This is a genomic window from Hylemonella sp. P2_B10, assembly GCF_056404875.1.
The window spans coordinates 1,569,238-1,624,566 of sequence record NZ_JBFUDE010000001.1 but is presented as its reverse complement, the minus strand read 5'-3'; the positions used below and the strand labels follow the sequence as shown (position 1 = coordinate 1,624,566).

The following is a 55,329-nucleotide window of genomic DNA, read 5'->3' as shown; positions in this document are numbered from 1 at the left end:
GGCAACGACAACGCGTTTGTGGTCAAGTTTATCTACACCAACGTTTATGGGAACGCGCCTGACGCCACTACGTTGGCCAGCTTGGTGGTGCCGCTGAACGCACGCACCACCACGCAGGCGCAATGGATCGCAGAGATGGCGCTGTCGGCGGCCAACCAGGCGCACGTTCAACTCGCGGGCATGGCGCAGACGGGATGGGTCTACGTTTAAACACATTGCCGACCTGTGCTGCAGAGCCAAGAGAGGAATCTACGACAGGTACAGACCGTCCGCAGTTGGTCGAAAGCTGAACTTGCACACCTAGAGTTGGTTTCCGCAAACCTGACGCCCTGACTGCGTCACCCGGATACTGAGCCTGCCTCCCTCTTCAAGCCTGGGCATGGCCCAGCACAAGATCGGCCGCTTTTTCGGCCAGCATGATGGTCGGCAGGTTGGTGTTCGCCGAGGTGATCTGCGGCATCACCGAAGCGTCCACCACGCGCAGGTTGCGCAGGCCGTGCACCTTGAGCGTGGGGTCTACCACCGCGTCCGCGCCCGGCCCCATCCTGCAAGTGCCCACGGGATGCCACACACAGCCACTGGTGGCGCGAATGGCGGCCTCCAGTGCCGCGTCTGACGTGGCGTTGGGCCCCGGAGAAAACTCCATGTGCAGCAAGGCGGCCAGTGGCTCGGCAGCGGCTATTCTGCGGGCCATGCGCACACCTTCCATCTGCAGGGCCAGGTCATCCGGATGGCTCAGGTAGCCGGGGTCAATCAGCGGCGGGTCCATGGGGTCGCTGGAGCGCAGGCGTATGCGGCCTCTGCTGAGGGGGCGGCACGCCTGCGCGCAAATGGCCATCACAGGCGCTGGGCCGCGGGCAGCCACGGTCAGCGGCAGTTGCGGGAAGGCGAAGAACTGCAGGTCCGCCCCGAATCCAGAGGCGGCGCCTGAGCGCTTCATGAACAGGCCGCCCTCCGCCAGGATGCTGGTTGCCGCTGCCGCCACCGGCTGCTTCAGCACAAAGGTGGTGGGCGTCTGCGTGTGGTCACACAGGTGCATGCCCACCGCGGGCAGCGCATGCTGAACCGGGATGCCATGCGGCTGCAGGGCAGCAGGGTCGCCCACGCCTGACAGCATCAGCAGCTTGGGCGTGTCCACCGCGCCGGCGCTCAGGATCACCTCGTGGTTTGCATGGATGCGCCGCACTTGCGCGCCGTCCCAGATGTCGACAGCGGCGGCCCGGTCGCCGTCAAAGTGGACCCGCAGCGCCCTGGCCATCGGGATCACGCGCAAATTGGGGCGTGCCCTGGCCGGCCCGAGATACGCCACGGAGGTGCTGCAGCGCTCACCGTTGCGTATCGACACATGGTAAAGGCCCACACCCTCCAGGTGTTCACCGTTGAAGTCGCTGTTGAGCCGGTGCCCGCTGGCCGCTGCGGCCTGTATGAATGCCTGGGTGATGGCGCTGGGCGTTGCCTGCGCCGACACCGTTAGTGGCCCACCCACGCCATGCAGCGCTGAGGGGCCGAGCACGTGGACCTCCAGGCGCTTGAAGTAGGGCAGCACGTCTGCCCACCCCCAGCCGGGGTTGCCCAGGTCGCGCCAGTGGTCGAAGTCCTGCGGGTCGCCACGCATGGCGATCATGGTGTTGATGGCGCTGGTGCCGCCCAGGGTCTTGCCCCGGGGGTAAGGGATGCTGCGCAGGCCAAGGCCGGCCTGCAGCGTGGTGGCGTAGCCCCAATTCTCCGCACCATCCCACAGCAGTGGCCACTGGCTGGGCTGGCGCACGCGCGTTGGCTGCGTTTCGCCACCTGCCTCGATCAGCACCACCTGCCGCGTCGGGTCTTCCGACAGGCGCGCGGCCAGCACGCAACCGGCCGAGCCGGCACCCACGATGACGATGTCTGCGGCTTCATTCATCAGCCCAGTGTGTGGTGCCTTTGAATGATTGGTGCTCGGTACTTACCCGTGCGATTCGTCAACTGCTGGCGCGCGATGAGACTGGCGATGGCACGCAATGAGAGGCCGCGCCGGGGCAGGCATGCCACAGTCAGCAGCACAGGGTTGCGCATGCAACCGCAGGCACCGCTGATCGGTGCGTGAACAAGGGCTACAAATGCTGCTTCAAAAATGGTGTATCGCCGCCGGCATGGTGTGTGTGTCGCTGACCGCAACGGCCCAGTCCGAATTTCCCTCATGGGCTTACCCGCTGACACCCCAGGCCCCCAAGCCAGAGCCGGAAGAGGGGGTTGCCCAAAGCGTGCCGGGCAGCAGCGCGGCCTTGACGATCTCGCAGTCGCGTGACCGCTATGCCGTGCCTGACTGGCATCCTGCTGACCACCCGGCCATGCCACGCATCGTGTCCAATGGGCACAAGCCCGATGCCTGGGCCTGCGGCTTCTGTCACCGCCCCACAGGCATCGGGGGCCCCGAGAATGCCAGCCTGAGTGGGTTGCCCGCAGCCTACATCGAGCAACAGGTCAAGGACATGGCCAGTGGGGCGCGCTCCACGGCTGTGCCCAAGCGCGGGCCGCACGCCTTGAAGGTGCCGATTGCCAAGGCCGTGTCGGAAGAGGAGCTGAAAGAGGCCGCCGCCTATTTCGCGTCCATCAAGCCGCAGCAGATGCTGGATGTGAAAGAGGGCGACATGGCGCCGAAGTTGCAGCAACGGCTGTTCTTCTTTGCGCCGACCGATGACGGCGCGCAAGAGCCCATCGGCAACCGCATCGTTGAGTACCCGCAGGACCACCGGCGCTTCGAGGTGTTGCGCGATGCGCGCGTCAGGTTCACGGTGCACGTGCCCCCGGGAAGCATCAAGAAGGGCGAAGCCCTGGTGCGCGCCCCGGGCGGCAAGGCCGAGCTGGCCTGCATGGCATGCCACGGTGCAGACCTGCGTGGTGTGGGAAACATCCCGTCGATTGCGGGCCGTTCACCAAGCTACCTGGTGCGCCAGCTGTGGGACATGCAGCAGGGCGCGCGCAATGGCGCCCAGGCCGCGCTGATGAAGCCGGTCGTCGGCGTGCTGGACAGCACCGACATGCTCAATATCGCGGCCTACCTGGCCACGTTGCGGCCTTAGGGGGCTATTTCAGCTTGTAGGTGCCGCTCTGGCGGTTGCAGCCCTGGAAGGTGCCGGCCTTGATGGTCGGAAACGCCCCCATCATGGCGACCGTGCTGGTCGTCACCATTCCGTCGTACTTGCCGGTGCCGGCAATCGCTTCGCGGGTGACCTTGCCGTCGGCCGCGATGGAGAACCGGGTCAGCCGCTTGTCGCCGTCCTTGTCCATGGCCTCGCAGATGTTGCCACCACCGGCTTTGCCGTCGATCATGGTGTTCATGCCCACGCAGCGAAACGTGCTGTTGTCCAGCAGGCCGCCGGGCACGGTGCTGACGATGGTGCCCGTCATTTCGTAGGAATTGGCCGTGTGGGTTTTTGAGAACACGATGTCGTTGCCCACGCCCGACCAGCACGACACGTATTCATACGTGCCTTCCTTGGGCAGCGGTGCTGCGGTGGCCATGCCGGCAATGGCGAGGGTGGCCAGCAAGCCGTTGCGGCCTATCGATGTCCCGAGTGCTGTGTGAATTGTCATGCTGTCTCCTTGTTCCGCAGAATGGCGGTTTGTGCTTGGTGCGGCTGACTGTGGCACAGCCGTGCTTGCCGCACCTCTCATCGCGTGCCGTCGCACGTCTCATTGCGTGCCATCGCAGAGCGACCGACGGGGGATCAGGCTGGTGGGGTGTGGCGCAGTTCGGACGCGGTGACGCCGAACTTCAGCTTGAACAGCCGGTAGAAGGTGGCCAGCGAATCGAAGCCGCAGGCAAACGCGACCTCGGTGATGGGCATGCCGGGGTGAGTGCGCAGCAAATAGCGTGCGCGCAGCAGCCGCAGGTCCCGGATTTCGCCGGACACGCTGCTGCCCGTCTGTTCGAACAGCCGGTGCAATTGGCGCGACGAGATGTTCATGGCCCGGGCAATGCTCTGCGGCGACAGGCTGGTGGATTCCAGCTGCGCGTTGATGAAGTTGCGGGCCTGGCCCAGCCGTTCACTGGCGAGCGTGGCCTGCACATCCTCCCGCCGCGTGTCCACATAGCCCAGGGTGCCGGCCAGCAGGTGGTCAAAGGCGCGCAGCGCGGCGGCAGCGCCCGGAGCGTCCAGCTTGGGCAGCTGCTGGCACAACTGGCCCAGGTAGGCCGCCAGCAGCGTGCCCAGCGGCGTGTGCGTGGGCAGCAACTGAAACCCGCCCTGCTTGAGCCGCCCGCTGGCGAACGACAGCGCCTGCTCGGGCACGCTGAGGGCGTGAAAGTGCCAGTCGCGCCCGGCTGCGGCAGCGGCCTTGTACGCCAGGTCCTGGCTGCCGATGACCACCGAGCCGGCGTTGGTGGTGAATTGCTCGCCCTTGCTGTTCTCAAAGCTGCTGCCGCCCTGCTTGATCAGGTAGACCAGCAGGTTGCCCGACGGTGCCGCGCTGGCGCGTGCGCGGCTGCGCTCCACCACGGTCCAGGAGGTGTTGACCTCCATCACGCTGGCCAGCGGTCCGCGGGCAATCTGAATGTCGATGGCGGCGGCCTCGGGCTGCAGGTCGCCCAGGTGGACGTCCAGGTTGAACAACTGCGCGGCCGTGTCCTTGATCAGCGCAATGCGCTTGCCCTTGTGCAGGTGCTGCGACGACACGCGGTGGAGGGCGCTCATTTTTGTTGTTGTGGCTGATGCGAATGCTGCCAGCTTAGTGGCTATCACGGGGTTGCGATAGACCGGTGGCAAAAAAGCACCACGACGGCGTGACCAGGCACTTGACGATTGACAAGGCAGGGCAACAGGTCTCCAATGGCCGGGCCTTGGGGGCATATTCCTCCACCCTTTTGAAAGCAGCCATGAGCATCTACCGCTTTTTACGCATGTCATTGTCCGCATTGCTGATGGTGTTTGCCGGGGCCGTGGCAGCGCAGACCTGGAGCCCCGAGCAGCAGGACATCTGGAAGCTGGAAGAGCTGCAATGGAAGATGGCGGCCGCCAAGGACGTGAGCTGGATAGAAAAAATGGTCCACCCCAACCTCAGCTATTGGGAGGTGGGCCAGCCAGCGCCGCAAAACAAGGCCTCGCTGATCCGCTGGAACCGCTACGGCAACACCAACGACACGGTGCTGGAGCAGGAGCTGTACCCCATCTCGATCGTCATCACCGGCAACATGGCCGTCGCGCACTACCGCTACACCATCGCGCGTGAGAACTACAAGAAAGAACGCGAAACCGTGCATGGCCGTTACTCGGACGTGCTGGTCAAGGAAGGCGGCCACTGGCTGTTCATCAGTTGGTCTGGCGGTGACGATCCGAAGAAATAAGCTCAATGCCCCACGCATCCCAACAGCGCAGCTGGCTTCTTTCGCCACCCGGCTTGCTGCTGTCCATCGCCGTGCTGTCGGGTGGCCTCGCCTGGTGGCTGGTGGCATTGCCCGTCCTGAGCGTGTCCAACGTCCAGAACCACCCGACGCACTTTCCGCATGTGTTCCTGCATGCCGTCAGTGGCACGGTGATGCTGGTCCTCGGTGCGGCCAATCTCTACCTTGGGGCCACCCGCAAATACTTTCGCCTTCACAGGCCGCTTGGGCTGGTGTATCTGCTCGGCGGCAGCATCAGCGCCGTCAGCGCCATCGTCCTTGCACTGGGTAACGGCCACAGGAAGCTGAACACGGAGTTCGCCTTCGAGCCGCTGCGCGCCAATGACCTCGGCTGGGCGCTGGCAACACTGGGAGCGGCCTGGCTGGTCTGTGCGGCCATGGGCTGGCGAGCTGCGTTGAACCGGCGGTTTGCATCCCACCAGGCCTGGATGATTCGAAGCTATGTGCTGGTGTGGTCGTTCGTGCTTTGCCGCTTGATTGGACAGTTGCCATCCGTCCCCGAGCTCGGCAGTGGCGGTGCCATCGCCTGGCTGTCGTGGACAATTCCTCTGCTGGCTTGCGAGGTTGCGCTTCAGTGGCAAAGCGGGAGTCGACAGTAGGCTGGAGGCGGGGCGGGCCGACTGCCTGCTGTTTGTCGAAGCGCGAAATTCGCCCGGTCATCGTCCCTTTGAAGGCGTGCGGCTCTTTTCTGCCAACGGCATCACCGTGTCCAGAAAAGCCCGCACCATGCGCATGTCACGCCGCTCGGTCAAGCACAGCACGTGCGCATGCGTGTAGATTTCTGCGTCGCTGATGCGCACCATGTGCAGCCCGGGACCGGGCACATACTCCACCAGTGAAACGGCCGCGATGCCAATGCCTTGTCCCACGGTTTCGCGGATGACCTCGCGGCTGGCGATCTCCATGACCACCTCGGTCTGCACATCAGCCTTCTCCAGCGCCAGCTCCAAAGCCTTTCGGGTGGTTGAGCCCTGCTCGCGCAAGATCAGCTTCTCGCCCTTGAGGTCGGCCATGCGGATGCTGCGGCGCTTGGCGAAGCGGTGTTTCGACGAGGTGAAGATCACCACCGGGTGCATGCTGAACGGCACCGACAGGAAGCGCGAGTCGCTCACCAGCTGGGCCAGCACGCCGACGTCGGCGCGGTAGTCGAGCAGGCGGTCCAGCACGTCCTGCGAATTGCCAGTGCTGACCGACACCTTGATGCCTTGGTAGCGCTGGTTGAAGTCCACCAGCATGCGCGCCACGTGGTACGGCCCCACCGCAGCCACGCGCAGATGGCCGGAGCGCAACTCGCCAGCGTCGCCCAGCAGGTTCTTGGCGTCAGCCTCCAGGCTGAAGACCTGTTGCGCCAGCTGCAGCAGTTGCCCGCCCAGCTCCGTGAGCTTCACGTTGCGACCCTGGCGATGGAACAGCTCGACGTCGTAGCGTGATTCGAGCAAGCCCACCTGCGTGGTGACCGTCGGCTGGCTCACGTGCAGGAACTCCGCCGCACGGGTGAAGCTGCCCATGCGGGCCACGGCATAGAACGAACGAAGCTGGGTCAGGCGCATGGGTTTACCCTGTAGTCGTATAGATAAATTGTATAGAAACCAGGAAATATTTGAATTGGACCGATGGATGCCATTGGTGATTTACTCGTTTCCAGGGCAGGAAAGGCGCCTGCAGAACGCGCCACCTGACTCGATTCAAGGCTGTCATCGGTGTGTCACGAGGCCCGTCAATACTCCGGCGGGCGTTTTTGCCCGGACAGAAGTGAGTCAACTCAATGGTTTGCCAACACGACGGAGACAACCGCATGATGAATCGCAGAAATGTGCTGATCGGCACCGCAGCCACCCTAGCCGGCACCTTGGCCATGCACGCGAGGGCGCAGCAGGTCCTGACGGTGGGACTCATACCCTCGGAGGATTCGCGCGCCATGATCGCCAACAGCCAGGCCATGATGGACATGCTGTCCAAGGCACTTGGCATGCCGGTCAAGCCCTTCGTGGCCGCCGACTACAACGGCGTGATCGAAGCGCTGCGTTCCAAACGGCTGGACGTCGCCTACCTGGGTCCGTTCTCCTACGTACTGGGCACCACGGTGGCTGACATCGAGGCATTCGCCGTCGCCGAAACCAAGAAGGCCGGCCGCACTTCTTACAAGAGCCTGGTCATCGCCAACAAGGCCAGCGGCATCAAGACTGTGGCGGACCTCAAAGGCAAGACCTTTGCATTCGTCGACCCCAGTTCCACCTCGGGGCACTTGTTCCCCAAGGCGGGTTTGATGAAGGCGGGTTTGAACAGTGACAAGGACTTCGGCCGCGTGATCTTTTCGGGCTCGCATGACTCCAACGCCATTGCCGTGCAGAACCGCAAGATCGATGCAGCGGCTATCGCCGACCGCATACTCGACGCCGCCATCGCCAAGGGCCTGGCCAAGCGGGAGGACATCCAGGTGGTTTGGGAGTCCGACCCGATTCCAGAGTCACCCACCGTCTGGCGCAAAGACTTGTCGCCAGAGCTGAAAAAGCGCGTGCAGGCTGCCTTCCTCGAAGTCAAGGACATCCCATGGTCAGACCAAGGCATGCTCAACGGCTTCAAGCCCACGAATGATGCGGCCTACGATGTCATCCGCGACACGGCCAAGCTGCTCAACCTCGACCTCAAGAAAATGAAGTGAGCCGGCCATGATTGAAATCAGGAATCTCTCCAAGCGCTACGGCAGTTTCGATGCGCTGCACCACATTGACCTGACGGTGAACCGGGGCGAGTTCCTGGTCATCCTGGGCGCATCCGGCGCCGGCAAGTCGACACTGCTGCGCTGTATCAACCACCTGACAGAGCCGACCACAGGCGAGATCACGGTGGATGGCGAACTTTCGCGCGGCGACCGTGCCGGGCTGCGCCGAGTGCGGCGTAGCGTGGCCATGATCTTTCAGCACTACAACGTGGTGCCGCGCCTTTCAGTGCTCAAGAACGTGCTGACCGGGCGTTTGGCGGCCATGCCCTCGGTCATGTCGTGGTTCCAGTTGTTCCCGCGCGAAGACGTGGCCATTGCCCGTGAGAGCCTGCGCCGCGTCGGGCTGGAAGCCAAGGCCGACGTGCGCACCGACACGCTCTCGGGCGGGCAGAAGCAGCGCGTGGGCATTGCCCGCGCACTGGCGCAGCGGCCCAAGGTGATTCTGGCTGACGAACCGGTAGCCAGCCTGGACCCCAAGACGTCGCGCAGCGTGCTGGGCTGTCTGCGTGAGGCCAGCCGCGAAAGTGGCATCACTGTGATCTGCAACCTGCACCAGGTCGACTACGCCATGGAGTTCGGCGAGCGCATCGTTGGCGTTGCGGGCGGGCGCATCGTGTTCGACGGCAAGCCCGGCGAGCTGACCGAAGAGGTGTTGCACCGCATCTATCCTGAAGGCGTGGAGACGTCGGCCACCGATGCCGTACCAGCTGCGCAAGTGGCGCAGATTGTTGTCGAGCAAGCGGCAACCTCGGCCGCCGAAGCGGCCGCCGCCCGTCATGCGCCCCATGCCCCGCTGGCAACGCGCCAAACCGCATTCACCTTGGAGAAATCATGATCGCCATCGGACGCTACAACCTCCTCGTGGGACCCAGCGGCGGCAACGCCGGCTGGTGGAAATACCTCGTTGCCGCAGCCGGTGGCGTGGGCATCATCTGGTGGGCGGCCATTGGCAGCCAGGTGAGTGTGTCGGAACTCTACAAGGGCATGCCGTGGATCGGCGACTTCCTCTCGCGCATGTTTCCGCCCAACTGGGAATTCGCAAAGAAACTGGTTACCCCAGCCATTGAAACCGTGCAGATTGCCATCTGGGGCACGCTGCTGGCCATCGTGCTGGCGGTGCCCGTGTGCTTCCTGGCGGCGCGCAACATCTCGCCCAACCTGGCGGTGTTCCACTTCATGCGGCAGGTGCTGAACATCATGCGCGGCATCAACGAAATCATCCTTGCACTGATCTTCGTGGCCGCTGTGGGCCTGGGGCCTTTCCCCGGTGTGCTGGCCCTGGGGCTGCATGGCGCTGGCATGCTTGGCAAGTTTTTTGCCGAGTCCATCGAAGACATCGACCAGGGGCCGATCGAGGCCCTGCGCTCCACCGGCGCTGGCCCGATTCAGACCATCATCTTCGGCGTGATACCGCAGGTGGTGACAGCGTGGATAGCCGTGATCCTGTACCGCTTTGAGACCAACCTGCGCCAGGCGACCGTGCTCGGTATGGTGGGGGCTGGCGGCATCGGCTTCGAGCTGGTGGGCAGCATGAAACTCTTCCAGTACCAGGATACCGCCACCTGCATCCTCGTGATCGTGGCCATGGTGATGACCGCAGACTATGTGTCGAGCAAGCTGCGTGCCTGGATTCAGCAAGGAGCAAGGTAATGGACCGCAAGATCACCCGCATCAACGCCAACGGGCGCGACTACACACTGCCGGCACGGCCTGTCGTGGTGGTGTGCGTTGACGGCTGCGAGCCCGACTACGTTACCCAGGCCATCCAGGCCGGCGTGGCACCCTACCTCAAGCGCATGCTCGAGAAAGGGGCCTCACTGGTCGGCGATTGCGTGGTGCCCAGCTTCACCAATCCGAACAATCTTTCCATCGTGACGGGTGCGCCGCCTTCAGTGCACGGCATTTGCGGCAACTACTTCCTGGACCCGGAAACGGGCAAGGAGGTGATGATGAACGACGCGCAATACCTGCGGGCCGGCACCATCCTGGCTGCGCTCTCAGACGCCGGACTGAAGGTGGCGGTCGTCACTGCCAAGGACAAGCTGCGCGGCCTGCTGGGCCATGGCATGGCGGGCATCTGTTTTTCCGCGGAGAAAGCTGACAGGGCCACGCTGGCGGATGGTGGCATAGCCAACGTGCCCGCACTGGTTGGCAAGCCGGTACCCTCGGTCTACAGCGCCGACCTGAGCGAATTCGTTTTCGCCGCCGGTGTGAAGCTGTTGGAAACGCAGCGCCCGGACGTGATGTACCTGTCGACCACCGACTACATTCAGCACAAGTGTGCACCCGGCACGGCCGGCGCCAACGACTTCTACGCCATGATGGACGGCTACCTCGCGCAGATGGACAAGTTGGGCGCGTTGATCGCGCTCACGGCTGATCACGGCATGAGCCCCAAGACCGACGCCGCCGGGCAACCACGCATCGTCTTTCTTCAGGAGGTGTTGGACGCAATGGCTGGCGCGGGCGGTGCGCGCGTCATCCTGCCGATTACCGACCCCTACGTGGTGCACCACGGCGCGCTGGGGTCTTTCGCCACCGTGTATCTGGGCGACCTATCGCGGAGCGAAAGCCTCGCGGCTCAATTGAAGTCTGTCGTTGGCGTTGAGGTGGTGCTCACGCGCAGCGAGGCTGCGCAGCGCTTTGAGTTGCCGCCCGACCGCATCGGCGACCTGGTGGTGGTGTCTGACCATCTCACTGTGTTGGGCACACGGGCCAGCGAACACGACCTGTCGGGCCTCAACGTCCCCTTGCGCTCGCATGGCGGCATTTCGGAACAAAAGGTGCCGCTGCTCTTCAACTGCCGTCTGCAAGACGTGGCAGCGGGCCGACGTATCCGCAACTTCGACATCTTCGACCTGGCACTGAACCACGCCCGGGTCACGACTCCCTAGAGGCACGCCATGACCGCGAACTACATGAATCCCGTGCAAAGCGTGTACGGGCCGGGAGCGCTGTCGCGCCTGCCGCAACTGCTGGCAGGTCGCAAGGCCGCATTGGTGACTTTTCCCGAGGCTGCGGCCATTGGCTTGCTGGACCGCGTCAAGAGCGTGCTGGGCGACAGTCTGGCCTGCGTGATCGACCAGGTCATGCCCAACCCGGACGTGGCCGAACTGGCCGCCACCTGGGAGGATTTCTGGCGCTCGCATGCCGACACCGAGGTCATCATCGCAGTGGGCGGTGGCAGTGCCATCGACACGGCCAAGGCCCTGATGGTGGGCAATGACAGCGGCCGCTTTGACGAGCTCATCGCCGGCCTGGGCGGCGACGCGGTGTTTGCCCCTACCCGTTTCAAGACGCTGATCGCCGTGCCGACCACGGCGGGAACCGGCAGCGAAGTGACGCCTTGGGCCACCATATGGGACCGCCAGAAGCAGAAGAAGTATTCGCTGCACCTGCGCGAGACCTGGCCTGCCTACGCGGTGGTCGACCCTGAGTTGATGCTGTCCCTGCCCGCATCCGTCACCCTGCAGAGCGGTCTGGATGCGCTGTCGCATGCACTCGAATCGATCTGGAACGTGAACGCCAATCCGATCTCGGACACCTTTGCTGTCGCCGCCGTGCAGGAAACGCTGGCCGTGCTACCGGCGCTCATGCGCGACCTCTCCAGCCTGGAGCTGCGCGGCCGCATGGCACTGGCCGCATTGAAGGCCGGCATGGCGTTCTCCAACACCAAAACGGCGCTGGCGCATTCGATCTCGTACGAGATGACGCTGCGCTACGGGCTCCCGCACGGCATTGCCTGTTCGTTCCCATTGCCCTTGGTGCTCAAGCGCGCCATCGGGCACAGCGCTGACCGCGACCATGTGCTGGCACAGGCGCTGGGCGTGCCGCTGCCGGAGGCGCCGGCGTTCCTCACGCGCTTTATTGAGGGGCTGGGCGTCAATACCCGGTTTGCCGACTACGGTGTGGGCGAGGAAGAGGCCCAAGCCATGCTGCTGCACGCCCAACAAGGCGCGCGCGGAAAGAATTTCATTGGAAGCATGGCTACAGCCACACCGGAGAAAGTTGCATGAACGCCCCCGTTGACAGCAGACATTTTCGTGCCGAGACATTGCGTATTGGCGGTGAGCGCCTGTCGCGTGACCGTACCTTGACCGTCCACAACCCGTTCAACGGGGAGCGTGTGGGCACCGTGCCGCTGGCCACGCTGGAGGACGTTCGAGAGGCCTACCGCATTGCCCATGCCTACCGGCCTACGCTGTCGCGTTACGAGCGCTCCACCATCCTGAACCGCGCCTCGGTACTGTTGCGTGCACGCGCTGACGAAGCTTCGACGCTGATCACCCTGGAGTCGGGCCTGTGCAAGAAGGATTCGATCTACGAGATCGGACGGGTGGCCGATGTACTGGTCTTCGGAGCCAACGAGGCGCTGCGCGATGACGGTCAGGTGTTCTCCTGCGATCTCACGCCGCACGGCAAGAAGCGCAAGGTGATTACCACGCGCGAGCCGCTGCAGGGGGTGATCACCGCCATCACGCCGTTCAACCACCCGATGAACCAGGTGGCGCACAAGGTGGTTCCCAGCATTGCCACCAACAACCGCATGGTGCTCAAGCCATCGGAGAAAGTGCCGCTGTCGGCGCTGTTCCTGGCTGACATCTTGTATGAGGCCGGCCTGCCGCCCGAGATGTTTCAGGTCGTCACCGGCGACCCGCGCGAGATCGCCGACGAGATGTTGACCAACAAGCTTGTGGACCTCATCACCTTCACGGGCGGCGTTGCCATCGGCAAGTACATTGCTTCGCGGGCCGGCTACCGCCGCATTGTGCTGGAACTGGGTGGCAACGACCCGCTGATCGTGATGGAAGACGCTGACCTGGACAAAGCGTCGGACCTGGCTGTTGCGGGTTCGTACAAGAACTCCGGCCAGCGCTGCACCGCCGTGAAACGCATGCTGGTGCATGAGTCGGTTGCGCGTGAGTTCACCGAGCAGGTTGTGGAGAAGACCCGCCGCTGGAAGCATGGCGACCCGATGGACGCCGGCAACGACATGGGCACCGTGATCGACGAGGCCGCCGCGAAATCCTTTGAGGCACGCGTCACCGAAGCCGTGGCGCAAGGCGCGCGCCTGTTGCTGGGCAACGAGCGCGACGGCGCCTTGTACTCCCCTACCGTGCTGGACAACGTGAAGCCTGAGATGGCGTTGGTGCGCGAAGAAACCTTTGGCCCCGTATCGCCCATCATCACCTTCAAGGACATTGACGAGGCGATCCGCATCTCCAACGGCACGGCGTTCGGCCTGTCGTCTGGCATCTGCACCAACCGCATGGACTATGTGACGCGCTTGGCCAACGAGTTGGTGGTCGGCACGGTCAACCTGTGGGAAGTGCCGGGTTATCGGATTGAGTTGACGCCATTTGGCGGCATCAAGGATTCAGGCCTTGGCTACAAGGAAGGCGTACAGGAAGCGATGAAATCCTTTTGCAACGGCAAGACCTTCACCATGCCCTGGGCCTGACTGTCCGCGACTTGCTGGCTGGGGCATCCAGTGCGAAACACCCCTGGCTCTGACCACCTGTTTGTGCTAGTCTTCCTGTCCCTTTTTGACAAAGGAGCCCGCCATGACAGCGATGAATGTGGTGCATATGCGCGTGAAGCCTGGCCAGGAAGACGAGTACGTCCGCATCCACCAGGGCATGGACATGCGCGCCATGCCGGGTGGCCGCAATTTCTGGCTGGTCCGCTCGGGTGAGCGAAGCTTCATGGTGGTGGGCGAGTGGGACAGCATGGAGGCCATGGCGGCGGCACGGCCGGCCATGGTCGCCAACCTGGACAAACTGCGTCCCATCCTCGAAGACCTGGGCGGTGGCCGGGGCCTCACGGAGCCCTGGTCGGGTGACGTCGCACTGCACTTGAAAGCCTAGCCTGCAGCGCCCCGGCGCCCGGCGCTCAGACGCCGGCACCGTCAGAACAGGACCTGCTGCGCCGACGTGATGGCGGCAAAGCTCTCGCCCAGCGGCACCAGCATGGCGTCCGCAATCGGCTGCAGCTGCTTGCTGAGGTAGTGCTGGTAGTCGATGCGGGACTGGCGCACCTCCAGCGGTTCGGGCCCGTTCAGCGTCATCACGTACTGGATCCAGCCGCCGTTCTGGTACTGCTTGCGCCGGTTTACGCGTGCGTTGAACTCGTCGGCGATGCGCGCGGCGCGCACCTGCGGCGGCACGTTGGTCTGGTAGTCGTCCAGCCGGTGGCGCAGGCGCTTGCGGTAGATCAGCAGGTCGTCCTTGTTGCCCGCGAGCGTCTCGCGGGCGTAGTCGGCAACGAACGCGGTGTAGGGCTCGCCGCGAAAGATGCGCGACATCAGGCCTTCCTGAAACTGGCGCGCCAGCGGCGTCCAGTCGGTGCGGGCCATCTCCAGGCCGCGGTAGACCATCTCCTCTTTGCCAGTGGCGTCCACACTCAGCCCGGCGTAGCGCTTCTTGCTGCCGATGTCTGTGCCGCGTATCGTCGGCATGAAGAACTTCTTGTAGTGGGTGTCGAACTCGATCTCCAGGAAGCTTTCCAGCCCTTGGTCGGCCATCAGGTTTTGCTTCCACCAGGCGTTGATCTCGCGCGTGAGCTCTGCCGCCACGGCCAGTGCCTCTTGCGTGCTGTGCGGGCGGCGCAGCCAGATGAAGATCGAGTCCGTGTCGCCATAGATGACGCCGTAGCCCTGCTGCTCGACGAAGTCGCGGGTCAGCCGCATCATCTCGTGGCCACGCAGGGTGATGGCGGAGACCAGCGCCGGGTTGAAGAAGCGGCAGTCCACGGCCCCCAGCACGCCGGCAAACGAGTTCATCAGCAGCTTCAGCGCTTGCGACAGCGGCTCGTTTTTGGCGCGCTTGGCGTCGTCGCGGGCGCTGGACAGCGTGCTGACGATCTCGGGCAGGCAGTGCTTGTCGCGCGAGAAAAGGGTGCCATTGGGGCCTTTGACCAGGCCGGACTTGTCGGCCGCGCACTGGGCTTCGGCGTACCCCACCGGGTCCACCAGGAAGGTGCGGATGATGCTGGGATACAGGCTTTTGTAGTCCAGGACGATCACGGAGTCGTAGAACCCGGGCTGGGAATCCATCACGTAGCCGCCCGGGTAGGCCTTGCTGGCGATCTCACCCACATTGGGCGCCACGTAGCCCAGCCGGTGCATGCGCGGCAGGTAGTGGTGGCTGAAGGCGGCGATGGAGCCGCCCCAGTGGTCGGCCGGCAGGCCGGTGGTGTGGGCGCGCTCCATCACAAAGGCCAGCAGGCGCGCGTGCACGAAGATGCGCAGCACCAGCTCGCAGTCGCGGATGTTGTAGGTGGCCAGGGCCGGCTTGTCGTGCTGAAACCGGCGCTCGATTTCGGCCATCTTGTCGTATTCGTCACCGATGGCCTTGCCTTCGCCCAGCAGCTGCTGCGACACCGCCTCCAGGCTGAAGGAGGGAAACGTCCAGCCGGCGGCGCGCAAGGCCTCGATGCCATCTATCACCACCCGGCCCACCAGGGGCGCAAACAGGTAGCCCTGCTTGCCAGGATGCGTGCGCCACTCGATCGCGCGCCGCTCGCGGCCCAGCAGCAGCGGCACGCCGCAGGCGTCGGCATTCTTTTGCAGGACACGCAGGTCGAACTGGATGACGCTCCAGCCGACGATCACGTCCGGGTCATGGCACTCGAACCAGTCGTTCAGCCGCTCGATCATTTGTTGGCGGGCAGGGCAATAGACGAGGGAAAAGTCCGCAGGGGTGGCCGGCTGCGCTGGCTGGTCTTGCTGGTCCGGCGGCTGGCCCAGCATGAAGACCACCCGGTCTGCTGCGCTGTCCAGCGCGATGGAGTACAGCTCTTCGTGCTGGCTGGTTTCAATGTCCAGCGACACCATCTTCAGCTCCGGCCGGTAGTCCACCGAGGGCTTCAGCCTGCAGTCCACCAGGGTGGTGCCAGTGCGCGTGCCGCCCTCGACCACCACACCGGCGGTGATGAAGCGCTCCATCAGGTAACGCTCGTGCGGGCGCACATCGGCCTCGAACAGGGGGACCGACTGCGGCCCCAGCGTGCGGGCGAGCTTGCTGAGTTGCCGGTGCTGCCTGGCATACACCCCAATGACGGGGTCCTGCTGAAAGGTCTTGAGCTCCAGCGCGCGGATCTCGATACCCGGAATGCTGGCAAGCTGGGCTTCGATGGCCTGGCGGTCTGCAGCCCTGGCAAAGGCCGTGGACACCTGCCCGGTCAGCAGCAGCTTGCGCGGGCCGTCCTCAGTGGCCAGCCAGTATTCCAGCTCGGTGCCAGCAGGCAGATCGCGGGACCGCCGCGTGAGGATGAAGCCCTGGAGGTCTTTGGGGGGCACGGCGGTTTGGGGTAGAGCGGGGTGCGGGTGCTGGGGGAAGTCCTCACCATTTTCGCTGACCGAAGCTGCCGGCCCCTAAGCCCTGATCGCACAAGGTGCAACAGCTGCTTTGTGCCCTGGGCGGATTAAAGCCAAACTGCTTGCAAATGCCAACACAGCGGGTCAAGTATCAACCTGGCCATCGATCTACGAGGCCTGTCGAGAAGATGGCGGCTTGCACACGCGAGACGCCGATGTCGCGCAGTTCATGCGCGTCCATTGAGCGGAGTTCCTGCAAGTCCCGGCGCATGCGGCGTGCTTCCTGCATGCGGGAGGAGAGGCGTCGCCACCAGTTGGCGGGGGCGGGCAGAGGGTAAGTAGATGTCATGAGAGGCTCCTTGGGTTGATGGACAGGTCGCTCAATCGAGCTGCTGCCGCAAGGATCAACCTTCACGCGGTGTCAAGGTCAAGCGCGCAAGCGAACCCTGGGACCAGTTGACGTGGATGCCGTGGCAATCCCGCGCCTGGAAGCTACCGGCTGCGACTCCTGTAACAGAAGTTCCAGGCCTTGCGGGGCCAGGCGCCGCTTGCAGGGGAGGACGAGTGCCTTGAAGAGCATGAGCGGAGGGGCTTGACATTGCCACGGTGGCAAGGTTGAAACTCCCTGCATTGACAAGTGGAGCAGCCATGCAATTGATGAACATAGGCGATGCCGCTGCTGCGGCTGGCGTCACGCCCAAGATGATCCGGCACTACGAATCACTCGGCCTGATCCCGGTGGCCGAACGGACCGACGCGGGGTATCGCCTTTATGGTGACCGCGAGATTGACATGTTGCGATTCATCCGGCAATCACGCGGGCTTGGGTTCTCCATGCAACAGATCGGAGAGTTGATGTGTCTCTGGAGGGATCCGTCGCGGCGCAGCAGCCACGTGAAGCAGGTTGCCTTGAAGCAGCTTGATGACCTTCAGGCAAGGCAGCGCGAGCTGGACCAGATGCGCGCCACGCTGGAGGACCTGGTAACGCAGTGCCGCGGCGACCACATGGCCCATTGCGCCATCCTGGACAACCTCGCGCATGCCGATGCAGCGCCGGTGCCCGTGGAGCTTGCCAAGGCAGCCAGAAAGGGGCTCAAGGTCACGCGCCCTGGGGAGAGCCGACCCAGGCGGCGGGCATTGGCCGCGCCTGCAGTTCAGGCGATGCCGGGCGGCCCACACGCCGGGCTCGTGGCGTGGTCGCGCGGAATCAGTAACTCATCGTCTTCCCCCGCAGCCAGGTGACGCCAGTGCCAAGACCGGTCGGATTGGCCTGCTGCAGTCCCGCGAGGCTTGGGCGATTGACCTTGCCACCGTGGCAACTGCCACAGTGACAACTCCCAACTCAATCGAGGTGCACTCAAATGCAGACAGTATCCAAGGGACGCGCCCTTCGCCTCCTTTTCTCCACGTCGCTCACTTTCCTCCTGGCCGCTTGCGGCGGCGGTGGAGGTGACAGTGGCAAAAACAGCCCGCCTCCGCCACCACCTCCCCTGTCGATGACGTTCCCTGCGGAGTCGATCGTCAAGGCACAGGCGAGTGCGGATCGCCACATTCTGCTTGCGCAAGCACCGTCGGCGATCGGTGCCACCGGAGCTCCGGTGCGCAAGATCTTGTTCACCCGTGCGAGTGCGACCGTGGCGGAGTATCGGCCGCCGGCGGGCTGGTCACTGCTCGATTTCACTGTGCACCCGTCCGGCAACCTGTCGGCGATCCTTGCAACCAACAAGTCCCTCGAGATCGTCCGACTCGATCCAGCCGGTGCTGTCATTCGGCGAGAGGCATTCTCGGATCCGGACGCGCGCAGCGACCCAAGGATCGATGAGGGCGGCATATTCGATCCCGATTCGATGCTGCCGCTGCTCAGCCGGGATGCGGCGCGTGTCGCGCCGCTCGGCGAGGACCTTGCCTTGGTCGTGCGTACCGGCCTCAATGCCGTGGTGGCATACCGGCTTCACTGGACGGCTACTGGGCTCGAGCGGAATTGGCGTGCGCTGGTGGAGCCGGGGATGACGCTCATGGGGAGGTTCCTGACCTCGGGATCGCACGACGTGTTCGACCAGCTCATCGCTCACGTGAGAGTTCACATCGCGACAGACGATGCGGGCCGGATCTTCATCGCCGTGGGCGGTGGCACCGCCTCGAACCTGTTCACCGCTCACGCAGAACACTTCCAGCAAGCGCCCATCGGCGCAGCCCACGGCGCGATCGTGACGCAGCTCTCACGATCGGGCGAGCGAGTGCACGCTACCGTCATCGATACGGGCCAGGCCAGCGAGTTGCATGCGCTTCGCGCAACCCCGACGGGGATTGCCGCGCTCGGCCGGGTTCGCACGCAGGTATTGGCGGATGGCAGCGGCTGGGACGGCTATGCGGCCTTCGTTTCGGTGAACGGCGCCTTCGAGCACTACAACGTCGTGAACGTCGATCGGGGCGATATCCTGTTCGACATCGCACCGGCTCCCCAAGGGGGCTATCTGGCCTCGGGCGCTACCGGATACACACAGAACCCCGCGGGTGCAAGCATTTCGGAGCAGGCGGCTCCGCTGCTTCTTTCCCTGTCCGAAACAGGCTCCGTTCTCGCTCGGCACATCGTTGCGGCCGGTCCGCGCCAGAACCAAATCCGCGCTGTGTCAAGAGCAGGCGCTAAGTGGTTCATTGCGGGACTTGCCAACGGTGCGGGAACGCACAGCGGTGATGCCGACCCCGCGTTGATCACCGCAGATGGATTTCTGAGGGAGATAAGTGTCGCTCCTTGAACGGCGTCGCTTCAGGCGGCGCTTTGGACCTCAAAGCTCACATGGAATCCACGCCCAGTTTTTCCACCAGGAAGTCCGTGAATGCCCGCACAGCGGGGAGGACGGCACGCTCGGGCGGACGCACGATCCATACCGTGCCCCCGAAGCGCCCTTTGATCTGCCAATCGCGCAACAGCGCCACGATCCTGCGCCGCCGGATCAATTCCTGCGCGATGTAGTCGGGGACAACGGCAACGCCCAACCCATCCGCCACCAGCGTCGCGAGGCTTTCGCTGTTGTTCACCGAGGCGCGCCCGCGCATGCGCAACGCCACCGACTCGCCGTTCCGCACGAAAGTCCATGCCGTGTCACGCACCTCGCGTGAGTAGCTGAGGACATCAACTTCGTTCAGGTCGGATGGGTGGCGGATCTGGCGCGCAAAGTCGCTGCCGGCACGCGCCACGAGCAAGTAGTGGATCGGCCGTAGCGACTTTGCGATGGAGAGATCCGGCGGGGTATCCACGAGGCGGATCGCGATGTCGATACGCGCTTCCGTGAAATCGACCATGTGGTCCATCAGTACCAGGTCGACCTCCACTTTGGGATAGCTGCGCAGGAACTCTGAAACCAATGGGAGCAAAACCGCCTTGCCGTATGCGACCGACGTAGTCAACCGCAACAGGCCCCGCGGCTCGCTCGTGAGCGAGGCCACGGCGTCCCGCGCCGCCTGCGCGCTGCGGACCACTTGCGTTGCGTGCTCGAGCGATAGCCGGCCAGGCTCGGTCAGCGAAAGCGACCTCGTCGTGCGATGCAGCAGCCGCGCACCGAATCGCTCCTCCAGGCGCTGCACCTGCTTGCTCAGGGCCGATTTCGACGTGCCCAGGCGCCGAGCCGCTTCGCTGAAGCTGCCTGCATCGGCAACCGCGCTGAAAGCGACCAAGGCGCCGAGGAAGTCCGAATCCCAATCATTGTCCATTTTGTTTCCTCAGCGGATACAGTGAATGTCCCAATCATCGTATTGTGCTTTAAGGCTGGACGCCGGACCATCAAGGCTTCATTCCAAGGAGCCGAACATGCCTTTCGTTGACCTCACACTGCATCACGCCAAGCCCACCACCGCGGCCCTGAAAGCCGTCCGTGAGGGACTCACCCAACTGATGGCAGACGTGCTGCGCAAGCGCGCAGACCTCACCGTCGTCGGAATCACGCTGGACAGCCCCTCGGGGATCACCATTGGCGGCACGCTGCTGGAGTCGGGGAAATGGTCGGGTAGGCTCGTCGCGTATGTCACGGCGGGTACCAACTCCGAGGGCGAGAAGGCGCGGTTCCTCGCCGAGGCTTATCGGCTTCTGGCTCAGCACCTGTCGCCCCCTGCATCCCCGTTCTACATCGTCGTGCAGGAAGTGCCTGCGGGGGCGTGGGGCTATGACGGCCGCAGCCAGGCAGACCGTGCGCAGCCAACCGTGCAGGTGCCGGCGTGATAAAGCGCAAAGCGGTCCATTGCGCCTGCGCGAAGCAGCAATGCAGCCGCAGGACTCTGTCACTCAAACAACGCCACTTCCAATGTTCATTGAACTTGTCATCAAGAGCGTCACGCTGGTTCACGGTTACGACGCGCGCAACCAGGAAATCCTTGAGCAGATCGCGCACCCTGAGCCGGTCCGCAAGCTGGTGCCACTGGCCCGTATCCAGTCTATTGGAGAGCGCTACGTACTGGTCGCATCAGGTTTCGAGCGCCAGGCGTACTGGGAATACGTCGGCGACTACGAGCAGCTCAAGCGAACACTTGAATGTGCGGGCACGGTGTGCAATGCCGCCGGGCCTCGGCGAGCGTGATGGACTCGGGCTCGAGCTTGCCTGCCTGGCAAGCTCGGCGATGGCGCACCCCAATCCGGAGATCTGAATGGACCACTCGAAGCACCATCAACACGCCGCTTTGCACGTCGGCCACGGCACCGCTGCCGCGAGCCTCAACGTGGTTGCGCTGCACGCTACGGCTCATTGCCTGGCAGGCTGCGCGGTCGGGGAGGTCCTGGGCATGGTCATCGGCGCCGCCGGCGGCCTGTCCAGTGCGCAGACGATTGGCTTGGCGGTAGCCTTGGCCTTCCTGTTCGGGTACGCGTTCACGTTCTTTCCGCTGTTGCGCTCCGGGCTCACGCTGTTCGCCGCCGTGGGCATCGCATTCGCTGCCGACACGGCGTCGATTGCGCTGATGGAAGTCGTCGACAACGGACTGATGCTTCTCATCCCTGGCGCAATGGACGCTGGTCTCTCCTCGTGGCTGTTCTGGGGTTCGCTCGCAGCGTCACTGCTGATCGCCGGCGCTGCGGCTTACCCGCTCAACCGCTGGCTGATTTCAAAGGGCATGGGGCATGCGTTGGCACACACCGGGCACGCGCACTGAGGGCGCCATGGAACTGCGTCCTATACCCTTCAGGCTCCCCGCCGGCGCGCGCTCGCCAAAGCTGCACTCGTTCAATGACAGGGCGGAAATCCGGTGGTTCGGGTTTCGCGGCGCGTTGGCAGAGCCCGGGTGGGCTGAGGTCGAATTCGAGCGGCTTCAGACCGGCGTGCTCGGCGGCGGCGGCACCGCCGCTGTCAACGGTGGTGCGATCGCAGCGGGCTTTGACGCTGTCTTCGTGCTGACTGGCCTGTGCCACTACCCATCTGACACCATCGTCACGCTGGAACTTGCGGTGCAGTTTCTGTCCCTGGCGCGTGCAGACCAGCCGCTGTTATTTCGGGCGGGGGTTACCAGATCCTCCCGGGGGTTTGCTTTCGCGCAAGGCGCGCTGGTCGTACGCGGAAACACGGACACTGCGTTCGCGACCGCCACGGCGATAGTCGCCCCGTCCGGGCCCGAAGACGCCACCGTCAGCCTGGGCTACTCTGTCAAGGACATGCCGCAGCGGTGAACAGCGGCGCTGCGGAGCCATTCAGTGCCACGGGCTGGCATTGGCTATGTCTTGTGCATTTCGCCAATCACACGCCGGCGCTTGACGATAACAACCGGTGCTGAGGTTGGACGTGGCGCTGCAGACTGAAACGTGCGCTGACCGTCCACCCTGCCTCTTGCTTTTCCAATGGCCTTGTCGATCTGGCTGCGGCTCAACGGTTCAACCAGATCCCCCACCACCTGGACGTACTGGCCATCCGTCGTCATCGCCAAAGCGCCCATTTGCGCGCCGCGCCTGACGCTTCCCAACAACTGAAGGGGGTCGCCTTCAGGCCGGCCGTATGTGAATCGAGACCATTCCACTTGCCCAAGCTGCACCAGCCATGTTGCTTTCTTACTCAAGGATTGTCTCCTGCCTCGTCGTTCAGCAATGAGCTTGCTGCCAGCTGGATTGTCGCACCTGGCGCACCTGGCGCACCTCGCAGGCCGCCATGTCGCTTGCTACGGCCACAAGGGCGAAATCCACATCGAGAAGTTCCTCAACGGATCCCCCTCTGACAAACTCCAATGCGTTGGTGGCTCTGTCATTGCCGCTGGCCGCCCCCGGCCGGTTGGTGGCCAAGGCGGCAGTGCGTTGTCCCATGGGTGCCTAAAAGCTGGCCCACTCCTTGTCAGCGCCCGCCAACGCCAGTGCCGGGCGCGGGGCGAGGTTGGGTATCAGCGCCTTGGCGCGGGACTGGATTTTTGGCAGCTGGCGCGGAACCCGGCTGGCTGCACGTTCTGCAACAGGCTTCGACTCCACCGGGGTTGACACGCGTGTCGCCACGGGGGTTTGGACCCCATTGAGCTTGAACACGCTGACGTTGTGCACCAACTCGGCTGCCTGCGATTTCAGGGAACTGGCCGCGGCTGCCATTTCTTCCACCAATGCGGCGTTTTGCTGCGTGACCTGGTCCATTTGCGCCACCGCTTCGCCAATCTGACTCACGCCTTGGGATTGCTCGCTGCTGGCCGCACTGATCTCACCCATGATGTCGGTGACCCGGCGGATGGAAGTCACAACCTCCGTCATCGTGGAGCCAGCCTGGTCCACCAGTGTGGAACCCTGCTCAACCCGCTCGACGCTGGCGTTGATCAAGGTTTTGATTTCCTTGGCTGCATCCGCTGACCTGCCGGCCAAGGAGCGAACCTCAGAGGCGACAACGGCGAAGCCACGGCCTTGCTCACCAGCCCGGGCCGCTTCCACCGCAGCGTTCAAGGCCAGGATGTTGGTCTGGAAGGCGATGCCATCGATCACGCTGATGATGTCCGAGATCTTCCTGGACGAGTCGTTGATGCCCTTCATGGTCTCCACCACGCGATTCACCACCTCACCGCCCTGTACCGCCACGGCGCTGGCGCTCTTGGCCAATTGGTCAGCCTGGCGCGCGTTGTCGGCGTTTTGCTTCACGGTGGAGCCAAGTTGCTCCATGGAGGCGGCTGTCTCTTCCAGGGCGCTGGCCTGCTGTTCGGTGCGGGCCGACAAGTCGTGGTTGCCAGAGGCGATCTCGGCGCTGGCGGTCGACAGGCTTTCCGACCCGACGCGCACGCTGGAAACCACGTCGATCAACGAAGACTGCATGCGCGCCATGGCGGCCATCACACTGCTTGTATCACCGCTGCGCACCTGCAGCTGTTCACTGAGATCACCATCTGCCACACGCCCGGCGATTGCGGACAGCTCGGCGGGCTCCGCACCGAGCGAGCGTGACAGCTGACGGATGATCAGCCAGCCGACCAGTGAACCCAGCAGCAACATGGCGGTGGCCAGAACGCCCATGATGAGCATGGAGGACTGAGCGGTCTTGCCGGCTTCGGCAGCCAGATGGTCGGCGCGCTGCTTTTGAAACGCGCGCTCCTCGTCAACGCCCTTGGACAGCGAACTCAATATAGGACGCACCTGGGTCATCAGCTGGCGGGTGGCTTGGTCGCGGTCGTTCTTGTTGACCCCGGCCACAACGCTGTCGATGCCTTTGTCGTAGGCAACCCGAAGATCGTCTATCGCCTTCAGCGCCTCGACCGTGCGAGTCTCAGTCACCCCTTTGCGAAGCGTTTCGAGCAAGGCGGCGTTTTCAGTGTGGATCTTGACGATGCGATTCTTTTCCTCGCTCTTCAAGGCTTCGTCGTCTGTGAGCAGGATGTTCCGGATGGAGCGGGCCGTGATGTTCACGTTGTCCTTGAGCTCGGTGAACAGGCTGACCCGGACCATACCGTTGCCTGCGACCTCTTCAAGGTTGCTTGCCAGGGTTCGCATCTTGATGGCGCCCAGAAGCCCGATCACCATGCCGATCACAATGAGGGAGCCGAACCCGAAGGCCAGCCGCGAAGATACTTTCATGTTGCTTAGATTCACTTTGATTCACCATACGGTTGTGTTGCGCTGAAGATGTCGAGGACTTGCCTGCTTACTGCAGCTGGTCTCGCATCAGGCCCATGCTTGCGCTTGACATGAGCGTCTCGATGTTGATCAGAATCAGCATGCGCTCGCGGCTGTTCTGCTTGATGGTCCCGATACCGGTGATGCAGGTCGAATCCACATTGCCGTGCAATCCGGGCGCCGGCTTGATCTCATCTGCTGACAGTTCCACCACGTCGCTGACCGAGTCCACCACCACGCCGACGACCAGGTCCGTCAGTGCCAGGATCACGGTCACGGTTTGGGCGCCGTAGTTGACCTGTGGAAGGCCGAACTTGATGCGCAGATCGATGATGGGAACGATCACACCGCGTAGATTCATGACACCCTTGACGAAATCGGATGCACCAGCCATCCGGGTGGGTTGCTCGTATCCGCGGATTTCCTGCACCTTCAGTATGTCAATGCCATACTCTTCGCCGCCCAAGTTGAAGCTCAGGTATTCACCACTGAATTGCTGAGAAATGTCGGGTACACCCGCACCCATGCCGGCTGACGGGGTTGTCGTATTCACTTGTTCCATGTTGAGTCTCTTTCGGTGTGTGTTTGTGTTCAATTGTCAAAAAGGCGGGCTCAAGTCACTTGATGAGCATCAAGCTGAAGAGCCTCCCCCAGTGTTTGTTGGCGTCAGGCGGGCGCCAGTGCCGTATCGCCGCGACCGAACAGCGGTAAGGGGCCGTCACGGTCCGCGACTCGTCTTTGCGGTCCTGCATATGTGCTCTGGCTGGCGCCCGCACCGCGAACGTGAGCCGGCGCGACGGAGATGGGCCGCGCCTGCCCGGCGCCCAGCTGGAAAACCGACACCACCTGCACCAGGTCCTGCGCCTGGCCCTTCAGGCTGCTGGCCGCCGCTGCCATCTCTTCCACCAGCGCAGCATTCTGTTGCGTTGCCTGGTCCATCTGCGTCACCGCTTCGCCAACCTGGGCCACGCCTTGGGCTTGTTCGTTGCTGGCCGCGCTGATCTCCCCCATGATGTCGGTCACCCGGCGGATGGAACCCACCAGCTCGGTCATGGTGCTGCCGGCCTGGTCCACCAGCGCCGTGCCCTGCTCCACCCGCTCCACGCTGGTGCCAATCAGGTTTTTGATCTCCTTGGCGGCATCGGCGCTGCGCCCAGCCAGGCTGCGCACCTCGCTGGCCACCACTGCAAAGCCGCGGCCCTGCTCGCCAGCGCGGGCAGCTTCCACCGCCGCGTTGAGCGCCAGAATGTTGGTCTGGAATGCAATGCCATCAATGACGCTGATGATGTCTGAGATCTTGCGCGAGCTGTCCACAATGCCCTTCATGGTTTCCACCACCTGGCCAACCACCTCTCCGCCTTTGACGGCCACGGTGCTGGCCTGCATGGCCAACTGGTTGGCCTGCCGGGCGTTGTCGGCGTTCTGCCGTACAGTGGAGCTCAGCTGCTCCATGGAAGCGGCAGTTTCTTCCAACGCGCTGGCCTGACTTTCCGTGCGCGCCGACAGGTCATGGTTGCCTTGGGCGATCTCGGCACTGGCCGTGGATACGCCATCGGAACCGTGCCTGACCGAGCTGACCACCTGCACCAGCCCCGACTGCATGGCGTCCAGCGCCTGCACCAGCTCACCGATCTCATTCTTGCCCATATTGGGCAGCGGCTCGCTCAGGTTTCCGGCACCTATGCGCTGTGCCGCTTGCCGGGCGATGCTCACCCCACCGACAATGCTGCGGGAGATGCCCCAGGTTGCAAACACGGCAATGGCGACACACAAGGTCAGCAGGGCGGCACCCAATGCGTACAGGGTGCTGAACATCTGTTCAATTTCCTGCCGGGCGGCCCGAACATTGGCGACCTGGCCGTCCACCAGGGCCTGAAGGGCGCGGTCATACTGTCTGGCTTCTGGTACCAGCTTGCTTTGCACCAAGGCGCGTGCGCCAGTCTCGTTTCCAGCAGCCTTCAGCGCGGTGACCTGATCACGAGCCTCTCGCCAGCTTTTGCGCACTTCGCCCACCTTGCCGGCGCGCAGTCTTGAAGCATCATCCCGAACCTTGTCTGAGTAGGCGCTCTGGAGATCAGTGGTCTCCTTGACGACGGCTGCCATGGGTTCCTTGAAGAACTCGAGCAATGCGCTGCCGTCTGAAAATGCGATCGCCAAGGCTCGGGCCGCATTTTCGCGCACATTGGATTGCCATCTGTTCGCGATATGCATCAGCTCAGTTTCGGCTTCCATGCGTGCAGCGGCAGCGGCGACTGCCTCCATCCGCCAGGCGGCGACTGCGGCCAGAAGCAGGAATGCGGCAGTGATCGAAAGAAAGCCCAGCTGCAGGCGGGTTGATATTTTCAGGTTCTTCATGAGATTCTTTTCAGTTGTCCGTACATCATTGGTTGGGGTTGTGCTACCAGGTCTGGCTCGTCCATGACTTCCTCGTCGGCAAACCTGTCCTGGATGGCAATGCGTTCTGCCTTGGCTGCGATCAGTGCTTCAACGCACTCACCATGCAGGCGCCCCTTGCTCACTTCGCTGCGAAGCTCAGCCACGATCTGTTCCTCTGTCCACGCGGACTTGTAGGCGCGCCGATTCGACAGTGCGTCATACACGTCGGCGATGGCGGCGATGTGGCCTTCCATGGGTATCTCATCCATCAGCAGGCCACGGGGGTAGCCGGAGCCGTCGCCCCGTTCGTGGTGGCAGGCAATGATGTTGCGCATGACGGTGAAGGCCATGCGATCACCATGAGCCAGGTCACGACCGATCTGGTCTATCAATTGCTCGCCGATCTGCACATGGCTGCGCATCACGATCCATTCTTCTTCGTTCAGCTTTCCGGGTTTGCACAAGATGTTGTCGGGCACGCCGACTTTGCCGATGTCGTGCAGCGGGGCAAACAAATGCAGGTATTCAATGAACTCATCGCTGAATCCATGCTGCTCAGCGACCCGGCTGGCGATCAGGCGCGCGTACTGGGCCATGCGTTCCAGATGCTGTCCGGTCTCCAGGTCGCGCACGCAGGCCAGGCCGCTGACCACACTCACCATGCCGCTCATGCCGCGCACCAGTTTCATGTGCTGCAGGTAGAGGCGGCAGAGCAGGCCCGCGATCACCTTGAGAAAGTGGATGATCTTGCGGCCAAATGCATGCGGCTGCTTTGAGTTGAAGAAGAAGAACGCCGACAGCTCCCCGTTGTCGCTCACCGGCACTGTCAAGCTGGAGCGGTAGCCGTGTTGTTTCAACCACTGGGTGTGGCGGGACATGCCGGTGAGGGTCTGGTTGATGTCTCCGATGACACGAATTTCCTTGGAAGCGGCCAGCGCCGCCAGCGAGGGCACCTCGGCCAGTGACACCTCATGGTGCTCCAGCGCATCCCTCTCGGCATTGCTGAATACGAAGGTTTTGAGCTTCCCCGTGGTCGGGTCGTACAGGGCGATGGCCATGCGGTCCACGACGGGGTACCAGGCGGCGATTTCTTCGTGAACATTGCGCAACTGCTCTGTCATGCTGCCGGCGGCAATCCCGGTGAGCAGCGCTGACTGCGGCAAGAAGGGGGTATCCATGTGTCAGTTCTCCAGTGTTGGGTGCGGTTCACAGCCAGGCCAGCCGATGCAGCTGATGGCGCATGCCCACTTCCTTTTTTTCCCCTTTCAAACTCAGAGCTTCAACCAAGCTTGTAATTAATGTATCAACGATATATCTTTAAAGCAATGTGATTACCGGCTATTTCCGAGGATTCATGACACTGGTTTGATGCAGATCATTCTCCATACAGTGGTGTACGGAGTGACAGGCTGCAGTCATTACGCCGGGCTTACAGATCCGGGTCCTGCAAGCTGCATTCGGGGGGCTGAGGGCGCACGAGGAAAAACATTGCAGCCCTAACCCGGCAATGCGCAAAAAAGAAAAAGACTTCGTGCCCAGCTGTCCTGCGCGGCGCAGAGCATTGGCAACGAAGTCCTGTGCGGCCGGAGCATCCCGGCCGGTGTGATACAGGGTGAATTCAGGCCTTTTTGGCCCAGGCGCTGCACCAGCCCTTTCCGGCCACCTGCTTGCCCGCAAAGATGGGACAGCCGGCTGACGCATCGGTCGGCTTGCCCTGGTACAAGGCGCAGTTGCTGCAGAGTTGCGCGGCTGCGAACTTCGGGAACTTGGCCTTGTCGACTTTGGCGGCATCGGCCTTGTAGCCCAGGGCCGCCGCCTGCGGATCCGATTCGGAAACCATTGCGCCCTGGCTGTGTGCCTGTATGGAGATCAGGGCCGTGCCCAGAGCGCCGATTTGACTGAGAAAAATTCGCCGATTCGTCATGGTAGTCTCCTGAGAGGGGTGGTTTATTGAACAGCTGGCTGCGGACATTTGACGCCGTTCATTTTTACTGACAAGTGATGGGGTTGCAAAAAAGGGTTTCAGCTATTTCATGCGATCTCCTTTGCAATGCTTGAGGGGACGGGCTTGGCTTCGTCCTCCCAGCCTTGCCAGTCTTCGCCGAGCAGTTCGTAAGGGTGTTGGGTGCGATCGGAGCCGTTGCCGCAGCGCATATCGTCCGCAGGGCAATACAGGTCGCAACCCCAGCAGATGCGCTGGGGATTCGCTGGTCGGATGGGGAATGTTTTTGCCATCGAGCGTTCGGGTCTGGTTTTATGTCGATGGCGTGGCGCCACGCCGGCGCATCATGTCTTCACCCATGGCTTTCAGTGCGTCTGGTTGGAGCTGAGCCAGGGCGGCTGGATACACCAACTGTTCCTCATTGCGAATATGGTCCTGGTACAGCGCAGTAAAGGAGCCCAGGGCCGCCGACTGTGCCGGGGTAAGCTCCTGCCAGGTTTGAGGTGTCGCGCGCACCACGCCAAGCAGTACGGTGCGTGCAAGTTGCCACTTCGACTCCATGATCAGGTGGTCGTCCTGGAGTACGCGCACCAGCCCCTTCGTGCCTTCGGAGCCGGATTCCATCAACGGTGGAAAGACGTGCAACTCCTCATCCTCGTGGTGCAGGGGCGCGGCGATGTCGAAGTAGCGCAGCACGTCTTGGGCTGCGCTGCGCGCCTGTTCGTCGCAGCCGTGGTCCCGCAAGTGGTTTTGCAGGCGCCCCAGCAGGTTCAGCGTGCGCTGCACCCGCTCATGACAGGCGCTCAGTAACTCAAACGGCTGATCAAAGCCGGCAGCGGGTGAGTTGAAGCCAGGCAGCATCGTGTCAACCTGGCTTGCCATCGGCCCGCGCGCGTCCATACCACGAACCCAGGCGTGTGCCCCACAGCGCCATCACGACCAGCCACAGCAAGCCAGTGGCGGCCAGGATCCACTGCGTCAGAGGTGATTGAAAACTCGCCGCCATGCGCAGCAGTGTGGCCGCCTGCAGTGCCAGGAACAGCGCCCAAGTCCAGGTATCGGCCACCAGTGGCCGGCCACTGTGGCCGCAGGACACGCGCGTCACCATCGCCAGCGTCAACGACGCCAGGCAACCCATGGTGGTGGCATGCAGCGCGCCCAGCGGCATGACCGCCGTGTGCAGCCAGGCCGCAGCCAGGCGGGTGGCACCGGCCAGCAGCAGCGACAGGCCCAACCAGGCAAAACCGATGTGCAGCATGGCGAGCAAGCGGTTTTTCAGGCTTTGCACCAACCCCCACACCCAGGTCAGCCAGATCAGGACCGCGCCTACCAAAAGCTCCAGGCAGGCCAGCAGCAGTAGCCAGGCTTGGCCGGCCGCGGTGCCGGCGAGCAGCAACTCCAGCCATGCGCTGGCCGTTTGCAAGATCACCATGCCCACCATCAGCCACAACAGCCAGAACGGCCGCCACAGCGCGACCATGGGCATGGCGCTGGACGTGAAGAAGGGAATCATGCGGTGCGCCACGGTGACGAACACCGCCATCACGCAACCCCACAAGGCGGTGAACACCCAGGCCCGCGCCGCTTCCTGTGACCCCACCGCCAGGGTGGCCAGCAGACCCAGCTGGCTGAGGCAGCCCACCGTGCAGGCCAGGGCGATCAGCCGCGCATGGACCTTGTCCTGGGCCTGGCTGGCGCGCACCAGACCCCAGAACAGCAGCGTCTGCCAGCAAAAGCCCAGTGTCGCCAAGCCCAGGCCGCTCAGGGCCACGGTCTCGTGCGCATGGGCACCCACCAGCCAGATCAGCCACCCCGCAGTCTGCAACAGCAACGGGGCCAACAGGCGCCTGAGCAGTGGCGGCGCCATATTCAGCCACTTGGGACCGGCGGTGAACAGGAAGCCGCTGAAAAACAATGGAAAGAAGCCCAAGACCATCAGGCTTGCGTGCACCAGTGTGGGTGGCACGGCGTAGGACAGGTGGATTGGCAAGCCCAGCCGGCTCCCTTGCACCAAAGCCCACCAGGCGCTGGCGCTGACCAGCACCACCAGCCCCAGGAAGAAGCCCAGGCGGTGTGGCGCCAGCAGAAGGCTGCGCCAGAGCCAGGGCGGCCTCGCCGGGCTGGCGGTGCCGGACGGGCGCGGCTCACCGCTGGTGCTGGGAATCGCCCGGATGGCGTGGAACTGTTTGGTAAGCATGGAGCTGGGTTGGCATTGGGCGTTATCGGGTCGCCACGTTGATTTGTTTGATGAACGCCGGGTCAATGGTGAACATGATCGGGACGATGTGCCCGCCAGGCCACGGCCGAGCCGGCCACGGTGGCGGCAAACAGGCCCAGCGCCAGTGCATTGAGCAAGGCGCCCGGCCTTCGCATGGCCGGGTCAACCATCGCCCCGAACAAGCGCAGCAGCAGCGATGCGTGCAGCACAGACAGTGGCACGTAGAACCAGGCACCGAACAGCAGCTTGATGCGCGCGATTGCCGGCAGGATGACGGGTGCGTGGCCCATGACCATGCTGATGATGAAGCCCAGGCCCAGCGCGTGCAAGGCCAGATCCCGCGCGGGCAGGCCCAGGGTCCAGCCGACCCAGCCCAGCCCGGCCGTGACCAGCCAGAAGTAGCCCGACAGAAGGCATATCGCCATGTAACGGCTCAGGCCCTGCGCTTTCACTGTGCGCCGAGCGATGTCGAACACGGCCAACCACACTCCCAGCGCCGTCAGGGCCAGGCCATACAGCACGCCGCCCCAGGCCGGGGCCGGCTGTGACAGCGCTGCGCCGGCCAACAAGCCGACCACCGCAGCCAGAAGCAGCGGGTGCGCCCAGGTGTGGCGGCGCATCAGGCGAGACATCTCCAGCCGCTCCGCCACGATGGTCAGCACCACAAAGGCGAACCACCAAGGCAGCGCGGCGCCTGAGTTCAGGTTCATGGCGAACATCAGGTTGCCGGTCAGCCATGCCAGCGCCCCCACCAGCAGCAGGGCCGTATGCGCCAGCGGCTGCCGCTGCACCAGCAAGATATTGACACCCACGAACACCGTGGCGGCACCCACCCCAAGCCAGGCACCCAGGTGTGCATGGCCGACCAGCATCATCAGACCCCCGAGCGCACTGCCCACGGGGGCGACGAACGCCCAATGGTGGCGTACGGCAACGGCACGCTCCGTGGCGATGGCGCTGCCGAGGAATGCTGACAGCAGCAGCGCCGCATGGACGATGGCCGCGCTCGACAACAATGTGCTGTCGGCCATGCCTTGCAAGGGAACGCCGGCGCGAAAAAGCCCACCCATGACTGCGCTCAGGAGCGCGCAGATCACCCCCAGCGCCAGAGAAAGCTTGAAGAGCTTTCTCGCGGCGGCTGCCCTTGGGGAAGGCTGCTGGGAGCGGCGGGCTGCGCGCATGGTCACCAGCCCATGAAGCGTCTTGCGCGCTGGCTCATGCGTTCGGCTGACCATGGCGGATCCCAGCCCAGCTGAACCTCGATGGCATATGCCTCAGGGATCGCCCGGTCCAGTTCGTCTTCGACTTCGCTTAGGATGACATCGGTCACCGGACAGGCCGGGGAGGTCATGGTCATGCTGACCCGCACGACATCTGCCGTGACGCGCACGCCGTAGATCAGCCCCACATCAACAATGGAAAGGGCCAGTTCCGGGTCGACCACCCGGGTCAGCGCCGCCAGAACAGGACCGCTGAGCTCCTGTGGCCCGTCATAGGCATATGCAGGCGCTGGCGTTGCCGGAACTAGAACTGGTAGAGCTGGCTTGGCGATGAATTGCATGGCGTCCCTCTCACGCACGCATCGGGATGGGATAGATGCGCAACAGCTTGCTCAGCCCATGGCTGTTGTGGGTCACATCCGCCAGCGTGTACTGGTCCAGCACCTTGTAGAAGGCGTCCACCGCCTGCCGCAAGACGTCTTTGAGCTCACAGACCTTTGCAATGGCACAGTGGTCCGCTTTGAGGCCGATGCATTCGGTGGTCTTGGACTCGCCTTCAGTCAGGCGAATCACCTGGCCGAGGTTGATCTGCTCCGGCGCCATGCTCAGCTCAATGCCACCGCCTTTGCCCCGCTTGTTGGCCAGCCAATGGCAAGTTCCCAGAAAGTGAACCACCTTCATCAAGTGGTTCTTGGACACTTCAAATTTGTCCGCCACTTCGGCAATGGTCGCCCGTCGGTCTGGAACGGCTGCCAGGTAGATCAATACCCGAAGGCTGTGGTCGGTGAAGCTGGTCAGTTTCATTGACGATGCCGTGACGCGCTGCTGATTTTTGAAGCGACAGTGGTCACGGGATGTGGGGCAAATGCAGTTGGAGGCGGCAAAAGATGCATCCTGAATGCATGAATGTTAGTGGTGGGGCGCCTGCGTGAGTTGACCCACGTCAAGTAACCGCACTTGCGTGGCCACAATGACACATCCGTCCGTGCCTGTTCAGGCGACAGATACGCAGGTCTATCTCGCCCCGGCAGCCCGTAATTCTGTGAAGGGGACGTTGTGGAACTTACTCGAATGCCTGGTCGATGGCATCGCTAAAGTCGTGCTGCATCTGGGGGCTGATATCGTGGCCCAGGTTGGCATACTCTTTCAGTACGATGTTGTAGCCGGCTTTCGCCAAGCGATCAGCATGCGCCCGGGTTGCCGCAATGGCCACAATCTTGTCGTCAACACCATGAAACACCCGAATTGGCAGGCGATGCGCAGATTGGGTTTTCAGCAGGTCTTCATGAAGGCTCGCTAGAAGAGGTATGGATCCCTTGAGCAGCTGCCCGTAAAGGATCGCGAGTGCGTACGCAAGGTCGCCACCTTGCGACGCACCAATCACAATTGGTTTGGGTGCATGGGGATAAGTCTTGCCCAGCAATGCAATGACATCTGCGATCTTGGCTGCTTCGGTTGCGACAACATCCTGTTGCTCGGCGTCTTCCATCGCATAGTAGTTGACCGGTGATCTCGAATAGAACGAATACCCGCCTTTGAACGGATAGCGACCGGACAGGAAAATCAAGCGAGCCGGCTTGCGGAGTCCGTTGAAATATGCGCGAAATTCCTCTGGACTTGAACTGCTCCAATGCAGGCCAATCACAATGGGAAGCGCCGGGTTGTCTGATGTGCTGTTGACAATCCACTCTCGGTAGCTGTACTCCCCAATGACCTTTGCTGCGGGGTCAGCTGATGCCCGCCCGGCGCTGAGCGTAAAAATTGCGAGAGGCAGTGAATGAAATAAGTGTCGGCGCGTAAGCATGCTGTTGGCATCAGTGGAAGGAACACGCCAACAATGGTGCCACAACTACCCGGGCGATAGCTGGGCCTTGCGCAGGTGGTTGTCCGCAGCATTCAGGCAGTCAGCTTCAGCCCGGTGATGCCGGCCAGGATCAGGCCCACGCACACCAGCCTGGCCACGGTGGCCGGTTCACCGAACAGCACCATGCCCAGGGCGACCGTGCCCACCGCGCCAATGCCCGTCCACACGGCATAGGCCGTGCCCACGGGCAGGGAGCGCATGGCCAACCCGAGCAGTCCGACGCTCATGACCATGGCGGCGGCCGTGCCCACGCTGGGCCACAAGCGGGTGAAGCCCTCGGTGTATTTCAGGCCAATCGCCCAACCAACTTCCAGCAGACCGGCAATCACCAGCACAACCCAGGCCATATCAACATCTCCCGCGCATCAGCGCACAGTGGCTGACAGCACTGTGCCTGAGAACGGATGATGCGGCGTTGCTGGCCGCGGATCACCCCAAGTGCCGTGGGTGGTTGTTTTGCCACACCGCCCGGCCAACACAGCAGTAAGGCAGCACATCCACCCGGTCTTGCAACCGCATCTTTGCTCACGTAACATCGGCCGCGATGTTGGGACAAACATGTTGACCTCATTTGAATCATCGGTTGAGAAGCTGCTTGGCGGCACGAGCTTTCACAAAGCGCTCGACGAGCGCCAACTGGACCGCTTGCGCTTTGATATCCAGGCCAAGCCCATCAGTGCGGGCGCAGCGGTGGCAAGCCGGGGCACGGCGGCCGATGCGTGGCTGGGCGTGGCCAGCGGCCTGGTGAGGATAGAAAACAGCGGCGCCGACGGCCGCCACACCACCCTGACGCACTTTTCCGCCGGCTGCTGGTTTGGGGAAGGCACGCTGCTCAAACGCGGCCCCTGGCCCTTCGATGCGGTGGCTGTCACCGACAGCGTGGTGGCGTTCGTGCCGATCTCCACCTTCGAGTGGCTGCTGGGCTCCAGCATCGCCTTCAACCGCTTCCTGCTCGACCAGATGAACGCTCGCCTGGCCCAGTTCGTGGAGCGGTGTGAGCACTTCAGGCTGCACGATGCCGAGCACCACGTGGTGCACTGCCTGAACGAGATGGTCGACCCGCGGCTTTACCCGAACACGGAAAACTGCGTCACCGTGTCGCAAGAGGGGCTGGCGCACCTGGCCGGCGTGTCGCGCTCGGTTGTCAACCGGACGCTGCACAAGCTGGCGGACCAAGGTCTGGTGCGGGTGGACTACCGGTCCATCACCTTGCTCAACTTGTCGGAATTGCGCCGCTTCAGCGCTGCCTTCGACTAACAATTTCCTCCACTCTTCGAGCGGTCGGGCCGCATCGCCGGCGCACGGCGCCAAGCTTTACATTTCTTAGGGTTTCCGATATCCGCCATTGTGTACGCGTGAACAGTCACGCAGGACATCACGGCTAAACAATCGGCCTGTTTCTACAGACCTATCAGGAGACCCCGGATGTACCGAGTAACCAGAGGCGCCGCCGTTTGGCTCGCGCCATGCTTTGCGATGCTTGTGCTCGCCGCTTGCGGCGGGAACGACAGCTCACCCTCCACGCCCACGACGCCGACCACGCCGACCACGCCCACCATCACGGGCGACGTGGTCATCAAGACGTTGTCGAACCGAGCCGACATGATCAGTGACGGTGACGCGCTGGTGGAAATCGTTCTACCCAGTGGCGCGACCTTCAGCGATCTGAAGGTCGAGCTCAACGGGGCGGACCAGACCGGTGCGTTCGCGGTGCGACCCAACGGCCGGGTGCTGGGTGTCGTCACCGGCCTGGCGTCGGGATCGAACGCCCTGGTCGCCACGCTGAAGAGCGTGAACAAGGGCGCTCGGTTGCAGATCACCAACGTTGACCGCGGCAGCGCCATTTTTTCCGGGCCGCAGGTTCAGCCCTGGATCTGCGCCACCAGGACCATCAGCCAGGCGCTGGTGGTCGTCGCGGGGACCAGCCTGTCGGCGATCGTCCCGACGCAGGTCAGCGGACTGGACGCTGACCCGACCGACGCCAGGTGCAACGCGCCGACAAAATTCACCTACTACTACCAGCCCAAGGCACTGCAGGGGACTGCCTGCACCCTCGGCATCACGGGCGCCAACCCTTGTTTCGTCGCTTACGACCCCGCGGCGCGGCCGGCGGACGCGGCCATCGCCGACTTCAAGAATGACCGTGGCGACACGGTGAAGAGCATGCTTCGCCTGGAGCTCGGCACCATGGACCGTGGCATGTACCAGGTGCTGACCTACTTTGACCCCGCACAGCCCTGGACGCCATGGACACCGCAGAAGGGCTGGAACGGCAAGCTGATGTGGAAGTTCGGCGCCAGTGCGTCCGGCAACCGCTTCCAGCGCAATCCGGGGGCTTCGGTGTTTGACGTCAACAGCCTGGCCGCCGGGCACATGGTTGTCAATGCGCAATTGACCAACCACCAGGACAACAACAACGAGTTTCTTGCCGCCGAGCAGGCGATGATGATCAAGGAACACATCATCGACACCTATGGCGAAATCCGCTACACCATGTCAGATGGCTTGTCCGGTGGCTCGATGATGCAGACCAACATTGCGTCTGTGATACCCGGCCTGCTGCAGGGCATTCAGCCGGCCTGGAGCTACCCTGACGCCGTGTCCACCTGGATAGAGACGCGCGACTGCGGCATTCTGGGCAACTATTACGCCACCGCCGCAGGCACCTCGCTCACGACCGCGCAGCGCGCCGCCATCGAGGGCAAGGACAACGCTTATTGCGGCAGGTGGATCGCCTCATTCATCAACCCGCAGAACCCGACCCTGCCCGGCAACTGCGGGGCCGGCTTCCCCGCTTCCATCGTCTATGACCCGGTGAATCGGCCCAACGGCGTTCGCTGCTCGATCCACGACATGATGGTCAACATCTTCGGCACCACGGTGGACACCGACCGCAACACCAAGCCGAAACTGCCTTATGACAACGTGGGGGTGCAATACGGACTGCAGGCACTGCGAAGCGGATCGCTCACGGCTGAGCAGTTTGTCCAGTTGAACGAAACCGTTGGCGCCTACGACAGCGACATGAAGTTCACCGCGGGCAGCCCAGCCGCACCGGTGGTGCCGGCACCCCGCTTCCGCGCGCTGCCGGATGTTCTGCCGCAGATCTACCAAAGCGGGTTGCTGGACAACGCGAAGAACCTCGCCAAGGTTGCCATGATCGATATCCGGCCGGAATTCGGCCCCGACATCCACATGCCGTGGCGGAGCATGCAAAAGCGGGCGCGCCTTGACGCCGCCAATGGCGGCCATGCGAATTCGGTCATCCGCGGCATCAACGGCGCTCCGGGGGCAGCGATCACCGCGCAGGCGTTTCAAATGATGGACCGTTGGTTGACCGCCATAGAGGCCGACAAGACCAGCACTGCCATTGAACAAAAGGTGATCAACAACAAGCCGGCAGACGTGAAGGACGGCTGCTATGCGACGGCTGGCGCGACCGCCGCGGACCTGGCAACTGAACTGTCCATCACCAACCCGTCCTGCCCGATCGCGGCGACACTGCTTCACCTGAGTCCCCGTCAAGTGGCGGGCGGCCCGAGGTCTGAGGATGTCTTTCAGTGCCAGTTGAAGGCGTTTGACGCGGCCAGCGCGGACTATGCGGGTGTGGCCTTCACCGCGGCCCAGGTGACCCGGCTCAAAGCTGTGTTTCCCGACGGTGTTTGCGATTGGTCGAAGCCCGGTACCGCCCAGACCACGCCGTGGGCCGCGACCAGCTTCATGAACGGGCCCACGGGTACAAAGATTCCCGCGGCGCCGGCTTCGACAACCTTCTAGTCGGACCTGTTCGCCTGTTCTTCGGTCGGGTCCACCGTCTTCTGCTCAGTGGAAGACGGTGGACCATGCCAGACACTTCAGCTTCAGGCGGCGCCTGTCTGTCATGCCCCGGTGCTGGCTGCCGCCTCGGCTTGCGCCGCAAACTTCTCGTCAAACCACTTCTGCCACAGCGGCGTGCCATAGGCCACTGCTTCCTCGGCCTTGTCGCCATACAGGTACAGGTGCATGGCCACCACGGTGCTGCCGTCCGGGTACAGGTTGGCGCCCAGGGCGCCGATGCCTGACAGCGGCTTGTCCAGGATGAACAGCGCGTCATACGGGTTTTCGCTCAGGTGCTCCACCACGCCGCTGATGGGCGGCGCGCCGGCGGGCGCGCTCCAGTGCTGGCCCTTGGCCAGCCCGTGCACGCCCAGCGCGCTGGTCAGCGTCTTCCAGGCCTGCGCATCGGTGCCGGCCGTGACCGACTTGACGCGCAGGATGGCACCGGTCTGCCCGCGGAAGTGCTTCAGGTACAGCTGCAGGTTGACCAGGAAGCCGGCCCAGCCGCCCATGACTTCTTCCAGCTGGTTGTCCCAGTCGTCGGTGCTGGCAAACAGGCTGTGCACCATGCGCACGCTGCACACGCTGCCCGAGCGTGCCTGCACCAGCCATTCGGTGGCCATCTTGGGCGAGTCGCCCCAGGCTTCTTCCTGCTCGGCGGTGAACAGGCGCGGCGGCTCCCAGGCCGTGATGATGCCGCGTATGGGCATCTCGGGGCTGAACTGGTAGGTGATGGCGGTGGGCTTGGCGCTGCCCTGCTGGTCGAACTTGGCCGGCACGAACCAGGCCGCGATGCCCGGCGCGGTGGCGATGGCCGCCCAGACTTCTTCCGGCGTGCCGGGGACTTCAAATTCGACTTCGACCGAACGGCGGCCGTTGGCTTCTACCTTGACGCTCATGGTGGTGGCTCCTAGTGGGTTTGCGTGGGTTGTGGGTGGATGGATGGGGTGGCCGGGCTGGGCTGGGGCAGGGGGTGCGCCATCACCACAAGCCGGTGCGCGCGCGCGCCGGGGGCGTCGTCGTGGTACTTGGCGACCAGCTGGTTGATGGCGACGGTGAGCTCATGGCTGAAGGCTGCGCGCTCGGTGGGCGAGCGAAAGCACACCTCGGCATCCATCGACAGCGTGGCCAGGCGTTTGCCGGTGTCGTTGGCGCGGCGAAACAGGGCGCCCACCTCGCGCACCACCCGTGCGCCCAGGGCGATGAGGTAGCTGGCCGAGAGCCGGTCCACTTCGCGGTTCGGGTCGATGGCCACCGGGCCCAGCGCCCCGGGCGAGACGACGTAGGAGGCCGCGGTGGCGACCATCAGCCGCTCTGTCAGCCCGCCCCACTTGCGTTCCTCGGCCATGCGCACCAGGCCGTGTTCCTGCAGCGCGTTCAGGTGGTAGTTGACCTTTTGCCGCGTCAAACCGACCCGCGTGGCCAGCGTCGCCGCCGAGGCGGGCGTAGCCAGTTCCGCCAGCAGCCGGCTGCGCATGGGGGCCAGCGCAGCCGTGGCTGCGGCCGGGTCTTCGATGACTTGGATGTCTTGCATGGGGGAGATTTTGGCTTTGACAAATAAATTTGTCAATACCCCAAAAAAAGACGGGGCTATGTCTGGCATGTGCCTGCGCATAGACTGTGCGCGGCGTCGTCCTTCACGTTGACTTCAGGAGTCCACCACCATGTCTGTCACCCTTCTTGCCCTGCTCGGTTTCCTGTCCTGGACGTTGGCCCTGCTCGTCCTGATGGAGGCCATTCGCACAAAGCTTGTGCTGACCGGCCGGGTTCCGGCGAATGGATTCAGCCCGGACAACGGCGGGCTGTCCCCTTTCATGCAGCGCCTGGCGCGTGCATATGCCAACTGCCTGGAAGGGCTGCCGCTGTTTGGCGGGCTGATGGTGCTGGCTGTGCTCGCTGGCAAGGCCCAGGTGACGGACCCGCTGGCCTATGTGCTGTTGGCTGCGCGCATCGTGCAGTCCGTCATCCACCTGGCGTCCACCTCACCCATGGCCGTCAGCGCGCGGTTCAGCGCGTTTGTGGTGCAGATGGGCATTGCCGTCTACTGGGCCGTCAGGCTGCACGGGGCCTGAGGGGTGTTGCCGGCAGGCACCCCAGGCCAGGCGTCTCATGCCTGGTTCTTCCTAATTCTTCCGGTAATGCGCCGTGATGGCATTGGTCAGCGCCTGCCGCACCCGGCCCGCCTCTTGATCGGTCGCGCCGGCCCACGCGCTTTGCGTGACGACGACGAGGTTCAGCTCGGGGTCGATCCAGATGCCTTGGCCGAAGATGCCGGCGGCGCGGTAGGGCTTGCCGGGCGTCGTCCACCATTGGAAGCCGTAGCCGCCGCGGCCCTGCATGCCGTCCAGCGCTTCGCGGGTGGTGGTGGTGGCTTGTTCCACCCAGCCGTCGGGCACCACGGCTTGGCCGTTGGGCAGCTTGGCGCCGCGGCGGAAGAACTCGGCAAAGCGGCCATAGTCGCGCAGCGTGGCCGACAGGCAGCAGCCGGCGATTTCGCCGCCGGAGCTGTCCATCAGCCAGTAGGCATCGCCCTCCATACCCAGCGGTTGCCAGACTTTCTCGGACAGGTAGTCGGACAGCGTCTTGCCCGTGGCTGCGCGCACCAGTGAGCCGACCAGGTTGGTCTCGCCGGTCTTGTAGACCCACTTGGTGCCGGGCGCGGCTTCGCGCGGCAGGCGGGCCATGTAGGTGACGACCGGGTCCGAACCGTTGACGCTGGGCTCGTTGCCGAAGCGGGCAACGTCGGAGTTGGCGTCGCCGTAGTCTTCGTTCCAGCGCACGCCCGAGGTCATCTGCAGCAACTGCCTGACGGTGACACCTTCGTAGGCAGAGCCCTTGAGGCCGGCCAAATAGGTGGTGATGGGGTCGTCGAGGCTTTTGATCTTGCCGTCGCGGATGGCGGCGCCCACCAGCGTGGACGAGAACGACTTGGCGACCGAAAAGCTGGTCCAGCGCATCTGCGGCGTCTGGCCCAGGCCATAGCGCTCCAGCACCACCTGGCCGTCCTTGATCACCAGCAAGCCGGCGGCGCGGTTGCGCGTCATGTAGTCGTCAATGGTCCAGGTCTGGTCGCCGACCTTGAAGTTCAGCTCCAGCGGCTTGGCCGCTACAGGCAGCGGCGAGACGGTGGCGCCACGCTTGATGAGCCGCGCCGGCCGCAAGTTCTCCATGTGGGGGTAGCCGGCCTTTTGCTGCTCGAAAGACCAGAACAGGATGGCGCCGGCGGACGACGCGGGGGCCGCGCTGGCGGAGGCAGCGGCCGGCGCGGCGTTCTGTTGTGCGGGCTGTGCTGGCGCCAAGGCCGGCAGCATCAGCAGGGTGGAGAGCAGCAGGAACCGCGTGGTATTGATTTTCTTCATGGTGTTGACTTCAAGCCCAGATGGCATTCTTTCTTGATTCCTGGAGCTGGCGCTCATCCCAATAGCTTAGTGGCGATCGCCCGGTTGAGGGGCCGACGGTCAAAAAAAAGGTATTCCGGCCATTGGATCCATGCGCCCTCTGAGGTTGCACGTAGGGCCCGGCGTACGGTGGCATAGGACTTGTCCCACGTTCGAATCAGCTCCGCCCGATGGTGCTGGACACCCATTACGGCGACAGTAGTACCAACGCACAGCAGAAAGGAGCCGACCATGACCGCCTTGGACACAACAACAACAACGGCTTCGCCCTTCCAGCTGTGCTTTCGCTCCATGTACCAGACTGGCCGCGGCTTCGCATTCCCTTGCGATGCGCGCGGCCGCGTGGAACTGGACGCCTTGAGTGAGAAGGCGTTGAACAATTACCTGTTTGCGCGCGGCGTTGTCGGGCGCGAATTTTTGACACCCGCTGTAGAGAGGTGCTTCCATGCCTGATCAATTTGCCCCCCATGCCGCTCACGTGATGCCAAACCATGCCGTGTTGGCGTCTGTTGCCGACGCCTGGCAACGCCTGCTGGCATGGGTGCGGCAGGCAATGGCCGAATCTCCGCCGACCTGGCGAGAGATGGCGGGTGCGGTGCTGATCGTGGTCATGCTGGTGAGCTTCTACAGCGTGGTGAGCGGGGCCGCGCGGCAGGCTGAGGCCAATCATCGTGTCGACGCCGCACAGGCCGAGGCCGCGTTGTACTGCCGTGGCCTGCCTGGCCAGCGTGAGCGTGCCAACTGCATGGTGCAGTTGGGCGTGGACCGGGCGGGCAGCGACAACAGCGACAAGCCGTAAGCGTTGTCTCGGGCGATAGTTTCAGCCGGCAGCTTCGGCCGGTTTGGACATGGATCCGGGTTGAGGGGCACAATCGTTGCCACAGCCACCACGAGACCAGCCCGCCATGAAGCACTTCCTACTTTCCCGTGTCCGCCGCCAGTTGGTGCCCTTCGCGCTGGTGGCCGTTGCCGCCTTGGCCTGCGGCCTGGCCCTGTCGCAAGCGACGCCGGCCGCAGCTCCGACCGAGAACAAGGGCGTCACCAGCAAGCCGCTGGCCGCGCTGGAGCTGGGCGGCGACATTCCCGAACTGGCGGGCCGCCAGTTGCGGGCGCGCGCCATCACCATCGAGCCGGGTGGCAACACCGCCGTGCACACGCACCAGGGTCGGCCCACGCTGGAGTATGTGCAGGCGGGCAACGTGGTCGAGGTGCGCAACGGCGTGGAGGTGCCGCATGCGGCCGGCGAGATGGTGCCGGCCAGCAATGGCGTGACGCACTACTGGGTGAACCGGGGCATCGTGCCGGTGGTGCTGGTGCCGGTGGATGTGTTCAAGCCCTGACATGGGGCGCGGCCGGCGCTGTGGCCTGAGCGCCGCAGGCCGGGAAAAATAGGTTGGGCCGCGCCTGGTGCGTGGGTATCATGGCGTACCTTACGACCTTCGCCAGCGCCTGGCCCTTGTCAAAGTCCTCGCATAAACAAAAGGCTGCTCGCAACAGCCAGATCAGGGACAGCCGCCTGCCTGCCGAGGCAGTGCCAGCGGCGGATGTTGCGCCGTCCGGCGCGCCAGCCGCTGCGGCGCCCGCATTGCCCACCTCACCCCCGGGCCGCAGTGGCCTGCTGGGCAAGCTCAAGCATGTGAAGGGCGTCATCGTCGCCATCGCCGGCGTGGGTGCGGTGCTCAGCGGCTTCGTAGGCTGGTACACCACGTACAAGACGGTGGCCGCGCCTTCTGCCGCGCCCGCTGCCGTGCAACCGGCCGAGCCGGTGAAGGCGGTCAACGCCAAATCCATCGCCGTGCTGCCGTTCGCCAACATGAGCGGCGACAAGGGGCAGGAGTATTTCTCGGATGGCATCTCTGAGGAGCTGCTGAACCAGCTTACCAAGGTGCGCGACCTGCAGGTGATCGCGCGCACCTCATCGTTCTCGTTCAAGGGCAAGGACGTGAAGGTGGAGCAGATCGCCCGTGAACTTGGCGTGGCCAACATCCTGCAGGGCAGCATACGCAAGTCGGGCAACAAGGTGCGCGTCACCGCGCAGTTGATTCACGCGGCCGACGGCAGCCAGGTGTGGTCCGAGACGTATGACCGCGACATGAGCGACATCTTTGCCATGCAGGACGAGATCGCCGCTGCAGTGGTGGCGCAACTCAAGGCCACGCTGCTGGGCGGCGCGGCCATCAAGGCGCGGGTGGTCAAACCCGAGGCCTACGCGCTGGTGCTGCAGGCGCGCGAGCTGGCGCGCCAGAGAAGCCCCAAGACGCTGGAGCAGGCGCTGGCGCTGGCCCAGCAGGCGCTGCGGCTGGAGCCGGGCTACGCGGAGGCCTGGAACATGCTGGCCATTGTGTACACGGCCCAGGCAGACAACTTCCTGCGGCCCACGAGTGAGGGCTACGCACTGGCGCGCGAGGCGGTGAACAAGGTGCTGGCCATTGACCCGAACGACGCCACGGCCTACGGGCGGCTGGCCTGGATGGCGATGTCGGAGCGCGACCTGGCGGCCGCGGCCCGGTACCTGAACCGGGCGCAGGCGCTGGAGCCGGACGGCCAGAGCGCGCTCAGCGGCGCCGCCGCGCTGGCCCTGGTCCTGGGCCGCATGGACGATGCCCGGGCGCTGCGCGAGGCCCTGATGCTGCGCGACCCGGTGAACCCCTCCAACGCGCACAACCTGGCGGTGCAGGATTTCCGCGTTGGCCGGTATGACGACGCCATTGCCGGGCTGCGCAAGGCGCTGGCGCTGAGCGGCGGCTCGCGCGTGGCGGCGCACTTCAGCATCGGCCTGGCCTTGCTGCTCAAGGGCGAGCCGCAGGCCGCGCTGGCCGAGATGCAGCTGGAGCCGGTGGAGAACGGCTGGGGCCTGACAGGCCTGCCGCTGGTGTGGCACGCGCTGGGCGACAAGGCCAAGGCAGATGCGGCGCTGGTGGAGCTGATCAAGCAGAGTGAGAAAGACAGCGCCTACAACATCGCCTATGTCTACGCCTACCGGGGCGAAGCCGACAAGGCCTTTGCCTGGCTGGACAAGGCGCTGGCCTATCGGGACAGCGGGCTGTCGGAGATTCTCACCGAGCCGCTGTTCGCCAACATCCGCCAGGACAAGCGCTGGCTGCCCTTCCTGCGCAAGCTGGGCCTGGCGCCGGAGCAGGTGGCGTCCATCGTGCTGGATGTGAAGCCGGCGGCGCGCTGATTGGGCTGGGCCTGAACCCCGGGGTGTGAAGGGCAGGTGTCGCCTGTGCGGCTGGTGCGCTGCGGGCTGACGGCGCACAATGGTCTCGCTCAAACACAACAACGAGGAGACTTCCCCATGACCAAGCCCCTGCACGGCTTCAGCCTGGCCTTGATGGCCGCGCTCACGCTGGCCGGCTGCGCTACCAACACCGCCGCCCCTGCCACAGGAGCCGCCCAAGACCTCGGCACCGCACGCGACATCTACAACGGCGCGCTGTACCCTGACAAGGCGGTGCGCACCTTCAGCCACACCGAGCGCATCTTCCCCACCCGCACCATCAAGGCCGGCGGCCCGGCCTCGGCGCTGCCGGCCAGCGACAAGCCCATCACCGCGGTGACGTTCACCTCTGCCGGCAAGAGCTATGACCTGCCGGACTACGTGGCGCTGAACCGCATGGTGGGTCTGCTGGTGCTGAAGGACGGCAAGATCGCCTATGAGCACTACGACTTCGGCTTCACCGCGCAGGACCGCTGGATGTCCATGTCGGTGGCCAAGTCGCTGGTGTCCACGCTGGTGGGCGTGGCGGTGAAGGACGGCTATATCAGCAGCATCAACGATCCGGTGGTGAAGTACCTGCCGCAGCTGGCCGGCAGCGCATACGAGGGCGTGTCGGTGCGCGACATGCTGATGATGGCCTCGGGCGTGAAGTGGGACGAGACGTATGTGAACCCCGCCAGCGACCGCCGCCGCCTGCTCGAATTTCAGATCGCCAGCAACAAGCAGGGCGCCATCTTCGACGTCATGAAGGTGCTGGGCAAGGGCACGGGCACCGGCACGGCGTTCAACTACAGCACCGGCGAGACGGTGCTGGTGGGTGAGGTGGTGCAGGCGGCCACGAAGATGCCGCTGGCCGACTACCTGTCGCAAAAGGTGTGGAGCCGCATCGGCATGGAGGCGGATGCCTACTGGTGGCTGGACTCGCCCGGCGGCCACGAGGTGGGTGGCAGCGGCGTGCTGGCCACGCTGCGCGACTTTGGGCGCTTCGGTCAGTTCATCCTGCAAGGTGCCAAGATCAACGGGCAAAGTGTGGTGGGGGATGGCTGGCTGGCGGAAGCCACCAGCGCCAAGCCACTGACTGGCGTGACGGGCATGAACGGCTACGGCTACCAGTGGTGGACGGTGAAGCCCGAAGCCGGGCCGGAGCATGTGGGCTCATTCATGGGCCGGGGCATCCAGGGGCAGTACATGTACATCCAGCCGCGCGGCAACATCGTCGTCATCGGGCTGGGGGCGCGCTCCAAGCCGACCGGCAAGCAGGCCATTGAGGACCTGGATTTTCTGGCGGCGGTGGTCAGGCAGCTGCAGTAAGGGGGCTGCCCTCGGAAGGGGGCAGCCTTTGCCGGGTCAGGACTCCGAAGGCGGCAGCCGCTTCATGCGCACGGTCTCTTCCAGCTGCGAGGGGGTAGCTGGCGGTGGCGCTTCCATGCCCGGCCAGGTTTTTTCCCACTGCGATTTGGACCCGCTGCCGGCCTGGCCAGACACGGCCTGTTCCCACAGCTTCCAGTCGGTGTCGGCATTGCCTTCCACCACTTCCAGCGGCGCGGGGGTGGTGTCGCCCCGGGCGGCCCTGCTTGCGGCGTCAGCGGCGGCCTTGTCAGGCGCGGGTTGCGCGGCATCGGGCGCCGCCGGCGTCAGCGGCGTGGGGCGGGAGCGGCGAAAAATATTGAACACGACCTGTGTGCTTTCTCGTTGCGTCTAATCTTTTTGCGAGGGAACGCGACGGCAGGCCAGCAAGATGCATCTTTGCACTGGACTCGCTAGCCTGCCCAGGCACCCCACCGACCCTCTCCACGATTCGTTTGTGCCTAGCGTACTGAATTTTAGGTGGTTTGGCTATGACTCTTTTGGGGGAGTGGGTCGTCAAATGCCGCGTTGTGGTGCCGGCCGCATCCTACATGGCTGCTGCACACCTCATGGAATGGGTCACGGCATCGGATAGGGCTGGTCGTCTGGCAGGTTCAGTGTCAGGTCACGGTAAAAGGCCAAGCCGCGGCCCTCACCGTACGTGTATGGATCGCGCTGGGCCAGGTGGGCCACCATGTCCAGGTGGTTCAGCTTGTGCGGCACAGGCGCCATGTCCAGCCGGGCCGTGCCGCGTATGTGCGACATGACGGTGCGCGCCAGCATGGCATTGGCCCAGGCGGTGGCGCCAATGCCGTCCAGAAAGACGCCAGGGAAGTACAGGTTGGGCGCGTCCATGCTGCGGAACATGCAGGCGCAGCGCGCGGCCAGATCACCCACGCTGCGCAGGGAGGCGACGCGCGGCTCTTCAAAAAAGCCGAGGTGGGTGCCGTAGCCGGTGCCCCACAGCAACACGTCGGGGCGCAGGCGGCTGCCGTCGGACAGCAGCACCTCCGGCCCTTCTATCGCCTGCACAGTGGTGCCGGGGTGGCGCTGCAGCGCGCCCAGCTGCCCCAGCATGCGGGCGCGGCCGGGGATGATCTGGTCGCGCAGCACGTCCAGCGGCTGCTCGGGCAGCAGCGCCTGCAGGCCAAACTTGGCATAGCGCGCGCGCAGGTCGGCATTGATTAGTTCGTTTTGCTTTGCCGGCGGCATGCCGCTGGCCTGCAGCTTGGCAAAGGGGCGAAAGCTGCCGGCGATGGCCTTGGGCTTGTTGGTGGGGGTGAACCAGCGCAACCCCCGGTAAACCCAGTGGATGTGCCCGGCCTGGTGCTCCAGGCCCAGGTCCAGCAGGTCAAAGGCCGAGGCGCCGCCGCCCACCACCAGCACCTCGCGGCCGGCCAGTTCGGTGGGGTCGCGCAGCGCGCTGGAGTGCAGCTCGCGCACCGTGCTGGCACTGCGCCGCACTTCGGGGATGACAGGCGTGTTGTGCGCGCCGGTGGCGGCCACCAGGTGGCGGGCGCGCAGCGTGCCCTGCGGGGTGTGCAGCTCCCAGTGCTCGCCGTTGTGCCGCGCCAGCTGCACGGGGGTGTTCAGCCGCAGGCCATCGGCCAGGCCGAAGCGTGGCACCCATTGCTCGACATTGGCCACGATGTCGGCGCGCCTGGGGCCGGTGATGGGGATGTCGCCCAGCGTCCAGTCCACCGGGCAGATCTGGATGTCTTGCCAATCCGGCAGGTCGCGCCACAGCCCGCCCACGCCGGCGGCGCGGTCCAGCACCAGCGCGTCCAAGCCGGCCTGGCGGGCGTAATGCAGGTGGACCAGACCGGCCAGGCCGGCGCCGATGATGGCGAGGTCCAGGGGGCGGTCTGGCAGCGGCAAGGGGTCGTCTGGCATGGGTCTCCCTGGGCAGGTGCTGCACATTACCAGTTGGCGCAGCGTCCGGCAAGACGGGCGCTGCGCCTGCCGCAGGCCACCGCCCACCGTCTTGCCCGGCGTGGGTCGCGCGGTCACAATCGGGGTTCGGAGCGCGGGGCGTGCTGCGCCCACCACATCGGAGAGTGCAGGCATGGCAGGCATCGACACCGACTATCTCGTCATCGGCACCGGCGGCAGTGCCATGGCTTTCGTGGACACGCTGCTGTCCGAGTCACCACAGGCCAGCGTGCTGATGGTGGACCGCCACCACCGCCCCGGCGGCCACTGGAATGACGCCTACTCGTTCGTGCGCTTGCACCAGCCCTCGGCCTGGTACGGCGTGGCCTCGCGCGAGCTGAGCGACGGCTCGCTGGAGGTGGGTGGCTTCAACGACGGCATGTCCAGCTTGGCCACCGGCGCCGAGGTGATGGCGCATTTCGAGCAGGTGATGAAGCAGCGCTTCCTGCCGTCGGGACGGGTGCAGTGGTGGCCCAGCTGCGAGTGGCTGGGTGGCGAAGGCGGCGTGCACCGCGTGCGGCTGCTGATGTCGGGCGAGGAGCGCATGGTGCGGGTGCGCCGCAAGATCGTCAACGCCACGCACGCGCGCACGGAAGTTCCCTCCACTCACCCGCCGCGCTACCGCGTGGCCGCCGGGGTGGACCTGGTGCCGCTGAACCGGTTGCCGGCGGTGCAGCGGCCCTTTGCCTGCTACACCGTAGTGGGCTCTGGCAAGACCGGCATGGACGCCTGCATTTGGCTGCTGGAAAACGGCGTGCCGCACACACGCATACGCTGGGTGATGCCACGCGACGCCTGGCTGTACGACCGCGCCAACGTGCAGACCGGGCCGCGCGGCTGGGAGCGTTATTACAAGTACACCACCGATCAGTTCGACGCTATCGCCCAGGCCAAAGACATGGCTGACTTTTTCCACCGCCTGGAGGCCAGCGGTGTGCTGTTGCGCATAGACCCCCGGGTGGAGCCCACAACATTCCGTTGCGCCGTGGTGTCGCGTGGCGAGCTGGAGCAACTGCGCCGGGTGGGTGAGATCGTGCGCCTGGGGCGGGTGCAGGCCATCGAGCCTGGGTGGCTCGTCATGGAACGCGGTGAGCTGGCGGCAGACCCTGACACCTTGTATGTGGACTGCACCAGCTGCGCCATACAGCCGGCGCCTCGGGTGGCGGCGTTTGACGGTGACACCGTCAACGTGATGATGGTACGCACCTGCCAGCCGCTGTTCAGCGCCGGCCTGATCGCCTGGGTGGAGGCCCACGTGCAAGGGCAGGCCGAGCAAAACGCGCTGTGCCTGCCGGTACCCGGCCCCGAAGTGCCGCTGGACCTGCTGCGCATGTGGGCGCCCACGCTGCTCAACACCGCACGCTGGCGGCAGAACCCGGCGCTGTGGGGCTGGGTGCAGGGCAACCGCATGAACGCGCAGTCGGTGGTGCTCAAGGGCGTAGAGATCACGCCACAGGTGATGGCGGTGCTGAAGTCAGTGGGCGAGAAAGCCGCGGCGGCCGGCGCGCGACTGCCGCAGCTGTTGGCGACCGCGACCGCGTGAACGTGGTCGCGCGGCGTTAGCCGCCAGGCGTCACCAGCGGCAGCGTCATCGTGAACCGCGTGCCCTCGCCAGGCTGGCTGCTGATCTCCACATTGCCGCCCAGCACCCCGGTGACCAGGTTGTAGACGATGTACAGACCCAGGCCAGATCCGCCATGGCCCAGCTTGGTGGTGAAGAAGGGCTCGAACACGCGGTGCAACGCATCGGGCCGTATGCCCACGCCGTTGTCTTCATAGCGCAGGGTGACGATCTGCTGCGCGGCGTCCACCTCGGCGCTGAGGGTGACGCGGCCGTGATGCCGGCCTTCAAAGGCGTGCAGCAGTGAATTGCCCAGCAGGTTGGTGATGACCTGCTCCAGCGGGCCGGGGTAGCCGTCCATGTGGATGCCTTCGGGCACGTGTTGCTCCACCTCGTGGCCGGCGCGCTTGAGGTTGTGGGCCATCAGGTTGATGGTCTCGGCCACCACCTCGTGCAGCTGGAAGGCGCGCCGGCGTGCGCTGGTCTGGTCCACCGCCACCTGCTTGAAATCAGCCACCAGCTTGCCGGCGCGCTGGGCGTTGCGCTCAATCAGCTCGCCGGCCTCGACCAGGCGCGCGCTGCGCGCCATGAAATCCGAGCGCTTGCCGGAGCCGGACAGCACCAGCTCGCTGAAGGCGCGCATCTCCTGCCCCAGCGCCGAGGCGGTGACCAGCACATTGCCGATGGGGGTGTTCAACTCGTGCGAGACGCCGGCCACCAGCGAACCCAGGGCGGCCATGGTCTCGGACTGCACCAGCTGATCCTTGGCGCGCTCCAGGCCGGCCAGGGCGTCGGTGAGCTGGTGGTTGGATTGCTTCAGCTCCTCTTCGGCGGTCTTCAGCGCGGTGATGTCAAAGCTCATCACGAACACGCCGGCCACCTTGCCGTCCGCCCCGCGGTCGGGCAGGTAGTGCACCCGGTGGGTGAAGCGCCCGCGCCCCTCGAACTCACGCGTGCGCTCAAACTCTTGCGGCTGCCCGGCCAGCCCGGCCAGCATGGGCTCGCGGATCTGCGTCTCCCACTGCTCACCGAAGATATCGGCGGCGCTGCGGTTGAGCACCTGCTCGGGGGTGACGCCGAAATAGTCGAGGTAGACCTGGTTGACGAAGCGGCAGCGGGTGGTGGCGTCCCAGTAGGCGATGGTGCCGGGCACGGCGTCCATGGCGGTGCGGTTGAAGCGTGCCACCTGCTGCAGCGACTTGTTGGCCTCGGCCAGCGCGGCGGTGCGCTCGGCCACCAGGTCTTCCAGGTGGGCGCGGTAGCGCTCCAGCTCCTGCTGCGAGCGACGCAGCTCGGTGACGTCGGTGGAGAGCACCAGGCGCGCGTCGCGCCCGCCGTGGGTCAGCGCATGGCTGGAGACCTCCACCAGCAGGGTGCTGCCGTCCTTGCGCACATGGGTCCAGGTGCGGGCCGGCGGGCCCACATGGGGCGGGTTGACCATCTGCGCGTCCACCAGGTCGCGCTGGTCGTGCGGCAGGATTTGCTCGGCCGTCATGCACAAGAAGTCGTTCAGGCTGTAGCCATAGCGCGCCAGTGCGGCCTGGTTGACAGCCAGGAAGGCGTGGCTCTGCGGGTCCAGCACCCACATGGGCTGGGGGTTGCCCAGGAACAGCTCGCGGTAGCGCGCCTCGCTGTCGCGCAACGCCTGCTGGGCCGTCTTGTGCTGGGTGATGTCCATGCGCACGCCGGTGATCTGCGTGGGCTTGCCGGTGGCGTCGCGCGCCTGCACCTTGCCCACCACGTGCACCCAGCGCCAGCTGCCGTCGGCGTGGCGCATGCGGGCCTCGTAGTCGTAGGGCACGTTGGCGCCTTGCAACACGGCGTCCACAGTGGCCTCCACGGTGGTGCGATCTTCGGGGTGCACGCGGTCCATCCAGCGCTGGCGCTGCGCAGGTCCTTCGTCAGGGTCGTAGCCCAGCATGGTGGAGTAGGTGGACGAGGCATACCAGTTCCGGGGATTGGCGATTTGCCACTCCCACACGCCGATCTGTGCGGCGTCTGTCGAGAGCGCCAAGCGTTGGGTGTGCAGCGCTGCTTCTGCGCGTGCCTGGTCGGCGGTGCGCCAGGCGCTGGCCAGGAATACGGTGAGCGCCAGCATGGTGAGCACGCCGGCCAGCCACACCGCCACCACCACCCACACCAGGCGGCGCCACTGGGCCAGCATGGTGTCTTCGGCCTGCCCCACCACCACCAGCAGATCGGGATGGGAGGACAGCGCGCGGTAGGCGAAGATGCGGGCCTTGCCATCGATGTTGCTTTCGCCCCGGTAGCTGCCCATCGGGTGCTGTGGTGACCAGTGGTTGAAGACGCCCACGCCAGCGAAGGACTTGCCCATGACCGCGTCGTCCAACGGGCTGCGCATCATCAGCCTGCCGTCGCCCCGGAACAGCGCGACCGAGGCGCCTTCGCCCAGATTGACGCTGCGCCACAGCTTGTCGAAATAGGGGGGCTCCAGCGCCGCTGCCACGACATAGGCGAGCTTGCCGTCCGGCCCGTGCAAGGGGCGAGCCGCGCTGATCAGCCAGCCGCCGGTGGAACGGCTGCGCACCGGAGCGCCCAGGTAGAAGCCGGTCTGAGGCTGCTCGCTGTAGATCTGGAAGTAGGGGCGGTCGGCCAGCGGTATGCCAATGTTGCCCAGGTCTGTGTCGAAGGTGATGCGGCCGTGCTGCGCGTCCAGCGCCCAGATGGCACGCAAGAAGGGGGTGTCTTTCAGCTGGCCGCGCAACAGCGTGCGCGCGTTGCCCTCGTCGAGCCGGCCCTGGCTGCGCAGGCCTTCCAGGCCGGCCACGGCCAGCTGCAACTGCTGGTCCACCGCCTGCAGGGTGCGGGTGGTCTGCTCTTCGATGATTTGCGCAATGGATTCGGTCAGCCGCCGGCCCTCGTCCAGCGCCTGCAGACGCAGGTGCGCCAGCGCCAGCCCCACCAGCAGCGCCGAAACGGCGACCAGCCCGATGGCGACCCAGCGCAAGGCCCGCCCAACGTCAGTGCCCGCCTGTGCGCGCAGCCGCTCCAGTGTCATTGGCCCATTCTCTGTGCAGCAGGGGGCGAACGCAACCGCCGCCGGGGCGGGATTGCCCTAATGGGCAGGCGCGTGGGCGCGCCCTTCCCGCGCAGCGGGCAGACCCTCAGGCCACCGGGATGCGCGCGGCATTGACCGCCAGCCAGGTGCTGAAGTCTTGCAGGCCTGGGTGCAAGGCGCGCGCTGCCACCGGGTCGCGCGCCTTGGTGAACGCCTCGCCGGCGATGGCCTGGAACTGGAACATGTTGCCCAGGTCGTCCGCGCCGGGGAAGCCCAGGCCACGGTAGACATCAAACGGCAGGTCGACAAAGTTCACCGGCTTGCCCAAGGCGGCGCTGAGCTTGGCCGCCATCTCGGGGCCGCTGAGGATGTCGCCGCTGACGCCGATGTGCTGGCCCACGGTGCCGGTGCCGCGCTTGAAGATGCCGTAAGCGCAAGGGCCGATGTCGGCGGCGGCGATGCCGGGCAGCTTGGCGCCGCCCAGCGGCAACGCGAACGTCAGCGAGCCGTCGTCGTTCTTGCGCGGGCCCATGCCGAAGTAGATCAGGTTGTCCCAGTAGAAGGCGCTCATCAGGTAGGTGGTGGGCCCGCCCTCGGCGACGAAAACGGCGTCCATCTCACCCTTGGCGTCAAAGTGCGGGCATTTGTATTTGCCCTGCAGCGTGGGCAGGCGGGTGTCGCTCAGGGGCACGGTCTTGCGCGTGTCTTCCAGCGTGGACCAGACCACGTGCTGCACGCCGGCGGCCTTGGTGGCGCGGGCCAGGTTGGCGGCCTGCACGCCTTCGCGCTCGGCGGAGAAGTGCTCCCAGAAGTTGGTGACGCAGAACGCGCCGTAGGCGCCGGCAAAGGCGGCGCCCAGGCTGTCGGGCTTGTCGGCGTCGCCGGCCACCACCTCGGCACCGGCGGCGGCCAGGGCCTTGGCGGCATCGGAGTCGGTCTTGCGGGTGATGGCGCGCACGGCAAAGCCGCCGGCCGGGTCGGCCAGGATGGCACGCACCAAGCCGCCACCCTGGGCGCCGGTGGCGCCGAGGACGGCGATGGTTTTCTTGCTGCTGGACATGGTGGTGGGCTCCTCAAGGGTGAGGCGCTGTTTGTAGCGCATTTCACCCGGGCTGGATAGGGCAATCCGCATGTGTACGGCCTGCAAATGACCCTTTTGGGGGATAGGACGGCGCCCGCCTTGGGGCCAGAATGGCTGCGCCCCCACCCATGGCGACCAGCGCCCGCGCGACCCGATGCTGAACCTGACCTACAACCTGACCGACACCCCCACGCCGTGGGACCTGCCCAGCGCGCTGATCTACTTCAACATGACAGCGGCCCAGATGGCGGCGGCGGGCTCGTTGACGCTGAAGCCGTTCACGTTTCCCGGCACCAACTGGGACTACCGGGCCAAGGTGGACGATGGGGATGGCTATGGGTCGGTGTACTACACGTTCCAGGGGCTGGCCGGGGCCACCTACACCGTGTCGGTGAACAGCTTCTTCAACCCCTCGGGCACCAACGTCTACGACAGCCAGGGCGTCAATCTCTTCAACGGCGCCCCGGGCACCGGCGGCTACAGCTCCATGACGTTCGTGGCGCCGTACAGCGGGACCTACTACGTCAAGCCCAACTGGAGCATTGGGGCGTACTACACCTACTTCGGCATGGACATCTTTGCGGACGTGGACACCGCCGGCCCCAAGGTGGCGTCGCAAAGCCCGCCGAACCAGGGCCAGGTGGCCGCGCTGACGACGAACCTGCAGATCACGTTCAACGAGGACATCCTGCGCGGCAGCGGCACCATCACGCTGTCGCATACCGCTGACAACGGCAACGTGGTGGACGAGGTGTTCGACGTTGCCACCAGCAACCGCCTCAGCATCAACGGCAAGGTGCTCACCATCGACCCGACCAAGGACCTGGACGAGCGCTACACCTACACCGTGACGATCACCTCCGGCGCGGTGAAGGACGCCGATGGTCGGGTCTACGGCGGTACATCCGGAACCGGGCAGGGCTATACCTTCTCCACCGACGACGCGGCCAACCACAAGTACTTCGGCATCGCGACCAACGAGGTGTTCAAGGGCGGCCCGGGGTTTGACACCATCGACGGCGGCGGTGGCATTGACACGGCGCAGTATGGCGGCAACTACAGCCTATACAAGGTGCTGGTGGGCGCCAGCAGCGTGTCGGTGGTCGACAGCCGCGGTTACAGCACCCACGCCAGCGACAACACCGACACGCTGACGAACGTGGAGCGGCTGCAGTTCGCCGACGTGCGCCTGGCGCTGGACCTCAAGCCCACGCAGGCCGGCGGCGAGGCCCTGTTGATGTTGGCCGCCGCCGTGGGCGCGCCAGCGCTGGCCAACAAGGCGCTGGTGGGCGTGTTCGTGGGCTATTTCGACGCCGGCTTTTCGCTGCGCGATGGTGCCGCGGTGCTGGTGAACTCGGGCATCATGGCAGCCTTTGCGGCCGGCACGGACAACGCGTCCTTCGCCAGGTATGTCTACACCAACGTCAATGGCAAGGCGCCCGATGCCGCCACACTGGCCAACCTGGTGGCGCCGCTGGACGCGCAGACCATTGGCCAGGTGCAGTGGCTGGCCGACATGGCCGCCTCTGCCGCCAACCAGACGCATGTGAACCTGGTGGGCTATGCGGGCACGGGGCTGCAGTACCTGGTGTGAAGGCGCTCAGCGCCGGCCGGCTCAGAAGAACGCGCCGCTGTTGAGCGCGCTGAGCAGGAACTCGTTGATGAAACGGCCGTCCTTGATGGTGGCCACCGGCTGCATGTCGAAAGCGAAGGTCCGCGCGGCATAGGGGCGCACCAGCGTGAGCAGGGAGGGCGCGCTTTTGTCGGTGGCGTTCATGTCCTCCTCGGCGACCAGGATGCCGCGCAGCGAGAGGTTGGTCAACGGCACCTTGGCGCCTATGGCGGCAGGGTAGCCACCCACCTGACCGA

General features: G+C 64.6%; 56 protein-coding genes (2 of these 56 cut by a window edge). 27 read left to right on the top strand and 29 right to left on the bottom strand.

Annotation, left to right across the window (positions count from 1 at the left end; all coding sequences use genetic code 11):
• Window positions 1-210, top strand: the 3' portion of a protein-coding gene (locus AC1DX2_RS07625; protein ID WP_477195690.1) for a hypothetical protein. The gene continues 9 nt to the left of window position 1, outside the view; only the last 210 of its 219 coding nucleotides appear in the window; the start codon falls outside the window, past its left edge; its stop codon occupies window positions 208-210.
• A 157-nt stretch (window positions 211-367) separates the two neighbouring features.
• Here the strand turns inward: AC1DX2_RS07625 and AC1DX2_RS07620 are convergent, their stop codons facing one another.
• Window positions 368-1,900, bottom strand: a complete 1,533-nt coding sequence (locus tag AC1DX2_RS07620; protein WP_477195689.1) for a GMC family oxidoreductase — start codon at window positions 1,898-1,900, stop codon at window positions 368-370.
• Between the two features lie 196 nt (window positions 1,901-2,096).
• Here AC1DX2_RS07620 and AC1DX2_RS07615 point away from each other — a divergent pair, with 196 nt between their 5' ends.
• Entirely contained in the window at window positions 2,097-3,059 is a 963-nt protein-coding gene (locus tag AC1DX2_RS07615; protein ID WP_477195688.1) for a c-type cytochrome, read from the top strand.
• A gap of 4 nt (window positions 3,060-3,063) precedes the next feature.
• On the opposite strand, the gene AC1DX2_RS07610 is transcribed toward AC1DX2_RS07615, so the two are convergent.
• Both AC1DX2_RS07610 and AC1DX2_RS07605 read right to left on the bottom strand, forming a co-directional pair.
• The gene (locus AC1DX2_RS07610) at window positions 3,064-3,573 is read right to left on the bottom strand and encodes a hypothetical protein (RefSeq protein ID WP_477195687.1); all 510 of its coding nucleotides are present in this window, start codon (window positions 3,571-3,573) and stop codon (window positions 3,064-3,066) included.
• A gap of 134 nt (window positions 3,574-3,707) precedes the next feature.
• A complete protein-coding gene (locus AC1DX2_RS07605) occupies window positions 3,708-4,673 on the bottom strand; it encodes an AraC family transcriptional regulator (protein ID WP_477195686.1) in 966 nt (321 codons plus the stop codon).
• A 182-nt stretch (window positions 4,674-4,855) separates the two neighbouring features.
• On the opposite strand from AC1DX2_RS07605, the gene AC1DX2_RS07600 reads away from it, so the two are divergent.
• On the top strand, window positions 4,856-5,323 hold the full coding sequence (locus AC1DX2_RS07600) for a nuclear transport factor 2 family protein (protein WP_477195685.1): 468 nt from the start codon (window positions 4,856-4,858) through the stop codon (window positions 5,321-5,323).
• Window positions 5,324-5,376: 53 nt separating this feature from the next.
• Window positions 5,377-5,979 carry a DUF2306 domain-containing protein gene (locus tag AC1DX2_RS07595; protein ID WP_477195684.1) on the top strand — a complete coding sequence of 201 codons (603 nt, stop codon included), beginning with the start codon at window positions 5,377-5,379 and terminating at the stop codon, window positions 5,977-5,979.
• 57 nt (window positions 5,980-6,036) lie between these two features.
• Here the strand turns inward: AC1DX2_RS07595 and AC1DX2_RS07590 are convergent, their stop codons facing one another.
• Entirely contained in the window at window positions 6,037-6,930 is an 894-nt protein-coding gene (locus AC1DX2_RS07590; protein WP_477195683.1) for a LysR substrate-binding domain-containing protein, read from the bottom strand.
• Window positions 6,931-7,178: 248 nt separating this feature from the next.
• On the opposite strand from AC1DX2_RS07590, the gene phnD reads away from it, so the two are divergent.
• From phnD to AC1DX2_RS07555, 7 genes are all read left to right on the top strand, one after another.
• Entirely contained in the window at window positions 7,179-8,042 is an 864-nt protein-coding gene (gene phnD / locus AC1DX2_RS07585; protein ID WP_477195772.1) for a phosphonate ABC transporter substrate-binding protein, read from the top strand.
• A 7-nt stretch (window positions 8,043-8,049) separates the two neighbouring features.
• Window positions 8,050-8,937, top strand: coding sequence for a phosphonate ABC transporter ATP-binding protein (phnC, locus tag AC1DX2_RS07580; RefSeq protein WP_477195682.1), 888 nt, complete (start codon window positions 8,050-8,052; stop codon window positions 8,935-8,937).
• Window positions 8,934-9,752: a phosphonate ABC transporter, permease protein PhnE gene (gene phnE, locus AC1DX2_RS07575; RefSeq protein WP_477195681.1), complete on the top strand. Its 819-nt coding sequence runs from the start codon at window positions 8,934-8,936 to the stop codon at window positions 9,750-9,752. Before phnC ends, phnE begins: the two co-directional genes overlap by 4 nt.
• The gene (gene phnA / locus AC1DX2_RS07570) at window positions 9,752-10,996 is read left to right on the top strand and encodes a phosphonoacetate hydrolase (RefSeq protein WP_477195680.1); all 1,245 of its coding nucleotides are present in this window, start codon (window positions 9,752-9,754) and stop codon (window positions 10,994-10,996) included. The genes phnE and phnA overlap by 1 nt, the downstream gene beginning before the upstream one ends.
• A 9-nt stretch (window positions 10,997-11,005) precedes the next feature.
• Window positions 11,006-12,118 (top strand): iron-containing alcohol dehydrogenase PsrA, encoded by a 1,113-nt coding sequence (gene psrA, locus AC1DX2_RS07565; RefSeq protein ID WP_477195679.1) that lies wholly within the window; start codon window positions 11,006-11,008, stop codon window positions 12,116-12,118.
• On the top strand, window positions 12,115-13,563 hold the full coding sequence (gene phnY / locus AC1DX2_RS07560; protein ID WP_477195678.1) for a phosphonoacetaldehyde dehydrogenase: 1,449 nt from the start codon (window positions 12,115-12,117) through the stop codon (window positions 13,561-13,563). Before psrA ends, phnY begins: the two co-directional genes overlap by 4 nt.
• Window positions 13,564-13,666: 103 nt before the next feature.
• Window positions 13,667-13,969, top strand: coding sequence for a putative quinol monooxygenase (locus tag AC1DX2_RS07555; RefSeq protein ID WP_477195677.1), 303 nt, complete (start codon window positions 13,667-13,669; stop codon window positions 13,967-13,969).
• Between the two features lie 41 nt (window positions 13,970-14,010).
• Here the strand turns inward: AC1DX2_RS07555 and AC1DX2_RS07550 are convergent, their stop codons facing one another.
• Together AC1DX2_RS07550 and AC1DX2_RS07545 are read right to left on the bottom strand one after the other, a co-directional pair.
• Window positions 14,011-16,401, bottom strand: a complete 2,391-nt coding sequence (locus AC1DX2_RS07550) for a DNA polymerase II (RefSeq protein ID WP_477195676.1) — start codon at window positions 16,399-16,401, stop codon at window positions 14,011-14,013.
• 169 nt (window positions 16,402-16,570) lie between these two features.
• Window positions 16,571-16,708 (bottom strand): YjiS-like domain-containing protein, encoded by a 138-nt coding sequence (locus tag AC1DX2_RS07545; RefSeq protein ID WP_477195771.1) that lies wholly within the window; start codon window positions 16,706-16,708, stop codon window positions 16,571-16,573.
• 359 nt (window positions 16,709-17,067) lie between these two features.
• Between AC1DX2_RS07545 and cueR the strand changes: the two genes are divergently transcribed.
• Both cueR and AC1DX2_RS07535 read left to right on the top strand, forming a co-directional pair.
• On the top strand, window positions 17,068-17,661 hold the full coding sequence (cueR, locus tag AC1DX2_RS07540; RefSeq protein WP_477195675.1) for a Cu(I)-responsive transcriptional regulator: 594 nt from the start codon (window positions 17,068-17,070) through the stop codon (window positions 17,659-17,661).
• 254 nt (window positions 17,662-17,915) lie between these two features.
• Window positions 17,916-19,175 carry a hypothetical protein gene (locus AC1DX2_RS07535; RefSeq protein ID WP_477195674.1) on the top strand — a complete coding sequence of 420 codons (1,260 nt, stop codon included), beginning with the start codon at window positions 17,916-17,918 and terminating at the stop codon, window positions 19,173-19,175.
• A gap of 37 nt (window positions 19,176-19,212) precedes the next feature.
• Here the strand turns inward: AC1DX2_RS07535 and AC1DX2_RS07530 are convergent, their stop codons facing one another.
• Window positions 19,213-20,130, bottom strand: a complete 918-nt coding sequence (locus tag AC1DX2_RS07530) for a LysR family transcriptional regulator (protein ID WP_477195673.1) — start codon at window positions 20,128-20,130, stop codon at window positions 19,213-19,215.
• Window positions 20,131-20,227: 97 nt separating this feature from the next.
• Between AC1DX2_RS07530 and AC1DX2_RS07525 the strand changes: the two genes are divergently transcribed.
• The 4 genes from AC1DX2_RS07525 to AC1DX2_RS07510 all read left to right on the top strand — a co-directional run bounded on the left by AC1DX2_RS07525 (window position 20,228) and on the right by AC1DX2_RS07510 (window position 22,069).
• Window positions 20,228-20,635, top strand: a complete 408-nt coding sequence (locus AC1DX2_RS07525; RefSeq protein WP_477195672.1) for a tautomerase family protein — start codon at window positions 20,228-20,230, stop codon at window positions 20,633-20,635.
• Window positions 20,636-20,717: 82 nt separating this feature from the next.
• Window positions 20,718-20,990 carry a hypothetical protein gene (locus tag AC1DX2_RS07520; protein WP_477195671.1) on the top strand — a complete coding sequence of 91 codons (273 nt, stop codon included), beginning with the start codon at window positions 20,718-20,720 and terminating at the stop codon, window positions 20,988-20,990.
• A gap of 67 nt (window positions 20,991-21,057) precedes the next feature.
• The gene (locus tag AC1DX2_RS07515) at window positions 21,058-21,558 is read left to right on the top strand and encodes a DUF4396 domain-containing protein (RefSeq protein ID WP_477195670.1); all 501 of its coding nucleotides are present in this window, start codon (window positions 21,058-21,060) and stop codon (window positions 21,556-21,558) included.
• A gap of 7 nt (window positions 21,559-21,565) precedes the next feature.
• Window positions 21,566-22,069 carry a PaaI family thioesterase gene (locus tag AC1DX2_RS07510; protein WP_477195669.1) on the top strand — a complete coding sequence of 168 codons (504 nt, stop codon included), beginning with the start codon at window positions 21,566-21,568 and terminating at the stop codon, window positions 22,067-22,069.
• A 44-nt stretch (window positions 22,070-22,113) separates the two neighbouring features.
• Here AC1DX2_RS07510 and AC1DX2_RS07505 read toward each other — a convergent pair whose 3' ends face one another.
• The 14 genes from AC1DX2_RS07505 to sugE form a co-directional block, all read right to left on the bottom strand.
• The gene (locus AC1DX2_RS07505; RefSeq protein ID WP_477195668.1) at window positions 22,114-22,452 is read right to left on the bottom strand and encodes a hypothetical protein; all 339 of its coding nucleotides are present in this window, start codon (window positions 22,450-22,452) and stop codon (window positions 22,114-22,116) included.
• A gap of 247 nt (window positions 22,453-22,699) precedes the next feature.
• Window positions 22,700-24,427, bottom strand: coding sequence for a methyl-accepting chemotaxis protein (locus tag AC1DX2_RS07500; RefSeq protein ID WP_477195667.1), 1,728 nt, complete (start codon window positions 24,425-24,427; stop codon window positions 22,700-22,702).
• A gap of 67 nt (window positions 24,428-24,494) precedes the next feature.
• A complete protein-coding gene (locus AC1DX2_RS07495; protein ID WP_477195666.1) occupies window positions 24,495-25,028 on the bottom strand; it encodes a chemotaxis protein CheW in 534 nt (177 codons plus the stop codon).
• A gap of 104 nt (window positions 25,029-25,132) precedes the next feature.
• A complete protein-coding gene (locus AC1DX2_RS07490) occupies window positions 25,133-26,821 on the bottom strand; it encodes a methyl-accepting chemotaxis protein (protein WP_477195665.1) in 1,689 nt (562 codons plus the stop codon).
• Window positions 26,818-28,020, bottom strand: coding sequence for an HD domain-containing phosphohydrolase (locus tag AC1DX2_RS07485; protein ID WP_477195664.1), 1,203 nt, complete (start codon window positions 28,018-28,020; stop codon window positions 26,818-26,820). The genes AC1DX2_RS07490 and AC1DX2_RS07485 overlap by 4 nt, the downstream gene beginning before the upstream one ends.
• Window positions 28,021-28,460: 440 nt before the next feature.
• Complete coding sequence (locus tag AC1DX2_RS07480; protein WP_477195770.1) at window positions 28,461-28,766, bottom strand: high-potential iron-sulfur protein; 306 nt, start codon at window positions 28,764-28,766, stop codon at window positions 28,461-28,463.
• 107 nt (window positions 28,767-28,873) lie between these two features.
• Entirely contained in the window at window positions 28,874-29,077 is a 204-nt protein-coding gene (locus tag AC1DX2_RS07475) for a DUF3079 domain-containing protein (protein ID WP_477195663.1), read from the bottom strand.
• Window positions 29,078-29,096: 19 nt separating this feature from the next.
• Window positions 29,097-29,645, bottom strand: a complete 549-nt coding sequence (locus AC1DX2_RS07470; protein WP_477195662.1) for a hemerythrin domain-containing protein — start codon at window positions 29,643-29,645, stop codon at window positions 29,097-29,099.
• Between the two features lie 4 nt (window positions 29,646-29,649).
• A complete protein-coding gene (locus tag AC1DX2_RS07465; protein ID WP_477195661.1) occupies window positions 29,650-30,981 on the bottom strand; it encodes an NnrS family protein in 1,332 nt (443 codons plus the stop codon).
• Between the two features lie 62 nt (window positions 30,982-31,043).
• Window positions 31,044-32,033 (bottom strand): hypothetical protein, encoded by a 990-nt coding sequence (locus AC1DX2_RS07460; protein WP_477195660.1) that lies wholly within the window; start codon window positions 32,031-32,033, stop codon window positions 31,044-31,046.
• A gap of 152 nt (window positions 32,034-32,185) precedes the next feature.
• On the bottom strand, window positions 32,186-32,563 hold the full coding sequence (locus AC1DX2_RS07455; RefSeq protein ID WP_477195659.1) for a metal-sulfur cluster assembly factor: 378 nt from the start codon (window positions 32,561-32,563) through the stop codon (window positions 32,186-32,188).
• Window positions 32,564-32,573: 10 nt separating this feature from the next.
• The gene (locus AC1DX2_RS07450; protein WP_477195658.1) at window positions 32,574-33,026 is read right to left on the bottom strand and encodes an Rrf2 family transcriptional regulator; all 453 of its coding nucleotides are present in this window, start codon (window positions 33,024-33,026) and stop codon (window positions 32,574-32,576) included.
• Between the two features lie 259 nt (window positions 33,027-33,285).
• Window positions 33,286-34,026: an alpha/beta hydrolase gene (locus tag AC1DX2_RS07445; protein ID WP_477195657.1), complete on the bottom strand. Its 741-nt coding sequence runs from the start codon at window positions 34,024-34,026 to the stop codon at window positions 33,286-33,288.
• Window positions 34,027-34,118: 92 nt separating this feature from the next.
• Window positions 34,119-34,433 (bottom strand): quaternary ammonium compound efflux SMR transporter SugE, encoded by a 315-nt coding sequence (sugE, locus tag AC1DX2_RS07440; protein ID WP_477195656.1) that lies wholly within the window; start codon window positions 34,431-34,433, stop codon window positions 34,119-34,121.
• 211 nt (window positions 34,434-34,644) lie between these two features.
• On the opposite strand from sugE, the gene AC1DX2_RS07435 reads away from it, so the two are divergent.
• Window positions 34,645-35,343: a Crp/Fnr family transcriptional regulator gene (locus AC1DX2_RS07435; protein WP_477195655.1), complete on the top strand. Its 699-nt coding sequence runs from the start codon at window positions 34,645-34,647 to the stop codon at window positions 35,341-35,343.
• A 219-nt stretch (window positions 35,344-35,562) separates the two neighbouring features.
• Window positions 35,563-37,863: a DUF6351 family protein gene (locus tag AC1DX2_RS07430; RefSeq protein WP_477195654.1), complete on the top strand. Its 2,301-nt coding sequence runs from the start codon at window positions 35,563-35,565 to the stop codon at window positions 37,861-37,863.
• A gap of 101 nt (window positions 37,864-37,964) precedes the next feature.
• Here the strand turns inward: AC1DX2_RS07430 and AC1DX2_RS07425 are convergent, their stop codons facing one another.
• Both AC1DX2_RS07425 and AC1DX2_RS07420 read right to left on the bottom strand, forming a co-directional pair.
• Window positions 37,965-38,801 (bottom strand): SRPBCC family protein, encoded by an 837-nt coding sequence (locus tag AC1DX2_RS07425; protein ID WP_477195653.1) that lies wholly within the window; start codon window positions 38,799-38,801, stop codon window positions 37,965-37,967.
• Window positions 38,802-38,812: 11 nt separating this feature from the next.
• Window positions 38,813-39,436 (bottom strand): ArsR/SmtB family transcription factor, encoded by a 624-nt coding sequence (locus AC1DX2_RS07420; protein ID WP_477195652.1) that lies wholly within the window; start codon window positions 39,434-39,436, stop codon window positions 38,813-38,815.
• A gap of 130 nt (window positions 39,437-39,566) precedes the next feature.
• Here AC1DX2_RS07420 and AC1DX2_RS07415 point away from each other — a divergent pair, with 130 nt between their 5' ends.
• Entirely contained in the window at window positions 39,567-39,974 is a 408-nt protein-coding gene (locus AC1DX2_RS07415; protein ID WP_477195651.1) for an MAPEG family protein, read from the top strand.
• 51 nt (window positions 39,975-40,025) lie between these two features.
• On the opposite strand, the gene AC1DX2_RS07410 is transcribed toward AC1DX2_RS07415, so the two are convergent.
• Window positions 40,026-41,261 (bottom strand): serine hydrolase domain-containing protein, encoded by a 1,236-nt coding sequence (locus AC1DX2_RS07410; protein WP_477195650.1) that lies wholly within the window; start codon window positions 41,259-41,261, stop codon window positions 40,026-40,028.
• Between the two features lie 270 nt (window positions 41,262-41,531).
• Between AC1DX2_RS07410 and AC1DX2_RS07405 the strand changes: the two genes are divergently transcribed.
• From AC1DX2_RS07405 to AC1DX2_RS07385, 5 genes are all read left to right on the top strand, one after another.
• Entirely contained in the window at window positions 41,532-41,753 is a 222-nt protein-coding gene (locus tag AC1DX2_RS07405; RefSeq protein WP_477195649.1) for a hypothetical protein, read from the top strand.
• Window positions 41,746-42,099, top strand: coding sequence for a hypothetical protein (locus tag AC1DX2_RS07400; protein ID WP_477195648.1), 354 nt, complete (start codon window positions 41,746-41,748; stop codon window positions 42,097-42,099). Before AC1DX2_RS07405 ends, AC1DX2_RS07400 begins: the two co-directional genes overlap by 8 nt.
• Window positions 42,100-42,205: 106 nt before the next feature.
• Window positions 42,206-42,640, top strand: coding sequence for a cupin domain-containing protein (locus AC1DX2_RS07395; protein ID WP_477195647.1), 435 nt, complete (start codon window positions 42,206-42,208; stop codon window positions 42,638-42,640).
• Window positions 42,641-42,885: 245 nt separating this feature from the next.
• The gene (locus AC1DX2_RS07390; protein ID WP_477195646.1) at window positions 42,886-44,481 is read left to right on the top strand and encodes a tetratricopeptide repeat protein; all 1,596 of its coding nucleotides are present in this window, start codon (window positions 42,886-42,888) and stop codon (window positions 44,479-44,481) included.
• A 117-nt stretch (window positions 44,482-44,598) separates the two neighbouring features.
• Window positions 44,599-45,831: a serine hydrolase domain-containing protein gene (locus AC1DX2_RS07385; protein WP_477195645.1), complete on the top strand. Its 1,233-nt coding sequence runs from the start codon at window positions 44,599-44,601 to the stop codon at window positions 45,829-45,831.
• A gap of 36 nt (window positions 45,832-45,867) precedes the next feature.
• On the opposite strand, the gene AC1DX2_RS07380 is transcribed toward AC1DX2_RS07385, so the two are convergent.
• Together AC1DX2_RS07380 and AC1DX2_RS07375 are read right to left on the bottom strand one after the other, a co-directional pair.
• Complete coding sequence (locus AC1DX2_RS07380; protein ID WP_477195644.1) at window positions 45,868-46,194, bottom strand: hypothetical protein; 327 nt, start codon at window positions 46,192-46,194, stop codon at window positions 45,868-45,870.
• A 252-nt stretch (window positions 46,195-46,446) separates the two neighbouring features.
• A complete protein-coding gene (locus AC1DX2_RS07375) occupies window positions 46,447-47,760 on the bottom strand; it encodes an NAD(P)-binding domain-containing protein (RefSeq protein WP_477195643.1) in 1,314 nt (437 codons plus the stop codon).
• A 172-nt stretch (window positions 47,761-47,932) separates the two neighbouring features.
• On the opposite strand from AC1DX2_RS07375, the gene AC1DX2_RS07370 reads away from it, so the two are divergent.
• Window positions 47,933-49,342, top strand: coding sequence for a hypothetical protein (locus AC1DX2_RS07370; RefSeq protein WP_477195642.1), 1,410 nt, complete (start codon window positions 47,933-47,935; stop codon window positions 49,340-49,342).
• Window positions 49,343-49,358: 16 nt separating this feature from the next.
• Here the strand turns inward: AC1DX2_RS07370 and AC1DX2_RS07365 are convergent, their stop codons facing one another.
• The gene (locus AC1DX2_RS07365; RefSeq protein ID WP_477195641.1) at window positions 49,359-52,379 is read right to left on the bottom strand and encodes a PAS domain S-box protein; all 3,021 of its coding nucleotides are present in this window, start codon (window positions 52,377-52,379) and stop codon (window positions 49,359-49,361) included.
• A 106-nt stretch (window positions 52,380-52,485) separates the two neighbouring features.
• A complete protein-coding gene (locus tag AC1DX2_RS07360) occupies window positions 52,486-53,439 on the bottom strand; it encodes an NmrA family NAD(P)-binding protein (protein WP_477195640.1) in 954 nt (317 codons plus the stop codon).
• A gap of 175 nt (window positions 53,440-53,614) precedes the next feature.
• On the opposite strand from AC1DX2_RS07360, the gene AC1DX2_RS07355 reads away from it, so the two are divergent.
• Window positions 53,615-55,054, top strand: a complete 1,440-nt coding sequence (locus AC1DX2_RS07355; protein ID WP_477195639.1) for an Ig-like domain-containing domain — start codon at window positions 53,615-53,617, stop codon at window positions 55,052-55,054.
• Window positions 55,055-55,075: 21 nt separating this feature from the next.
• Here the strand turns inward: AC1DX2_RS07355 and AC1DX2_RS07350 are convergent, their stop codons facing one another.
• A protein-coding gene (locus tag AC1DX2_RS07350; RefSeq protein WP_477195638.1) for a hypothetical protein crosses the window boundary here: on the bottom strand, window positions 55,076-55,329 show its 3' portion. 250 nt of this gene lie beyond the right edge of the window; only the last 254 of its 504 coding nucleotides appear in the window; its start codon lies beyond the right edge, outside the window; the stop codon is at window positions 55,076-55,078.

Coding starts and splice junctions, on each gene's coding strand:
- AC1DX2_RS07620 (WP_477195689.1), bottom strand. CDS start 1,900: ATGAATGAAGCCGCAGACATCGTCATCGTGGGTGCCGGCTCGGCCGGT.
- AC1DX2_RS07615 (WP_477195688.1), top strand. CDS start 2,097: ATGCTGCTTCAAAAATGGTGTATCGCCGCCGGCATGGTGTGTGTGTCG.
- AC1DX2_RS07610 (WP_477195687.1), bottom strand. CDS start 3,573: ATGACAATTCACACAGCACTCGGGACATCGATAGGCCGCAACGGCTTG.
- AC1DX2_RS07605 (WP_477195686.1), bottom strand. CDS start 4,673: ATGAGCGCCCTCCACCGCGTGTCGTCGCAGCACCTGCACAAGGGCAAG.
- AC1DX2_RS07600 (WP_477195685.1), top strand. CDS start 4,856: ATGAGCATCTACCGCTTTTTACGCATGTCATTGTCCGCATTGCTGATG.
- AC1DX2_RS07590 (WP_477195683.1), bottom strand. CDS start 6,930: ATGCGCCTGACCCAGCTTCGTTCGTTCTATGCCGTGGCCCGCATGGGC.
- phnD (WP_477195772.1), top strand. CDS start 7,179: ATGAATCGCAGAAATGTGCTGATCGGCACCGCAGCCACCCTAGCCGGC.
- phnC (WP_477195682.1), top strand. CDS start 8,050: ATGATTGAAATCAGGAATCTCTCCAAGCGCTACGGCAGTTTCGATGCG.
- phnE (WP_477195681.1), top strand. CDS start 8,934: ATGATCGCCATCGGACGCTACAACCTCCTCGTGGGACCCAGCGGCGGC.
- phnA (WP_477195680.1), top strand. CDS start 9,752: ATGGACCGCAAGATCACCCGCATCAACGCCAACGGGCGCGACTACACA.
- psrA (WP_477195679.1), top strand. CDS start 11,006: ATGACCGCGAACTACATGAATCCCGTGCAAAGCGTGTACGGGCCGGGA.
- phnY (WP_477195678.1), top strand. CDS start 12,115: ATGAACGCCCCCGTTGACAGCAGACATTTTCGTGCCGAGACATTGCGT.
- AC1DX2_RS07555 (WP_477195677.1), top strand. CDS start 13,667: ATGACAGCGATGAATGTGGTGCATATGCGCGTGAAGCCTGGCCAGGAA.
- AC1DX2_RS07545 (WP_477195771.1), bottom strand. CDS start 16,708: ATGCAGGAAGCACGCCGCATGCGCCGGGACTTGCAGGAACTCCGCTCA.
- cueR (WP_477195675.1), top strand. CDS start 17,068: ATGCAATTGATGAACATAGGCGATGCCGCTGCTGCGGCTGGCGTCACG.
- AC1DX2_RS07535 (WP_477195674.1), top strand. CDS start 17,916: ATGACGTTCCCTGCGGAGTCGATCGTCAAGGCACAGGCGAGTGCGGAT.
- AC1DX2_RS07530 (WP_477195673.1), bottom strand. CDS start 20,130: ATGGACAATGATTGGGATTCGGACTTCCTCGGCGCCTTGGTCGCTTTC.
- AC1DX2_RS07525 (WP_477195672.1), top strand. CDS start 20,228: ATGCCTTTCGTTGACCTCACACTGCATCACGCCAAGCCCACCACCGCG.
- AC1DX2_RS07520 (WP_477195671.1), top strand. CDS start 20,718: ATGTTCATTGAACTTGTCATCAAGAGCGTCACGCTGGTTCACGGTTAC.
- AC1DX2_RS07515 (WP_477195670.1), top strand. CDS start 21,058: ATGGACCACTCGAAGCACCATCAACACGCCGCTTTGCACGTCGGCCAC.
- AC1DX2_RS07510 (WP_477195669.1), top strand. CDS start 21,566: ATGGAACTGCGTCCTATACCCTTCAGGCTCCCCGCCGGCGCGCGCTCG.
- AC1DX2_RS07500 (WP_477195667.1), bottom strand. CDS start 24,427: ATGAAAGTATCTTCGCGGCTGGCCTTCGGGTTCGGCTCCCTCATTGTG.
- AC1DX2_RS07495 (WP_477195666.1), bottom strand. CDS start 25,028: ATGGAACAAGTGAATACGACAACCCCGTCAGCCGGCATGGGTGCGGGT.
- AC1DX2_RS07490 (WP_477195665.1), bottom strand. CDS start 26,821: ATGAAGAACCTGAAAATATCAACCCGCCTGCAGCTGGGCTTTCTTTCG.
- AC1DX2_RS07485 (WP_477195664.1), bottom strand. CDS start 28,020: ATGGATACCCCCTTCTTGCCGCAGTCAGCGCTGCTCACCGGGATTGCC.
- AC1DX2_RS07480 (WP_477195770.1), bottom strand. CDS start 28,766: ATGACGAATCGGCGAATTTTTCTCAGTCAAATCGGCGCTCTGGGCACG.
- AC1DX2_RS07475 (WP_477195663.1), bottom strand. CDS start 29,077: ATGGCAAAAACATTCCCCATCCGACCAGCGAATCCCCAGCGCATCTGC.
- AC1DX2_RS07470 (WP_477195662.1), bottom strand. CDS start 29,645: ATGCTGCCTGGCTTCAACTCACCCGCTGCCGGCTTTGATCAGCCGTTT.
- AC1DX2_RS07465 (WP_477195661.1), bottom strand. CDS start 30,981: ATGCTTACCAAACAGTTCCACGCCATCCGGGCGATTCCCAGCACCAGC.
- AC1DX2_RS07460 (WP_477195660.1), bottom strand. CDS start 32,033: ATGGCCGACAGCACATTGTTGTCGAGCGCGGCCATCGTCCATGCGGCG.
- AC1DX2_RS07455 (WP_477195659.1), bottom strand. CDS start 32,563: ATGCAATTCATCGCCAAGCCAGCTCTACCAGTTCTAGTTCCGGCAACG.
- AC1DX2_RS07450 (WP_477195658.1), bottom strand. CDS start 33,026: ATGAAACTGACCAGCTTCACCGACCACAGCCTTCGGGTATTGATCTAC.
- AC1DX2_RS07445 (WP_477195657.1), bottom strand. CDS start 34,026: ATGCTTACGCGCCGACACTTATTTCATTCACTGCCTCTCGCAATTTTT.
- sugE (WP_477195656.1), bottom strand. CDS start 34,433: ATGGCCTGGGTTGTGCTGGTGATTGCCGGTCTGCTGGAAGTTGGTTGG.
- AC1DX2_RS07435 (WP_477195655.1), top strand. CDS start 34,645: ATGTTGACCTCATTTGAATCATCGGTTGAGAAGCTGCTTGGCGGCACG.
- AC1DX2_RS07430 (WP_477195654.1), top strand. CDS start 35,563: ATGCTTGTGCTCGCCGCTTGCGGCGGGAACGACAGCTCACCCTCCACG.
- AC1DX2_RS07425 (WP_477195653.1), bottom strand. CDS start 38,801: ATGAGCGTCAAGGTAGAAGCCAACGGCCGCCGTTCGGTCGAAGTCGAA.
- AC1DX2_RS07420 (WP_477195652.1), bottom strand. CDS start 39,436: ATGCAAGACATCCAAGTCATCGAAGACCCGGCCGCAGCCACGGCTGCG.
- AC1DX2_RS07415 (WP_477195651.1), top strand. CDS start 39,567: ATGTCTGTCACCCTTCTTGCCCTGCTCGGTTTCCTGTCCTGGACGTTG.
- AC1DX2_RS07410 (WP_477195650.1), bottom strand. CDS start 41,261: ATGAAGAAAATCAATACCACGCGGTTCCTGCTGCTCTCCACCCTGCTG.
- AC1DX2_RS07405 (WP_477195649.1), top strand. CDS start 41,532: ATGACCGCCTTGGACACAACAACAACAACGGCTTCGCCCTTCCAGCTG.
- AC1DX2_RS07400 (WP_477195648.1), top strand. CDS start 41,746: ATGCCTGATCAATTTGCCCCCCATGCCGCTCACGTGATGCCAAACCAT.
- AC1DX2_RS07395 (WP_477195647.1), top strand. CDS start 42,206: ATGAAGCACTTCCTACTTTCCCGTGTCCGCCGCCAGTTGGTGCCCTTC.
- AC1DX2_RS07385 (WP_477195645.1), top strand. CDS start 44,599: ATGACCAAGCCCCTGCACGGCTTCAGCCTGGCCTTGATGGCCGCGCTC.
- AC1DX2_RS07375 (WP_477195643.1), bottom strand. CDS start 47,760: ATGCCAGACGACCCCTTGCCGCTGCCAGACCGCCCCCTGGACCTCGCC.
- AC1DX2_RS07370 (WP_477195642.1), top strand. CDS start 47,933: ATGGCAGGCATCGACACCGACTATCTCGTCATCGGCACCGGCGGCAGT.
- AC1DX2_RS07365 (WP_477195641.1), bottom strand. CDS start 52,379: ATGACACTGGAGCGGCTGCGCGCACAGGCGGGCACTGACGTTGGGCGG.
- AC1DX2_RS07360 (WP_477195640.1), bottom strand. CDS start 53,439: ATGTCCAGCAGCAAGAAAACCATCGCCGTCCTCGGCGCCACCGGCGCC.
- AC1DX2_RS07355 (WP_477195639.1), top strand. CDS start 53,615: ATGCTGAACCTGACCTACAACCTGACCGACACCCCCACGCCGTGGGAC.